Genomic DNA, 41,534 nt, shown 5'->3' with positions numbered 1-41,534 from the left:
ATCTGGCGTTGACTTTTGGCACGCTGTTGAGTTCTCAAGGAACGGACGCTTCCTTCGGTCCCGTCTCCGGGCCCCTCCGGGCTTTCCCTTCGGTCCTGCTCTCTTACGTTTCAAACCCTAGCAGGCCTTTTCGCTTTCCCTGACCACACCTTCCGCAGGCATGCGGAAGCCATATCCGAGAGAGTTTCTGACTTGATAGGTGCTGCCGACCACAGGCTCGAAGTCATGAGACTCGAAGTCGCGTTCGCGTCAGGCAGGGGTACGACAGTACATGCCGCCCCGGCGGGCAGGCAAATCGTTTTCGGTGCGGTGGGACCCGCCAACTGGCAGCTCTCGGGCGGAACCGTCACTTCATATGACTTACGCTTCTGAACGGTACGTCGTCCGATGACAGGTAGTGACGACGGCAGACGAATCTCCGCCCCCTGGGAGGCCCCCCATGACCCGCGTGACGTCCCCGCTTGCCGGACGCGCCATCGGACTCGCGGCTGTGCCGGATCCGGTGTTCTCCGATGCGATGGTGGGCCCCGGTACCGCGATCGACCCCGTGCGGGAGCCCTCCGAGGCCGTCGCGCCGATCGACGGAGTCGTCGTCTCCCTTCATTCGCACGCCTTCGTCGTGCTCGACTCCGAGGGGCACGGCGTACTGACACACCTGGGCATCGACACCGTCCAGCTCAACGGCTCCGGGTTCGAACTCCTCGTCGCCAAGGGCGACACCGTGAAGCGTGGGCAGGGTGTCGTGCGCTGGAACCCCGTCGAGGTCGAGGCCGCCGGGAAGTCCCCGGTCTGTCCCGTGGTGGCACTCGACGCGAGCGTCGAGGCACTGACGGACCTCGTCCAGGACGGCGATGTGAAGGCCGGCGACGCGCTCTTCGGCTGGCAGTGACTCCGCGAGAAAGTCGTCACTGCCTGCGGCCGTCCTGACGGCGGCAGGCACATCAACCGCGGCGATCCGGTCGGTCGTCGCACAACCGGAGACAGGTGCAATGCAGACAACGCTGCGAGGTGTCGGCGTCAGCCACGGGGTGGCCATCGGCGAGGTTCGGCACATGGGGACAGCGGTTCTCGAACCGCCTGCCAAGCAGATTCCGACCGAGGATGCCGAGCGCGAACAGGGGCGTGCGCGGCAGGCCGTCGAGGCCGTGGCCGCCGATCTGAACGCCCGGGGCAATCTGGCCGGCGGTGAGGCGCAGGGGGTTCTTGAGGCGCAGGCCATGATGGCCCAGGACCCGGAGCTCATGACCGACGTGGAGCGGCGTATCGCCGACGGGACCACGGCCGAGCGTGCCGTGTACGAGGCGTTCGCCTCCTACCGGGATCTGCTGGCGGGCGCCGGTGAGTATCTGGCGGGGCGGGTCGCCGACCTGGACGACGTACGGAACCGGATCGTGGCCCGGCTGCTCGGGGTGCCGATGCCCGGCGTGCCGGACAGCGACGAGCCGTACGTACTGGTCGCGCGTGACCTGGCTCCCGCCGACACCGCTCTGCTGGATCCGACGCTCGTGCTCGGTTTCGTGACCGAGGAGGGCGGACCGACCAGCCACAGCGCGATTCTGGCGCGTCAGCTCGGGGTGCCCGCCGTGGTGGCGCTGCCCGGTGCGGTCGAGCTGGCCGAGGGCACGATGGTCGCCGTCGACGGCGGTTCCGGTGAGGTCTTCACCGAGCCGAGCGCCGAGAAGCGGGCGGAGTTGGCCAAGGCCGAGGAGGCGCGGCGGGCCGCGCTGGCGGCTTCCTCGGGGCCGGGCGCGACGTCCGACGGGCACAAGGTGCCCCTGCTGGCGAACGTCGGTGGTCCCGCGGATTTGCCGGCGGCCCTGGAGGCGGGCGCCGAGGGGGTGGGGCTGTTCCGTACCGAGTTCCTGTTCCTCGACGACAGCAAGAGGGCGCCGTCGGAGGAGAAGCAGGTCGCGGTGTACCGGCAGGTGCTTGAGGCGTTTCCCGAAGGCCGGGTGGTCGTACGGGTGTTGGACGCGGGCGCCGACAAGCCGCTGGACTTCCTGACCCCGGCCGACGAGCCGAATCCGGCGCTGGGTGTGCGAGGACTGCGGAGTCTGCTCGACCACCCGGACGTGCTGCGGACGCAGCTCACGGCGTTGTCGAAGGCCGCCGAGGGGTTGCCGGTGTATCTGGAGGTCATGGCGCCGATGGTCGCCGACCGCACCGATGCGAAGGCGTTCGCGGACGCGTGCCGGGAGGCGGGGCTGAACGCCAAGTTCGGGGCGATGGTGGAGATTCCGTCGGCGGCTCTGCGGGCGCGGTCGATTCTTCAGGAGGTCGAGTTCCTTTCGCTGGGGACCAACGATCTGGCCCAGTACACCTTCGCCGCCGACCGGCAGGTGGGCGCCGTGTCGCGGTTGCAGGACCCGTGGCAGCCCGCGCTGCTGGATCTGGTGGCGATGGCCGCGGATTCGGCGGGTGCCGAGGGCAAGAGCTGTGGTGTCTGTGGTGAGGCGGCCGCCGATCCGCTGCTGGCGTGTGTGCTGACGGGGCTCGGTGTGACGTCGTTGTCGATGGGCGCCGCGTCGATCCCGTACGTACGGGCGACGCTGGCGAAGTACTCACTCGCGCAGTGCGAGCGTGCCGCCGCCGCGGCGCGCGCGGCCGACACCGCCGAGCAGGCGCGGGCGGCCGCGCAGGCGGTGCTGTCCGACGACTGATCCGTCGGTGGGTGTCCGGGGAGCTTCCCGCCGCGTCGCGGCGGGAAGCTCCGCGCGTTCAGCGGTGGAGGTCCGTCTCCTCGATGCCGAGGTCGAACCCCGCGTGGTACTCCACTCCTGGTTCCGGCGAGAGCGGTTCGCCCGTGTCGGCGTCGGTGCAGTAGGCGCTGAAGACCTGGGCCTCGCTGAGCGGGGCGAGGCCGTTGTCCCTGAGTCGCCAGCCGTGGAGCCGGTCCGGGGCGTCCGGCCCTGTCGTACGGAGGACGACTCCGCCAGCGCTGTTCAGCGCGATGCCGGCGGCGAGGACGGTGACGAATTCCGCGCTCTCGGAGGCGTCGAGCCGCGCGGGACCGGTGTCGGGCCTCACCACCTGGAGGGCGGCGAGGAGTTGTTCGTCCGGTGCCGGGATGCTGCAGACGAGGTGGTGCGTGCCCGGGCCGGCGCGCTCGATCAGCTGGGTCAGAATCCGTGATGCGCGGTCGAACGAGGCGCGTCCGATGTCGACGCCGCAGTCGGCGCACTCCCCGAGGTCGGCGAGGACCATCGTCGCGTACTCCCAGGTGGCCATCCGCACCGCGGTGTTGACGAGCTGGGGGACGAGTTGCCCGAGGGGCTGTCCGGTGTAGCGGACGACGGCGCCGCCGGTCGCGGCGATACGCGCGGTGAACCGGGCGCGGGCGGCGGCGGTGTCCGGGTCCTGGCCTGTCTCCGCACAGTGGTCGGCGAATTCCTCGGGGTCGAAGAGCGCGACCGCGGTGTGCGCGCTTTCGGTGGCGAGTGAGCGGAGCAGCGCGTCGATCCGTCGGAGATATGTCCGGTGGTCGTCGAAGGCGAAGCTGCGGTAGCTCCGCATGGCGGTGAAGTCCCGTTCGTCCGCCACCAGCCCGACGGTGCGGGGCACTTCGCGGCGCAGTGCGCGCAGATCGCTTCTCGTGCGCCGCGACGTGCCCGTCGGGCCGGTGCCGGCCGTTTTCCCGCGCTGTTCGCGGTTGGTCCTCGTGCGGTTGGTGTGCGCCATGACTCCCCCTGAGCGCTGTCGATCATTGCTCACTCAGAGTAGTCGGGGGGTCTGACAACGGGTGGCCGGTCCTACTCGCGGTTCGCGCGTCGGTCGTGGGCCAGGGACTCGTAGAAGTGCAGCAGTTCGAGGTTGTCGACCGATCCGGGGTTGACCGCCTTGGCCAGCTCCGTGCCCTGGAGCAGGCGTTTGACCGGGACCTCGATCCGCTTGCCGGTGAGTGTGTGGGGGACGGCCGGGACTTCGATGATCGTGTCGGGGACATGGCGCGGCGAGAGTTCCCGGCGGATGGTCGCCTTGATCCGGGCACGCAGGGCGTCGTCGAGCACGGCGCCGTCGGCGAGGTGGACGAAGAGCGGCATCCAGTAGCCGCCGTCGGGTTCTTCCAGGCCGATGACGAGGGACTCGCGGATCTCGGGGAGGCGTTCCACCGCTTCGTAGATGTCGGCCGAACCCATCCGTACGCCTTGGCGGTTGAGGGTCGAGTCGGACCGGCCGTGGATGACGACCGAGCCTCGGTCGGTGAGGGTGATCCAGTCTCCGTGGCGCCAGACTCCGGGGTACATGTCGAAGTAGCTGTCGTGGTAGCGGCTACCGTCGGGGTCGTTCCAGAATCCGACGGGCATCGACGGCATGGGGTTGGTGACGACGAGCTCGCCGACCTCGTCCACGACCGGCCGGCCCTGTGGGTCCCACGCCTGGAGGTCGGTGCCGAGGCAGGGTGCCTGGAGTTCGCCGATGTGGACGGGGAGGGTGGGGACGGCTCCGGCGAAGCAGGTGCACACGTCGGTGCCGCCGCTGACGGAGGCGATCCACAGGTCGTCGGCGACCTCGTCGTGGAGCCAGCGGAATCCGTCGGGCGGCAGGGGTGATCCGGTGGTGGCGACGCAGGCGATCTTGGACAGGTCGTGGTCGCGCGCGGGGTGCACGTCCGCCTTGCGGCAGGCCATCACGTACGCGGCCGAGGTGCCGAAGAGCTTCGCCCCGGTGCGTTCGGCGATGGCCCACTGGGCGCCGGTCTCGGGGTAGCCGGGGCTGCCGTCGTACAGGACGACCGTGGTTCCCGTGAGGAGGCCGGAGACGAGGAAGTTCCACATCATCCAGCCGGTGGAGGTGTACCAGAAGAAGCGGTCGCCGGGGCCGAGGTCGCAGTGGAGGCCGAGTTGCTTGAAGTGTTCGAGGAGGATGCCGCCCTGGGACTGGATGATGGCCTTGGGGAGGCCGGTGGTGCCGGAGGAGTACAGGACCCAGAGTGGGTGGGCGAAGGGGACCTGTTCGAAGACCGGTTCGGTGGTGGCGGAGGTGAGGGCGGACCAGTCGAGTGCGCCCTTGGGGGCCGGGGTGCCGAGGAGCGGGATGTGTACCACGGCGCGCACGGTGGGCAGTTCGGCACGGAGTTCGGCGACGGTCCCGGTGCGGTCGTGCTCCTTGCCGCCGTAGCGGTAGCCGTCGACGGCGAAGAGGACGACGGGTTCGATCTGCTGGAAGCGGTCGAGGACGCTGCGGGCGCCGAAGTCCGGGGCGCAGGAGGTCCAGACGGCGCCGACGGCGGCGCTGGCGAGGAAGGCGACCACGGCCTGCGGGACGTTGGGGAGGTAGCCGCTGACACGGTCGCCGGGGCGTACGCCGAGTGCGCGGAGTTCGGCGGCGAGTGAGCCCACCTGCTGGCGCAGCTCCGCCCAGCTGAGGGGGGTGGGGCCCTGGGTCTCGTCGACGTGCAGGAGCGCGGGTTCGCCGGCGCGCGCCGGGTCCTCGGCGGTGCGCAGGGCGTGCTCGGCGTAGTTGAGGGTGGCGCCGGGGAACCACTCGGCGCCGGGCATGGCGCGTGTGCCGATGACGCGTTCGTACGGGGTGGAGAACCGTACGTCGAACCAGTCCGCGACGGCTTTCCAGAACGTTTCGAGTTCCGTGACCGACCAGCGGTGGAGCGCCGCGTACCCGCCTTCGGCGGGAGCCCCGTACCGCTCGGCAGCCCAGGCCTGGAACCTGGTCACGTGCGCCGCCGCGATCCGGTCGGCGTCCGGCTGCCACAGTGGCGCTGGGCTGGCTGCTGAGGTCATGCGGTTGCTCCCCGGGCTGGCTCGACGCGTGGTGTGCGTGGGGCGCGCGCACGCGTGCGGAGGTGCGCCCCGGCTTCCACTGGACGATGCCATGTGATCGTCTTTCGCACCAGACTGGCCCCGCTGTGTGCCTGAACGAGGAGTGGACGACATGTGGCGGGACCACGGGTGAACGGGAGTTGAACGGGGTCTGTTCGGTCTCGGGCGGATGGCAGGCTGAGCAGCATGGACGGTCGTGAACTGCTGCGTTCGATGAGAGATGTCGGCTCGGTACAGGGGATGCGGGCGGTTCGGTCGGCCTGGCGGCACCGGCGGACGGACGAGCGGGATCTGCCGGCGCGCGGCGCGGAGCGGGCCAGGGTGCCGGGACCGGTCAGTGGTGCGCTGCCGTTGGCGGGTGGTGGGATCGTCCGGTTCGCGCGGGCGGAGCTGCGCGTGTGGGTGGCTCTCGGCGGTGGGGTCTTCTGGGGCTGGGACGGGGCCGAGCCGCTGCCGTCGTACGCGCTGGCGGGCGATCCCCCGGAGCCCGATCCGCGGGCCGTGCTGGAGCCGGACAAGGACGGCGGCTGGCGGGTGATGTCGGAGCGCGTGACGGTGACGGTCTCCCGGCACGGGGGCGTGGAGGTGGCGACGCCGGGGGGTGTCGTACTCCGCCGTGAGCTGCCGCCGCGGTGGTGGGAGCCGGTGGACGGGGAAGGACCGGCCCGCTGGGCGCAGCGGACCGAGGTGGCGGCCGACGCGCGTTTCTTCGGGCTCGGCGGGCGGGCGTCGGGGCCGCGGCTGCGGGACGGTGTGTACCGCCTGTGGAACACCGATCCGCGCGGTGGCTTCGGGCCCGGTGACGATCCGCTGTACATCACCATGCCGGTGCAGCTGGTGGTGGCGGACGCCGGTACGCACCTCGCCTTCTACGACAACTCGTGGGACGGGCGCGTCACTCTCAAAGAGGGCGAGGAGGGCGCGGGCTCCGGACATGACCGGCCGGGCACCTCCGAGCTGCGGATGGAGGGCGGTCCGCTGCGCTGCTGGGTGCTGCTGGGCACGCCCGCGCGGGTGCTGCACGGCTGGACGGCCCTGACCGGGGTGCCCGCCCTGCCTCCCGCGTGGGCGCTGGGGCCGCAGCACGCGCGGTGGGGTTTCGGCGACGCCGAGGAGGTGCGGCGGATCGCGGCGGGCTACCGGGAGCGGGGGCTGCCGCTGTCCGCCCTCCATCTGGACATCGATCACTACGACGGCCATCAGGTGTTCACCGTCGACCGGCGCAGCTACCCCGATCTGCCGGCGCTCGCGAAGGAGTTGCGGGCCGAGGGGGTGCGGCTGGTGTCGATCGTGGATCCGGCGGTGAAGGCGAAGCCGGGGAACGAGACGTACGACAGCGGCGCGGCTGCCGGGGCGTTCGTACGGGACGCGCGCGGCGACGACGTACGGGGCGAGGTCTGGCCGGGCGAGTGCGTCTATCCGGACTTCACCGATCCGGCGGTGCGCGAGTGGTGGGGCGGTCTGTACGAGGAGCGGCTGGCGCAGGGCTTCTCGGGGTTCTGGCACGACATGAACGAGCCCGTTTCGTTTTCGCCCTTCGGGGACATGTCGCTGCCCCGGTCGTCCAGGCACGCGCTGGAGGGGCGCGGGGGCGACCACCGGGAGGCCCACAACGTGTACGGGCTGACGATGGCGATGGCGGGGTACGAGGGGCTGCGGCGGCTGCGGCCCGACAGACGGCCGTTCCTCTTCTCGCGGTCCGGCTGGGCGGGTATGCAGCGGTACGGCGGCACCTGGTCCGGCGATGTGGAGACCGGCTGGCCGGGGCTGCGCGCCTCTCTCTCCCTGGTGCTGGGGCTGGGGCTGTGCGGGGTGCCGTACTCGGGGCCGGACGTGGGTGGTTTCACGGGGAGCCCGTCGCCGGAGCTGTTTCTGCGCTGGTACCAACTGGGCGCGTATCTTCCGCTGTTCCGTACGCACGCGGCCATCGACGCGGGCCGCAGGGAGCCGTGGGAGTTCGGTGACGAGGTGCTCGGGCACGCGCGCGCCGCGCTGCTCGAACGGGAGCGGCTGGGGCCGTACTTCATGACGCTGGCCCATCTGGCGCGGCTGACGGGCGCGCCGTACGCCCGTCCGGTGTGGTGGGGCTCGCCGGAGGACCGGGCGCTGCGGGCCTGCGAGGACGCGTTTCTGCTCGGGGACTCGCTGCTGGTCGCGCCGGTGCTGGAGGCCGGTACGGATCGGCGCGCGGTGCGGCTGCCGCGCGGGCGCTGGTACGACACGGCGACCGGGACCGCGTACCAGGGGCCCGGTCAGGTCCTGCTGGATGCCCCGCGGTCCCGGATTCCGGTGCTGGCGCGGGCGGGCGCGGTGATCCCCGTCCGGGGCCCGGCGGAGGCCGACGGGACGCCCGGGGGCATCGAGCTGGAGGTGTGGCCTCCGGCACCGCGGCGTACGGGAGGCGGACTGGTGGTGCGGGACGCCGGGGAGGGGTGGGCGCATCCGGAGGTGGAGCGGTACACGTCACGGCTGGTGGGCGGTGAGGTCGTGGTCGAGCGTGTGGCGGACGGCGGTGCGGTGGCTCCGGAACTCCCCGTCCGGGTGCGGGGATAGCGCGTCCGGCGGCCGTCAGGAGGACGGGCGGGAGTTCCGGCGGGGGCAGGGGTCAGACGGGGCGCTCGGGAGGTTCCGGGGCGGTGTCGTACCGGCCGGCGAACCAGGACCGTACGGCCCGTGTGTGCAGCGGGAACGCCAGCTCGGCCGGGGCCCGCAGCAGATGCCACCCCTCCGTCTCGTCGGTGGCGACGGTCTCGGGCAGCTCCGCCACGGGACGCTCCGGCAGCAGGGCGAAGAGCAGCAGATGGCCGCCCGGCGAGCTCATCGCGTCGGCCAGCCGTACGTCCGACTCGGCCGCCTCGATGCCGGTCTCCTCACGCAACTCGCGTACGGCGGCGTGCCGCCAGTCCTCGTCGTGGTCGATGAAGCCGCCGGGAAGGGCGACGTGACCACGGCGGGGTTCGATCGTGCGGGTGATGACGACCAGCGAGGTGGCTCCGTCGTCGGTCACGGGCAGGAGGGTGACCGCGACCGGCAGGGGGTTGCGGTACGCCGTGTCGCCGCAGACACGGCAGGTACGCGGCCAGCCGGCGTCGGCCGGGTACGGCGAGCCGCAGGTGGAGCAGTGCGAGTTCTTCACGGAGTCATCTCTGAGGTCGGGCACGCGCGGACTGTAGCCGATGAGGCTTTCCCGCGGGCCGTGGAACTGATAGACGGTGTGGCCATGACACGACTCGCTTCCACTCTCCGCGCGTTGGCCGCCGCGACGGCCGCCCTGTTCGCCGTGACCGCCGGGGCTTCCGGCGCGTCAGGGGCGACCGGGACGTCCGAGGCGCCCGGGACCCTTGCGGCCTCCGGGACCCTTGAAGCCTCCGGGACCTCCGGGAAAACCGGGACCGCCGGCCCGCTCCGGCCCATCGCGCCCAAGGAGTTCGTGGCGCTGCCGACAGTGGCACCGACGATCCTCCACGACATCCGCTACCTCACGCCGCACAACTTCGTGGGCGAGCCCGTCGACGGCTACGAGCAGCCCCTCTGCATCCTCACCCGCCCGGCCGCGCAGGCACTCCAGCGGGCGCAGCGGACCCTGCTGCGGAAGGGTTACTCGCTCAAGGTCTACGACTGCTACCGGCCGCAGCGGGCCGTCGACCACTTCGTCCGCTGGGCGGAGGATCTGGCGGACGAGAGGATGAAGCCGGAGTTCTATCCACGAGTCGACAAGTCGAGGTTGTTCACGGACGGTTATATCGCGGAGAAGTCCGGGCACAGCCGTGGCAGTACGGTCGACCTGACGATCGTGAGACTGCCGGCCAAGCCCACCCGGCCGTATGTCCCGGGCGAGAGACTGGTCCCCTGCTACGCGCCGAAGAATGAGCGTTTCCGCGACAACTCAGTCGACATGGGCACCGGTTACGACTGCTTCGACACGCTCTCGCACACGGACGATCCCCGCGTCCAGGGTGAGCAGCGCGCGAACCGGCAGCTCCTGAAGAGCACGCTGGCCGAGGTCGGGTTCACCAACCTCCCCGAGGAGTGGTGGCACTTCACCCACAAGCCGGAGCTCTTCCCGGAGACCTACTTCGACTTCCCGGTCTCCTGGCGCTCGGTCATCGGTCACTGAGTGCAGGTACCGATCGACGGATGAACGGCCGGCCGGGACCACCCCCGTGGGCTCCGGCCGACCACTCACCCCTATCGGACGCGGTACGCCCGTTCTCGGTTCTCCTCCGCCCGTTTCCCGTTCCCCGCCGACCCGTTACGGTGCCCGTATGGCAACGGAGACAACGGCGACATTCGAGTCGTACGAGGAATTCTGGCCCTACTACGTGGCGATGCACTCCCGCGCGGCGACCCGCTGGGTCCATCTCACGGGGACGCTCACCGGGCTCGCCGTCAGCGTCTACGGTCTGGCCACCGGCCGGAAGCGCTACGCGCTGGCGCTGCCGCTGATCGGCTACGGAACGGCCTGGCCCGCGCACTTCCTCATAGAGAAGAACAATCCGGCGAGCTTCGGGCATCCCGCGTGGTCGCTGCGCGGTGACATGGAGATGATCCGGATGATGCTGGCCGGGCGGGACGCCGAGCTGGGCGAGATCGCCGCGAAGTGGCTCGCCGAGAACCGCTGAGCCGGTGGCGGACGTCGCGGCGGCGGAGACCCACGGCCCGTACCCCTGTCGGTGGGGGTACGGGCCGTGTTCCGTATGTGTCGTCGGTTGTCGCGTCCCGGGTCAGGTGGTGGTGACCGCGGGCTCGCGCTCCTGGCGGGCCCGGATCATCGCGTGCTCGACGACCGCCACCAGTACGTCCTTGACGGACTCACGGCGACGCGCGTCACACATCAGCAGCGGCACCTCGGAGTCGAGATCCAGCGCCGTCCTGACCGTCTCCGGGGGGAAACGGATCGCGTCCTCGAAGCAGTTGACGGCGACGGCGAACGGGATGCCCCGCCGCTCGAAGTAGTCGACCGCCGCGAAGGAGTCCTCCAGCCGCCTGGTGTCGGCCAGGACGACCGCCCCGAGGGCGCCCTGGGCCAACTCGTCCCAGAGGAACCAGAAGCGGTCCTGGCCCGGCGTACCGAAGAGATACAGCACCAGGTCGTCGCGGAGCGTGATGCGCCCGAAGTCCATGGCGACCGTGGTGGTCGTCTTGCCCTCGACGCCCGCGACGTCGTCGACGGGCCGGCCCGCCTCCGTCAGGACCTCCTCGGTGCGCAGCGGTTTGATCTCGCTCACCGCGCCCACGAGCGTGGTCTTGCCCACCCCGAAGCCGCCTGCCACCAGGATCTTCAGAGTCACCGGCTCGATCGGCCGCTGTCCACGGCTAGAGCGCCCGAAGACCATTGATCACCTCGCGGAGAATGTTCACGTCCGGCAGCTCGGCCGGCGGAACGGGACGGGTTACGTGCACCAGTTCACTCTCGACCAGGTCTCCCACGAAGACCCGCACCACCCCGACGGGGAGGTCGAGCCCCGCGGCGAGTTCCGCGATCGACTGGGGACTGGCCCTGCAGAGTTCGACTATCTCCACATGCTCCGGAGACAGGGTCCGGTCGCCGGCGGGATCGCCGGCGGAGGACGCCGGGATGACGATGGCGATCAGATCGAGCCGGTGCCGGATCGCGCTGCTGGTCCGGCCGCGGGTCATGGCGTACGGGCGCACCACCGGTCCGGCTTCGCCGTCGAACCAGTGCTTCGGATCCTCGCCTGGTCGGCTCATGGCATTCAACTCACCCGGTGGCGGGCTGTCCGGCGCGAGGTGCGGCACCGAGATGGACGCCGACACGCTTGACCATGAGCGTCATCTCGTACGCCACCTGGCCGACGTCGGAGTCGGAGTCGGCGAGGACGGCCAGACAGCTGCCGTCGCCCGCCGCCGTCACGAAGAGGAAGGCCTCGTCGAGTTCGACGACGGTCTGGCGTACCTTGCCCGCCTCGAAGTGCCGGCCGACGCCCTTGGCGAGGCTGTGGAAGCCGGAGGCGACGGCGGCGAGGTGCTCGCCGTCCTCACGGGTGAGATCCTTGGACGTTCCCGTGGCGAGACCGTCCCCGGAGAGGACGATCGCCTTGCGGATGCTGCCGACCCGTTCCACCAGCTCGTCCAGGAGCCAGTTGAGGTCGCCCGGAACGGATCCGCGGCGTGTGGAATCAGTTGCGGCGGCTTTCGGTGCGGTCATCGACCGTCCCCTTCCGGTGTTGTTCCTGCTGTGTCGCCGGGGCCGTTGATGCCTTCGGTGGTGCCATCGGTGTCTTCGGCGTTGTTCTGCTGACGGCCACGCTGCCAGCCCCGTTGGAGGGAAGCCATACGGTTGCGCACTTCCGACGCGTCCCGCTCGTAGTCCCGCTCCGGGGCGTCGGGAGACGCCGGCTCGGCGTCCTCCCGTACGGCGTCCCTGAGCTGGGGTGCGAGGCTGGCCTGCCGGACGCGCCGGGGAAGGCCGCCGAGCGGGGCGGGAGACCCGTTCTCGTCGCGCGTCACGGCGGCTCCGTCGGGTGTGGGGGCTTCCGTGGAAGGCGCGTTCACGGAAGGCGCGTTCGTGGGGGGCTCGTCTGTGGGGGGCTCGTCCGTGGAAGGCGCGTCCGTGGAGAGGCCGTTCGGCGTGGGCTCGGACGCCGGGTGGGCGCCGCCCCGCTCGTCCAGCCGCCTGCCGTGGTCGGCCACCAGCTTCGGGGTCTTGCGACTGCGCCGGGGCAACTGCGCCGGGAACTCGGGCGGGAGCGCGTCCTCGCGGCCGGCGGGCCCGTCCTGGTCGGCGGCCTGGCGGTGCTGCTCGTGGAGCTCGCCGGAGTCGGCCACGGCGCCGCGCCGCGCGCGCGGCTGGCCGGTCTCGCGGCCCCGGGTGTCCCGCAGGTGTTCACGGGCGCGGAAGATACCGCCGCGCTCGCTCTCGGTGTCGTCCAGGTCGCCGAGGCCGCCGAGGCCGGTGGCGACGTCGATGGCGTCGACACGGGCGGGCTGCTCGTCGAACTCCTGCCCCGTGAGCGGCGGTTCGAGTTCGATGGGACCGTCGAGGACGGAGCGGCTTCCGGTGAGTCCCGTGGGGACCTGCGACAGCGAGGCGAGCCTGCCGTCGGAGCGGCCACGGCCCTTGTCCGGCCCGAGGTTGGCCCGGTCGAGCCGGAATCCGGTGCCCTGGGTCTCGGGCGCCTCGGTGAGCAGGGCGGCCGGCAGGAACACGATCGCGGTGGTGCCTCCGTACGGAGACGGCTGGAGCGAGACCCGTACGTTCTGGCGCTGGGCGAGCCGGCTGACGACGAAGAGACCGAGACGGTCGGTGTCGGAGAGCTCGAACTCGGGCGTCTCCGCGAGCCGCAGGTTGGCGTCGAGCAGCGCGTCGGAGCTCATGCCGAGGCCGCGGTCGTGGATCTCCAGCGTGAAGCCGTTGGCGACGCGTTCGCCGTGGACCTGCACCGCCGTGTGCGGGGGCGAGAACACCGTGGCGTTCTCCAGGAGTTCGGCGACGAGGTGGGTGAGGTCGGCGACGGCGGGGCCGCCGACACCGATCCTCGGCAGCCGCCGGACCTCGACGCGCTCGTAGTCCTCGACCTCGGCGACCGCGGCCCGTACGACGTCCATGAGCTGGACGGGCTTGCGCCACTGCCGGGAGGGCGCGGCTCCGGAGAGGATCACCAGGCCCTCGGCGTGGCGCCGCATACGCGTGGTGAGGTGGTCGAGGCGGAACAGGTCGGCGAGTTCGTCGGTGTCCTCGGTGCGGCGCTCCATGGTGTCGAGGAGGGTGAGCTGGCGGTGGAGCAGGACCTGGTTGCGGCGGGCGAGGTTGACGAAGACCTCGGAGACGCCGTGTCGCAACTCGGCCTGCTTCACGGCCGCTTCGACGGCCGCGCGCTGGAGGGTGTTGAGTGCCTGGCCGACCTGGCCCAGCTCGTCGCGTTCGTAGTCCAGTCGCGGCGCTTCCGTCTCCACGTCGACCTGCTCGCCCGCCGCGAGGCGCCGCATGACGCTGGGCAGACGGACGCCGGACACCTCGTGCGCCTCCTTACGGAGGCCGGACAGGTCGCGGATGAGGCTGCGGCCGACGCGTATGGAGACGATCAGGGAGACCAGCAGCGCGAGGAAGCCGAGGATGCCGGCGACCCCGGCGAGGACCAGGACGTTGAACGCGGCGGGGTCGACGCGGTCCCGGTAGCGGTCGTCGGCCGCCTCGCTCTCGCGCTCCAGGCTTTCGAGAACTGGGTTGGACATCTCCTGCCAGCGCGCGGCGTTCACCGAGCCGGGGTTCTCGCCCGCGCCCTCGGCGACGATCTGCTCCTCCGCCTCGCGGAGCGGCTGGGTGTCGGGGCCGCCCCAGTACTGCTCGAAGATCTCGCGCTCGGAGGCGGGCAGGACGTCCAGGTTGGTCTCGTAGAGCAGCGTCCGGTTGGCGACCAGGTCGGATATCAGCCGGACCTCTTCCGACGTGACGCGACGGCTGATCAGCGCGGAGACGACCAGCGCGTCCTCACGGGAGAGCATCTCCTGGGCGCGGTCGACGCCGACCAGGGCACGGGCCTGCTTGTCGAGCTCCACGTCCTCCAGGGCGTGCAGCGTGGACAGGAAGCTGTGGCAGGGGTCGACGAGCCGGTTGTAGAAGTCGAGCGCCTGGCCGCGGGTGACGGTGCTCTTCTCCACGGAGCGGCGCAGCGCGCCGAGGCCGTCGAGCGCGTCGGTGAGCGAGGTCAGCCGCGCGGAGGTCGAGCCGCTCATCCGGTCGCGTACCGAGGGGTCCTCGGCGTTCGCCTTGATCTTGGTGACGGCCCTGTCGGTGGCCGCGCGCTGGCGGCGCAGCTCCGCGAGGGAGTCGGAGTTACGGGGGTCGGCGAGGTAGATGAGGGTCTGGCGGCGTTCCCGCTGGACCACCCGGACCGTGTTCTCCACGGGGTCGCCGACCTTGTCGATGATGTAGGCGACGTCGAAGAGCTGGTCGGCCTCGCGGCCGGTGAGTGTGGTGGCGAATGCCCACAGGGCCGTGAGGGAGACGAGCGGCACAAGGAGCAACGCCACGATCTTCCGGCGGATGGACTTCCCGCGAAAGCGCATGGCCTCCCCCAGCTCGACCTCCCACCCGATGTGGAAGGCGTCTTCGTCGGAACCGACAACCTCGTCAACAAACGGCGTGAGCCTACTACTGCCACACCGACAACTCGAAGCCATGTCCGAGCGTTTTTCGGCCTCAGCCAGGCGAGTTGCGCACGAGTTGTCCCGGTATTCACGGAGATGACTTTCACCGCTGTCGCGCAGAGTACCTGGCGGGGCGTCAGTTTTCGCAATCGATCAGGTGGCCTGAATTATAGGGGTGCGGGAATCTTCCGGATCTGTCGCTCGTCTATGTGTTTGGGTACTGACGTACGGAAGTACCGGCTCGGGGTGGGGAATTCGGGGCGAGGGACGGGGCGGGCGGGCGGCGTGTGAGCGCTGTCCGCCGGACATTCGGTGCCATGGTTCGCGTGAAGCGGCCGGGGCCGGGCAGTCACCCTGATGTCGGACAGCGGTGGGGAGTTACGGTCCATGAATACGAAGTCGGACACGAGAGCGGCGACGACGGCCCCCAGGAAGGGGCCCGCGGAGGTCGAGGTCGAGCTGCCGGTCCCGCGAGGCACGGGCCTTTCGGGGCGGCTGTGGGTGGAGGAGCCGGCGATACGGCGCCGGATGCCGGACCCGGTGCGGACGGCGGCGGTGCGGGCCGTGATCATCGCCTCGGTGACGTTGATCCAGGCGATGATGGCGTTCTTCTGTACGCTCGCGGGCTCGTGGCTGGCCTTCCCCATGGTGCTGAGCAGTGTGGGCAGCACGGTCGTGGCGACCTGGGGCGTGCTGGACGTCTGGGTGACGCGCCAGGTGTGGAACCAGCGCCATGGCGTGGTCTCGGTGCCGAGCAGCACGGCGCGGCAGCTCCGCAGGGAGCGCCGCAGGGCCAGGCGTACGGCGCGGGCGACGGAGCGTGACGGCGCCCGGATACGACGCCGGGGCGCCGGCAGGCTCTCCGAGGCCTGAACGCCCGCGCCCCGGCGGCCCCTGGGGTGTTTCTAGGTCAGATCCCGCTGTGGCGGGACGGCCGGTTCGTGCGGTTGCCCGCCGGGGGTCGTCGCTGGTGACGGCGTCGTCGGCGTGGGCGTCGTTGCCGTGGCGGTGGCGGTCGCGGCGGTGGTGGTGACGGTCGGGGCGCCGTTGTGGGCGCCGGTCTGGGAGCGTTTGAACATGCGCGTGGCGGTGATCTCGCCGTGCACCGTCTCGCCGTCCGGGTCCTGTTGGGGAAGCCCGGGCCTCAGATGCTCCTCGACACTGATGTATTTGAGGCCGGCCCGCAGGTCGGCGTCGTTGCGCAGCCGGATCACCAGCGGGAATTCGGCCAGTGCCGTGGTGTCGAAGAGGCCGGTCGTGTAGAGGAGTTGCACGCCGAGGGCGTCGGAGACGGCTCGCTGGAGCTCCAGCAGGTACGTGGCGTTGGCGCGGCCGATCGGGTTGTCGAGGAAGAGTGTGCCGGCGTGCCGGTGCTTGTCACGTCCCCGGTCGTTGCTGCGCAGCGCGGCCATCGTGCAGTAGAGGGCGATCGCGGCCGTGAGCAGCTGGCCGCCGGAGAAGACGTCGCCCATCTGACCGACCGGGACCCGCTCGGCGCGCAGCACGGCGTCCGGCTTGAGGATCTCCACGGCGATGCCCTTGGGCTGGAGGGCCGCTTGGACGCCGCGCAGCAGCAGGGACATGCCGTCCCTGCGAAGGTCGGAGTTCTTCTTGAGGGCGGCGCGGGTCGCCTCGTCGATGACCTCGCCGAGCCGTTCGGTGAGGGTCGCCTGGTCGGGTTCCTCGAAGCGGATCCGGAGGAACTCCTGGCCGGACCACTCCCCCAGCCCTTCGGGCAGCCGGGACAGCCGCTGGGCCGAGCGGAGGGTGGTGAGCGCGGAGTCCACCAGTCCGCGCAGCCGGTCGACGATGGAGTCGCGGTTGCGCTCCAGTTGCGCCAGCTCGTCGGTGAGCACCCGCAGCCTCGGCGCGAAGGCGTTCGCCCACTTCGCGGCGTGGTCGGGCAGCGCGGCGGCGGGCAGTTCGCGGATCTGCTGCCGGGCCGGTGTGCGTACCTGTTCGTAGCGGGTGGAGTTGGCGTGCCTTACGAGAATGTCGCTCGCTTCCCGGACTGCGGCCTCCGCAGCCGACAGGTCGGTGGCGCAGCCGCGCAGTGAGCGGCGGGTCTCGGAGGCGGCGGTCCGTGCCTCCTCGATGCTGCCGGGATAGGGCTCCGGCGCTTCCGGGGTGTCGTCGGTGTCCTCGTGGGCCGAGCCGCGGAGAAGGTCGCCGAGGAGGGCCGCCGTCTCGTCGAAGCCGCCCGTCGCGTCCTCCGCGGTGCGGTGGGCGTGCAGCAGTTCACCGTGTGCGGAGCGGGCGGTGTCCAACGCGTCGGTGCGGGTGGCGAGTTCGGTGGTGGCGACGCGGAGCAGGGCCTGGGCCTGCTCGACGTCGGTGGGGACCTGGCTCTCGGGCAGGTCGGTGTGCGACTCGCCCTCGGCGGGTGCGAGCCGCTCGGCCTCGCCGCGCAGACGGCCCAGTTGCTCGCTGGCCGCCGACGCGCGGGACTCCAGCATCTGGACGAGTGATTCGGCGCGGGCCGCAGCGGCCTGCCGGGAAGGCCCGTCGGCGCCGTCCGTGCTCTCCAGGAGCTGGGCGGCGCGGGTACGGACCTTGTTGCTGAGCCGGTCCAGTTCGGCGAGGGCCGCGCCCTCGTCGCTCTCGGCGTGGGCCTGTTCGGCGCGGAGGTCGGCGCCGACGCCGACCTTCTCGTACAGCTGGGAGGCGGCGCGGTAGGCCTCGCGCAGCGCGGGCAGTGCGGTACGTGGCGCGTCGGTGCCCCCGCTCCCGTCGGCGTCGTGCTCGGGGTCCGGCAGGTTCTCGGGGGCGCCGGCGATCTCGGCGCGTTCGGCTCGGAGCGCACGGGCCGTACGGCGGGCGTCGTCGGCGGCGCGCTGGGCGGCCCGGCGGTCCTCGTCGGCGGCGCGGGCCCGTTCCAGACAGGCGGTGGCGCGGGCCTCGGACTCCGCGGCGTCGTCGGCCAGCGCGCGGAGCTTGACCTGCCAGCCGGCCCGTTCACGGAGGCGGAAGGCGAGTCCCGCGAGGGCGTCGGCGACCCGCCGGGCGCGTTGGGCGGTCTCCTGCCGTTCGTCGCGGACGCGGGCGGTGTCTGCTGCGGCCTCGTCCGCCTCCGCCCTGACGGTACGGGCCTCGGCGAGCTCGTCCCCCGCCGCCTGCGCGAGTTCCTCGGCGGCGCGCGCGGTCTCCGCGAGTTCGGTGAGCCTGCCGGGCGCGCAGGTGGCCCGCCAGGAACCGAGGCGGGCGGCGATGGCCCGGTCGGCGGAGAGCCGGGCGGACAGGGTGCGGATCTCCTCGTCGCGGGCGGTCGACTTGGCCCGCAGTGACTGCCGTTCGGCGTCGGCGGCGTGCTCGTCGTGCATGGCGGGGTTGGGCGGGACGAGGAAGACACCGCTGTCCTCGCCGCCGGCCGGGTCGCCGTACGGCCCGGGGCCGGGGACGGGTGCGAGCAGCGCCGCCGCCGTACCGACGGCGACGGCCGAGCGCGGCAGGAGGGCGGCGCCGGCGAGGACTTCGCGTGCTCGTGCGTGCGAGGCGGGTTCGGTGATGACGACGCCGTCGACCAGCTCGGGCCGGGCGGCGAGGACGGCGGCGTGGTCGGCGGGGTCGACGGCCTGGGCGAGATAGCGCCAGCCGGGGAGGGCCGGGATGCCGTGCTCGCCCAGGAATTCGACGGTGGCCAGCACGTCGGGGCCCGGTGGCAGGAGTCCGCCGTCGCCGAGCGCGCCGAGGATGCGCGAGTCGTCGGCGGCGGCCGTACGCAGGTCGAACAGCTGGCGTTCGGCGGCGGAGACGCCCTGGTCGAGCAGTTCGCGCAGTTCGTCGGCGTACCGGTCCAACTCCTCGGGGGTGAGCGGGCCTTGGCGCGGAGGGGCTCCGGTCGGGTCGGTCCTGGACGGTTGCCCCGTGCCGGTGCCGGTGCCGGCGCTGATGTTTGGGGCGCTTTCGGTGGATGCGGGCATTCCGCCGCCCGCCGTCCGGCCGGTCGGGCCGTCCGTGGCGTCCTTGACGGCGCTACGCGGTGCGGGGACGCCCGCGCGTGGCGACGCACCGGGCAGGCCGAGCAGTTCGGTGAGGCGCTCCTCCCCGGCGATCGACTCGGCGGTACGGCGCTCCGCCTCGTACTCGTGCCCGGCGGCGCGGGCCGCGTCGACGGCGCGGGCCTCGGAGAGTTCGGCACGGGACTCGGCGGCTGCGGCCTCCCTGGCCCTCTCCGCCGCCACTCGCGCCGCTTCCCTCGCCGTGTCCCAGGCGGCTACCGCGGACTTCTCGGCGTCGCTCGCGGCGAGGGCGGCACGTGCCGGGTCGGCGTCGGGCGCCGTGTCGTCGAGCCAGCCGGCCCGTACCGCCTCGGCGGTCTCCTGCTCGACCTCCGACAGGCGCTGCCGCAGATGACCGCTCTCGCTGCGGGCACGCTGCGCCTCGGTGGCCGCGGCTGTCGCGTCACGGTGCGCGGCCTCGCCCACCTCCTGGAGCCCGGCGGAGCGCTCCTCCTCCTTGTTGGCGAGGCGCTCGCCGTCGGCGGCTGCCGCGTGCAGCGCGCGGACGAGGTCCGCCGCGGCGGTGGCACGGGCGGCGAGGGCCGGTGCGGCGTCACGCTCGGCCTCGCGGATCGCGACGGCGACGCGCGCCGAACGGTCGGCGGCGGCGCGGTGCCGCAGGACGTTCTCGGCTGCCTGCCAGGCGGAGTGGAGCGTACGCGCGTCGCTCAGCTCCCGCCGTTGTGCCGCGGCGGCCTTCTCGGCGACGGTGAGGGCCAAGGAGGCGTGCCGGTAGGCCAGTTCGGCGGCGATCAGCGCGCTGCGGCTACGGGCCCGGTCGGCCTCGGTGACGGTGTGCGCCGCCGCCGTGAGCTGCTGGGCGAGGTCGCCCACGCGGTCTCGTTCCACGGCGGCGCGCGCGGTGAGCCTGCGTGCGAGGGTGCGGGTGCGGCGCTCGGCGGCCGTATGGATGTCGCGGGCCCGGGACCGGGCGTCCGCGGCGTCGACGATCCTGCCGAGCAGGTCGACGGAGCCGGCCGTGAAGTCCCGCTCGGCGGTCAGCTCGGCGCGGCGGCCCAGTTTGTTGCCGAAGCCGCCGACGAGATCGGCGAGCCCGTCCGTGTCGCGGGTGTCGGTGACGGCGCGCAGCAGCAGGTCGGTGAAGTCGGAGTCCTTCTTGACCGCGAAGAGGCCGGCGGCCTCGCCCTCGTCGGCGTTCATCTCCCGCTGGTAGCGGAAGAGTTCGGGGTCGAGACCGAGGTCCCCGAGGTGCTCGATCCAGCGGTCGTGGATCTCTTCCCAGTACACGTCGAGATGCGGATACGCCTTGCCCGCCTCCGTGATGGCGTCCCGGAACCCCTTCATGGTGCGGCGCCGGCCCTTGGCGCCGGACGTGCCCTCCACGGGCCTTCGGACGGCGGTGGACTCGGCGACCGGGAGCGAGTCGAGGCTCAGTCCGGGGCCCGGCCGGAAGGAGTACCAGGCCTCGGCGAACTTCCGTGGGTCGTTGGACACCTGACGGCCGCGCCACTCGCTGGCCTTGCCGACCACGACCAGCTCACCGGTGAGGGTGTGCTGCCATTCGAGGGCGACATGGCCGCAGTCGTCGGCGAGCAGGAATTTGCGCAGCACACCGGAGCTGGCCCCGCCGAGGGTGTTGCGGTGGCCGGGCAGCATCACCGAGAAGATCAGCTTGAGGAGGACGGACTTGCCGCCGCCGTTCTCCAGGAAGAGCACACCGGCCGGGGCCGGGCGGCGCGGCGGGCCGACCGGCTCGTCCTCGAAGAACTCCGCCTGGGTGGGGGCGGGGTGGGGCACCGGCTCGCCGACTCCGCGCAGGTCGAGCACGGTGTCGGCGTAGCGCGCACCGGCAGGCCCGATGGAGTAGAGGCGGACCCGGGACAGCTCGTACATGGCGGCGGACTCTCGTCGTGGTCAGGACCGGATGGGAACCGGCGTGGGGGGCTGCTGGATGCGGGGGCGGGAGCGCCGGGGTTCAGGAGTGGAAGGGCAGTCCGGCGTCGGCGACGAGGTCGAGGTCGTCCGGGTCGGGTGGGGGCAGCAGCGTGGCGGATCCGTCGGTGACCGGAACGACGCCCAGCGCGAGCAGTTCGGCCATGGCGGCGCTGCCGGCCATGTCGCGGACCTGGAGCTGGTAGCGGGCGGTGGTGCGGTACGCGCCTCCGGCGTCGTCACCGGTGCGGTGCAGGAAGCCGGAGTCGGTGAGGAAGGCCATGGCCTTGCCGATGATGCCGGTGGTGGAGCCCGCGAGACGGCGCGCGTCCTTGGTGGCGCCGGTCGCGCTGCGGCGGGCGTAGACGCGCCAGGCCGATTCGAGGCCGGGGGCGTCGGTGGCCGGGTCGCTGTTCTCGCCCTGTTCCTCGGCCTTCTCCTCCAGCCTGCGGCAGGCCTGCCGTACGAAGGCGTCGACGCCGTTGACGGTGATCCGGCCGATGTATCCGTCGTCGGCGAGGTCCTCGGGGCGGGGGAAGGCCATGGCGGCGACGGCGAGATGGGCCAGGCCGTGCAGGAACCGGTCGGCGGAGTCGGTCGACGCGCGGCGGGCGTAGTCGCCCATACGGACGGCGAAGACGGAGTCCTCGGCGGCTGTCACGGCCATCCCGGCGCGGGAGGAGACTTCGAGGACGACGAGACCGAGCCCGGTGGCGACGGCGTCGGCGAGCCGCGCGAACGACGACTCCTCGCGGTAGCGGCGCAACAGGTCGGCGTACTCGACGTCCCGCGCGGGGAGCAGCTTGGGCTGGAGCCCGAAGGAGACGAGCCGGGCGGCGTCGGCGGCGTCGGCGGGGGTGACCGCACCACCCACCGCCTCGGCCACGGAAACGCGCGCGGCCTCCACACCGCCCGCCTCCCCCCACGCGGAGGAGTGCTCTGCCTGATGGTCACTCACGGGCACTGCTCCTTGCCGGCGGGGATGGTCGAACGAAAGGTGACACGTGTGCCGCACGGGCGACGGGGGTGGTGGGGGTCGCTGGGCAGCGGGCATTGGGCACCACCGTGCGACGGGCGACGCGACCAGCAGAGCAACAGGCGCTCCGCGCCACCGGGCGAAGGCCGGCTCGGACCGCCAGGCAGCGCGGGGCTCGGGTCGCAGAGTTGCTGGGAGCAGCACTCACGCCGACAGCGCTGGCACTCCGCACCGCAAAGCGACGAGCGGCACGTGCCGCCGGGCAGGAGGCACTCCGCGCCACCGCGTGAAGGGCGGTGCGAGCCGCCAGGCAGTAGACAGTCAGTGCCACCGGACGACGGGTGGCGCGTGCCGCCGGGCAATAGGCGCTCCGCGCCGTAAAGCTGCGGGCAGGCAGCGCCCCCGCGCAGGCGTCACCCCACCCAGCCGCGCGACTGGCGGGGCGTGCCGCCCGTCGGTCGGCGACGCGAGCCTCTGGGCGGCAGGCACGGCGTACCACCACCGTACGAAGGGCAGGGCGTGCCGCCAGGGAGCAGGCGCTCCGCGCCGCAGAGCTGCGGGGAGCAGCACTCGCGCCGGCGGCGCGGGCACTCCGCACCGAAAGGCCACCGGACTTGTATGCCGCCAGGTGCCGAGTGATGCGAGCCACCACGTAGCAAGCGCTCCGCGCCACCGGGTGAAGGTCGGCTCGGACCGCCAGGCAGCACGCGGCTCGGGTCGCAGAGTTGCTGGGAGCAGCACTCGCGCCGACGGCGCGGGCACTCCGCACCGAAAGGCCACCAGCCTTGCATGCCACCAAGTGCCGGGCGGGCCGCGCCGTCGCGCAGCAGGCACACCGCTCCACCGGGCGAAGGGCAGCGCGTGGCGCCAGGCGAGTACCGGCCTCTGGGCGACCCCCGAGGCCCGTTCGTGTCATGCCGCCTCCGTTCGGGCCGCCGTCATGCCCGCGGCGTCCAGGAGTGCCGTGCCCAGTATGAGATCGGCGCCGCCGAACTCCGGGTCGTCGAGGGGGGTTCCGTCGTCCACCGCGAACAGCAGCCGTTCCTCGCCCTGGCGGTAGGCCGTGCCGACCGGGGGACTCGCCGCGTGGATCGCGAGCAGTGCGACCAGATACGGCAGGTCCGGATCGCGGCGGCGGGCCTCCGCGAGCAGTCCGGAGAGTCTGCGCGGCGCGTCGTGTTCCAGGTCGAGCAGTTCCATCGCGCTCGCCAACTGCTCCTCGCTGAACCGGCTGTCGTCGGGGGTGGCGATCAGATCGGGCTCGGGCATCTCCGCGCCGAGATGTTCCCGCTCGACGGGTGGGGTGAGCAGCAGGTCCACGAGATCGCCGACGCGGACGGAGGCGGGCGTGCGCAGCCCGGTGCCGCGGGCGAAGAACGCGTCGGTGACGCGGCTCGCCCGGTCGACCGACAGCGGCAGGAGCGGGGCGACGAGTTGGCCGTAGAGGTCGAGCCCCGTCCGTGTCGTGGGCTCGGCGAACGCTTGGCGGTCCTGCTCGGCGCGGAACAGCGGGCCGGCCTCCAGCAGTCGGGACTGGAGCTGGGTGTGCCGGCGGATGCAGTCCTTGACTATGTCGACCAGTTCGGCGGCGCGCCGCTTGTGCTCGGCCGTCTTCGGGTCGGCGCCGGTCTCCGCCTCGTCCCGTGACCGGCGGATGTTGTTGAGGATCGCGTTCTCGTGGCGGTACCGGTCGGCGACATGGTCGAGCGCTTCGGCGATCATGTCGGGCACGGCGTTGAGCCAGTCGACCGCGCGGACGTTGCGCCGCGTCGCCTCCAGGGTCCTGCGCAGCGTCTCCGCGTACTGCACGGTGCGGTAACGCGCCTGTTCGGCGGCGAGTTGGGCGTCGGCGAGCCGCCCTCTGTTGATCAGCACCTCCAGCTTGACCTCGGCAGCGATCTGCGCGCTGGTGACGTCCGTGTCCAACGCGCCCACCAGCACGTTGACCGCTTCGTCGGTGGTGCGCAGATAGACGCTCCCGCCCTGGCCGGGGACCTCCTCGATCAGTTTGAAGTCGTAGTCCCGCCGGGTGTAGACGCCGTCGGCGCCGAACGTGCCGTACACCGCGCGGAATCCGCGGTCGACGCTGCCGACGTTGATCAGATTCTCCAGCACCCAGCGGGCCACCCGCTCGTGTTCGCTGGCCGGGCGGTGCGGTGCCTGGGCCGCGACGCGCGGCAGGAGTCTGGCCACTATCTGCTCGTGGTCCGCGCCGGTGTCGAAGTCCATGTTGAGCGTCACGAGGTCGATCGCCGCGAGCGCGACCTCCGCCATCGCGTAGACGGAGTACTCCCCCGCGAGATTGGCCTTGCGGGTGTCCAGGTCGTGCAGCGGCGCCGTGCACGCGAGCGCGCGCAGCCGTCGCGCCAGCCCCTCGTCGGCGGCCGGGCCCTGGGCGAGCCGCGGCCCCGCGCTGAGCTGGGGCGGAACAGGGTCCGTCGAGGCAGGCGAAGTCACGCTGAACAGATTAGGTCCTCGGACTGACAACGGTCGAAACGACGCAGAAGCCCCAGGGGCCCCGGCGGGCCGGTGCCGGGCGCGGCGGACCGTCACCGGCCCGCCGGGCCCTCCGAGTTCACCCGGGCGTGCCGTATCCCCCGCCGCCAGGGGTGCGCAGCACCAGTACGTCGTCCACGGCGACGTCCGCGGAGTCGACGCCCTTCAGCGGGGTACGGGACCCGTCGGCCCGCTCCACCTCGTTGGCGCCGAGTTCACCGGGCCCACCGCCCGCCATGCCGTACGGCCGCACGGTGCGGTGTCCGGTCAGCAGCGTCACCGTCATGGGCTCCAGGAAGCGGATGCGCCGTACGACTCCGTCCCCGCCGTGCCATCGGCCGCTCCCGCCGCTGCCCTCCCTCACGGAGAATCCGTCGACCCGCACCGGATAGCGCCATTCGAGCACTTCGGGGTCGGTGAGGCGGGAGTTGGTCATATGGGTCTGGACGGCGTCGGCGCCGTCGAAGCCCTCCCCCGCGCCCGATCCGCTGGCCACCGTCTCGTAGTACTGGACGCGTTCGTTGCCGAAGGTGAGGTTGTTCATCGTGCCGGAGCCCTCGGCCTGGACGCCGAGCGCCGCGTACAGCGCCCCCGTCACGGCCTGTGAGGTCTCCACGTTGCCCGCCACGGTCGCCGCGGGGTAGGTCGGCGACAGCATCGAGTCGTCGGGCACCCGTACGTCGAGGGGCGCCAGACAGCCGCTGTTGAGCGGGATGTCGTCGGCGACCAGTGTCCTGAAGACGTAGAGGACAGCTGCCATGACCACGGACCGGGGCGCGTTGAAGTTGCCTTCCTGCTGAGGTGAGGTCCCGGTGAAGTCGACGACGGCGCTGCGGGCCTCGCGGTCGACACGCACGGCGACCTGGATGACCGCGCCGTTGTCGGTCTCGTAGCGGTAGTCGCCGTCGCTCAGTCCGGCGACGATACGGCGTACGGACTCCTCCGCGTTGCGCCGGACGTGGCCCATGTAGGCGTCGACGACGTCGTAGCCGAACTGCTCGGTCATGCGCCGCAGTTCGGCGATGCCCTTCTCGTTGGCGGCGATCTGGGCGCGCAGGTCGGCGAGGTTGGTGTCCGGGTCGCGGGAGGGGTACGGCGCGTCGGCGAGCAGTTGCCGTGTCTCGGTCTCGCGGAGTCTGCCGTCGCGTACGAGCAGCCAGTTGTCGAAGAGCACGCCCTCCTCGTGGATGGTCCGGCTGAAGGCGGGCATCGAGCCGGGTGTGATGCCGCCGATCTCCGCGTGGTGGCCGCGCGAGGCGACCAGGAAGCGCAGTTGTTCGCCCTGTTCGTCGAAGACGGGCGTCACGACCGTCACGTCCGGCAGATGGGTGCCTCCGTGGTAGGGGTCGTTGACGGCGTAGACGTCGCCGGGGCGGAGCGAGTCCTGGTCGCGCTTGAGCACCTCCTTGATGGACTCGCCCATGGAACCGAGGTGGACGGGGATGTGGGGCGCGTTGGCGATCAGATTGCCCTCGGCGTCGAAGAGGGCGCAGGAGAAGTCGAGCCGCTCCTTGATGTTGACGGAGTGGGCGGTGTTCTCCAGCCGTACGCCCATCTGCTCGGCGATCGCCATGAAGAGGTTGTTGAAGACCTCCAGCAGTACCGGGTCCACGTCCGTGCCCGCCGCGACACGGGTGGGGCGGGGGGTCACACGGGTCAGGAGCAGATGCCCGAGGTCGCCGACCTCCGCCTGCCAGCCCGCGTCCACGACGGTCGTCGCGTCGTCCTCGGCGATCATCGCGGGACCGTCGACGGTGTCGCCGGTGCGCAGGTCGGCGCGCTGGTGGAGCGGGCGGTCGCGCTCGGTGCCGTCGACGAACATCGACACGGTCGCCGGCCGTACGGGCCCGCCCTCGCCGTCGCCTTCCACCGAGGTGGTCCGCGCGGCGTATTCGCCGTGCGACGCGGCCTTGCCGACGGCTTCGACCGACACGGCCTCGACCACCAAGGGCTTGTCCATGGTGAAGGCGTAGCGCGAGCGGTGTTCGCTCTCGAAGGCCGCCGTCATCTCGGCGACGCCGTCGAGGGGGACGGCGAGGCCGGCGTCCGTCCCGGCGTAACGGAGCAGCACGCGCGCGTGGGTGGTGATCGCGTCGTCCGGGACGGAGTCGGCGCGCAGTTCGGCGCGGGTGCGCTCCGCGAGTTCGGCGCAGAGTTCCCGGACCCGCCCGAGCGTGCCCCCTCCGGCTTCGGTTCCGCCGGCTTCCGCCTCGCCCCCGTCCGCGTCGCCGCCCTCCACCGCGCCCAGTTCGGCCTCCACCGACTGCTCGCGCATGGCGGTGGCGTCGGCGAGCCCGATGCCGTACGCGGAGAGGACCCCGGCGAGCGGCGGCACGATGACCGTGTCGACGCCGAGCGCGTCCGCGACGGCGCACGCGTGCTGGCCGCCGGCGCCGCCGAAGCTGGTGAGGGCGTACTGGGTGATGTCGTGCCCGCGCTGGACGGAGATCTTCTTGACGGCGTTCGCCATGTTCAGCACGGCGATCTCCAGGAAGCCGGCCGCGACCTCGGCCGGCTCGCGCCGTACACCGGTGGCCTGCTCGACCTCGGCGGCGAGCGCGGCGAAGCGCTCGCGCACCACCTCGGCGTCGAGCGGCTGGTCGCCGTCGGGTCCGAACACCGCGGGGAAGTGGGCGGGTTGGACCCGGCCGAGCATCACGTTGGCGTCGGTGACGGTCAGCGGGCCGCCCCGGCGGTAGCAGGCGGGGCCCGGCACGGCGCCCGCCGAGTCGGGCCCCACGCGGTAGCGCTGCCCGTCGAAGTGCAGCACGGAGCCGCCGCCGGCCGCGACGGTGTGGATGCTCATCATGGGCGCCCGCATCCGGACGCCGGCGACCTGGGTGCCCAGCTCGCGCTCGAACTCACCGGCGTAGTGGGAGACATCGGTCGACGTGCCGCCCATGTCGAAGCCGACGACGCGGTGGAAGCCGGCCTGTCCCGACGTACGGGCCATGCCGACGACACCGCCCGCCGGGCCGGACAGCACCGCGTCCTTCCCACGGAAGTGGGCGGCCTCGCGCAGCCCTCCGTTGGACTGCATGAACATCAGCCGGATGGAGCGGAGCTGAGTGGCGATCTCGTCGACGTAGCGCCGCAGGATCGGGGAGAGGTAGGCGTCCACGACGGTGGTGTCGCCGCGCGGCACCAGTTTGATCAGCGGGCTGACTTCGTGGGAGCAGCTGACCTGGCTGAAGCCGGCGGCGCGGGCGGCCTCGGCGACGGCGGCCTCGTGCGCGGGGTGGCGGTAGCCGTGCATGAGGACGACGGCGGCGCTGCGGAAGCCGTCGTCGTACGCCTCCCGCAGCCGCGCGGCGACGGCCTCCGTGTCCAGCGGCCGTACGGTGGCGCCGTGGGCGTCCACGCGTTCGGGGACCTCGATGACGCGTTCGTGTACGGCCTCCGGCAGCACGATGTGACGGTCGAAGAGGCGGGGCCGGTTCTGATAGGCGATCCGCAGGGCGTCGCCGAAGCCCTCGGTGATCAGAAGGACGGTCGGCTCGCCACGGCGCTCCAGAAGCGCGTTGGTGGCGACGGTGGTGCCCATCTTCACCTGGGCGATCCGGTCCGCGGGAACCGGATCGTCCTGTGCTACGCCGAGCAGCAGCCGGATCCCGGCCACCGCGGCGTCGTCGTACTGCTCCGGATTGTGCGAGAGAAGCTTCCTGGTGACGAGACGTCCGTCGGGCCTGCGCCCCACCACGTCGGTAAAAGTGCCGCCACGGTCGATCCAGAACTCCCAGGGCCCATTCATTCCCTCATTCTGGCAAGGGGAGTGACGGGCGGCAGCGATGTCAGGGCACGGGACAGGGCGTGCTCCGCGCGCGCGTCGAGACGGGGTGAGGTTCCGCGCGCCAGGTGGCGCATCTCGGAGCCCGCCAGCCACAGCAGCTCGGGCAGCAGATCGGTGCTTCTCCGCACCATCCAGGCGGCGCCCGCCGTCGCCATCCAGAGCAGCGCCTCCGTCCGTGAGGGCTGCGGCCGTTCGGGCTCCTGGGGCGGTGGCGGACCCAGGGTCAGGCCGCGCGCGGTGAGCATGGCGTGGAACTGGGCGGCGATCATCCGGTGGCCGCGTTCGCCGGGGTGCAGCCGGTCGGCGCTCCACAGGGTGCGGTCGGCAACCCACTCGGGGTCGGCGGCGTGCAGATGGACGGCGCCGTACCGCGCGGAGAGCTCGTGGGACAGGGCGTTGACCGCGCGCTGTCTGCGCGCGAGCGGTCTCGCGAGCGGCGCGGGCAGGCCGAGCATGATGCCCGGGTCCGGGAGGCAGGCGGTGAGGAGCACCGTGCCACGCGCGGTGAGGGCCGCGCAGACCTCGTCGAGCGCCCGGGCGATGGCGACGATGTCGAAGGCACGGCGGAGGGTGTCGTTGACGCCTACGACGACGGAGGCGATGTCGGGCGCGAAGGCGAGCGCGGCCGGGGCCTGCCGCTCGCGTACGTGGCGGGTCAGGGCGCCGCTGGTGGCGAAGTTGCGGAAGGTGGGGGCGGGTTCGGCCACGGTCCCGGCCTTCGCCCTGCGGCCCGGGCGCCCCGTCTGCCGGGCGACGGGCCGCCCCGCCGGCCGGCCGACGTCTCCGTCGGCCGGCGGGAGCGCCTCGGCGAGCAGCGCGGCCCAGCCGCGCCAGCCGCCGTCCACGCGGTCCCCCACGCCCGCGGTGAGCGAGTCGCCGAGGGCGGCGAACCGCAGCGGCCTCGGTACGGAGGGCCCCGCGGGGACGGCGGCCTCGGGGGGCGCCCCGGGGTTCGCGTACACGGTCATGACACACCGCCGTTCGGGGGCCGGACCGGCGCCGCCGAAAGGGACGTCACGGAGGTGGCGACCGGGAGGCGCGGGACGAACGGCACTGACGGCACGGACGGGACTGACGCCGCCGACGGCACGGCCGACGCGGCGACGGGCGATTCCGATGCCACCGGCAGGACGGCGGGCACGAACGGCACGGACGTGCCCACGACGGCTGCCCCCGTGGCGGCGGGCGGCACGACGGCGCCCCCCGCTGTCCCGTTGCCACCGGACGCCCCGGCGACGGACCTCTCCGCCGGCAGCGCGTCCTGTCCCACCACGGCCGGCGCCTCGTGGGCCTCCAGGAAGGCCGCCACCGCGCGGTCCCAGCTGAAGAGTTCGGCCCGCGCCCGCGCGGCGGCGCGCCGACCGGCCTCCGGACGGGCGAGGAGTTCCTGCACGGCGTCGGCGAACGCCCTCGGCGTGTCCGCGGCCGTGCAGCCCGCCTCGCCGAGGATCTCCGGGAGCGCGGACGTCGCGCTGGAGACCACGGGGGTGCCGCTGGCGAGGGCTTCGAGCGCGGACAGGCCGAACGTCTCGGCCGGTCCGGGAGCCAGACAGATGTCCGCGGAGGCCTGGAGGTCCGCCAGCTCCTCCCGGTCGCTCACATGCCCGAGGAACTCCACGGGCAGCCGGCGCTCCCGCGCCCGGCGGGCCAGCATTCCCGCCAGAGGGCCGTCCCCGGCCACCACCAGCGACGCCCGGACACCCCGGCCGATGAGCGCCTGGAGGGCGTCGACGGCGGCGGCCGGGCGCTTCTCCACGGAGAGCCGCGAGCAGAGCAGCAGCAGGACGTCGGCGTCGCGCGTGTACTTCGCGCGCAGGGCCTCGCGGCGCCGGTCCGGCCGGCACCGCACCAGGTCGACACCGAGGGGCGCGCGCACCACGTTGCGCGCGCCGATCCGGACGAACTCACGCTCGGCCCACTCGGTGGTGCAGACGATCCGTGAGTACGCCCAGGCGCTGCGCTTGTTGAGCCGGTCGGCGGCCCGTTCGGCCGCCGAGTCCGGTACTCCCCAGGTGCGCAGCACACCGTCGGCCGTCTCGTGGGAGACCATGACCGAGGGTATTCGGCGACGGCGCGCCCACTGGCCCGTCCACCGCAGGGTGGTGCGGTCGGAGACTTCCAGGCGGTCCGGCGCGAGGGATTCGAGCAGGGCGCTCAGGCGCCGGCGGTTGGTCAGCACCCGGTAGCCGCCCGTGCCGGGCAGTACCGCCCCGGCCAGGGTGATCACCCGGCCCTGTGCCGTGTCCACGTCGCTCGGGCGCTCGCCCGGGACGATGAGGACAGGTTCGTGCCCGGCGGCCAGGTAGCCGGTCCCGAGCTCCTGGAGCGCGGTCCTGAGGCCACCGGAGGCCGGGGTCACGAAGTTGGCCAGCCGTACGATCCGCAGGCCGCCGGAGTCTCCCGTGCCGCTCATGCGACCACCGCCGTGCGGGCGCTGAGCACCTCGGCGTAGTGGTCGAGCAGTTGGTCGCCCACCGCCGCCCAGGTACGGCCCTCGACCATGGCCCGCGCCGTGCGTCCGTAGGAGGCGCGCAGCTCCGGGTCGGCCTGGAGGTCCCGTACGGCACCGGTGACCGCCCGTGCGTCGTGGGGCGGCACCAGCAGCCCCGTACGGCCGTGGTCGACCAGGTCGAGCGGTCCGCCCGCCGCGGGCGCGACCACCGGAGTGCCGCTGGCCATGGCCTCCTGGACGGTCTGGCAGAACGTCTCGTACGGCCCGGTGTGGGCGAAGACGTCGAACGAGGCGAAGATCCGCGCCAGTTCGTCACCGGTCCGGCGGCCGAGGAACACGGCGCCGGGGAGTGTCGCGCGCAGGGACGGCTCGCTCGGCCCGTCTCCGACGATCACGACACGGACGCCGGGCAGCCCGCAGGCGCCGGAGAGGAGTTCGACGTGCTTCTCCGGCGCGAGCCTGCCGACGTACCCGACGATCATCTCGCCGTTGGGCGCGAGACGGCGGCGCAGTTCGTCGTCGCGCAGGTCGGGCCGGAACCTGACGGTGTCCACGCCGCGCGGCCAGAGCCGGACGCGCGGTACGCGGTGCTCCTCCAGGTCCTTCATGGCCGCGCTGGACGGGGCGAGCGTGCGGTCCGCCGCGCTGTGCACGGCGCGCAGCCGCCGCCAGGCGGCCGCCTCGCCCGCGCCCATGTAGGTACGCGCGTAGCCGGCCAGGTCGGTCTGGTAGACGGCGACGGCGGGGATACCGAGCCGTGCGGCGGCGGCCATGCCGCGTACACCGAGGACGAACGGCCCGGCGAGGTGCACGACGTCCGCCCGGTGCGCCGCGAGGGTCGCGGCGACCCTGCGGCTCGGGAGGGCGACGCGTACCTGGGGATAGCCGGGCAGGGGCAGGGACGGGATACGCACCACGGGGCATGGCGCGTCGGAGTCGATCGTGCGGGGAGAGGCGCTGCGGGGAGAGGTCGAACGGGGAGAGGTGGTGCTCGGGGACGGGGAGAAAGAGGCGGAGGAGGACGGGGAGGTGGCCGCCTCGGCGGCCGCTGACGCGGCAGCGGAGGAGGCCGGTGCGATGACGAGCGGGTCATGGCCGCGTGCGACGAGGTGCCGGGCGGTCTGGAGGGCGCAGTGCGCCACGCCGTTCACATCGGGCGGGAAGGATTCAGTGACGATGACGACACGCATACCCGTGTTCTCGCCGTACCGAGGGTGGTCCCGCCAACGTGGATCTTTCCGCGTGGAAAACGTCCCGTGAGCATTGGTGTTTCGGACGCCTCAGTGGAACTTCAGCCACCGTCCGACCGTTCGCGCCCCTGATCGCAACCAGCGTGCGCCGGGCGATTCACCTGCTGGAACCCGTCTGGTCACACCTGCCCGGTAGAACCCGGCGGCCGGCCGGAAAGAGTGCCCGGAGAGGTCGTGTTCCGCCCGGCGCGCCGCCGGGCGGAGCACGCTTCAGACGGCGGGCGCGTCGGGCCCGATCCGGCTCCGTACGGCGGTCTGCACCTCGGCCTCCTCGGCCGGATCCGCGGCTAGGCGGCGCAGCCTGTCGGCCACCCGTACGTCTCCGGTCTCGGCGTGGCGCGCGGCGACCTCTCTGGTCGTCTCCTCGCAGTCCCAGAGGCATTCGACGGCGAATCCCGTGGGGAAGGAGGGGTCGGTGGCCGCCAGCGCCCTGGCCGTACGGCCGCGCAGCTGTGAGGAGGCGGTCTCGCGGTAGACATGGCGCAGTACGGGCGCCGCGCAGCCGATGCCGAGCCGTCCGGTGCCGTCCACGAGGGTCCACAGGCGCGGCGTGTCGGGCCCTTCGGACCGTACGGCCTCCCGGAGCGCGCCGAGCACCAGCTGGGTGTCCTGCGGGCCGCCCCGGGCGGCGAGAACACCCGCGGCCGAGGCTCCGAGGGCGTCGGGCCGGTGGACCCAGCCGCGCGCCCGGTCGACGGCGGCCTCGCCGCACATCCGCTCGAAGGCGGCGACGGCGGCTCCCGCGAGACTCTCCGACGGGTCGGCCGCCGCGGTCTCGATCAGGTCGAGCACGGCGGGATCGCGGGCCTCGGCGAGATAGTGGAGCGCCGCGGAGCGCGCGCCGTCGGGGCCGCTGCGTCCGGCCTCGACGATCTCGGCGCGGTCGTCGGGTCCGGCGACCGCGGTCAGGCATCGGGCGGCGGGCACGTGCAGGGTCGTGCCGCGTTCGAGGCCGTCCTGGGCCCATTCGAAGACGGCTTGGACGCTCCAGCCGGGGCGAGGTCCGCTGGGCCGCAGCTGCTGCTGCCATCGGTCGAAGGAGCCCTGTTCCTGGGCGGCCCTGACGCGGGCGGCGACGGCCTCGCGCGGGTCGTCGGCCCAGAGCCGCCAGGGCCGGGGTTCGAACGCGCCCTGGAGGGCGGTGGCGAGCTCCGCGTCGCCCTCGGGTGTGGTGGGGAATCTGGCGAGGATCCGGGGGGCGAGTGATCGCAGACCCGGGTCGTCGTCGCGCAGGGCCAGTTCGTCGAGCGCCCAGGTCCAGTTGGATCCGGAGGCGGCGTACCGGCGCAGGAGCGCGAGGGCGTCGTCCCTTCCGTAGGAGGCGAGGTGGCCCAGTACGGCGAGGGAGAGCCCGGTACGGGACTCCTCGGTGTCGAAGTGGTCCTCGGTACGGAAGAGATGGTGTTCGAGCGGTTCGAGATCTCCGTGGAGGTCCAGGTAGAGCCGTGCGTAGTACAGGGAGCGGTTCTCGACCTGCCAGTCGTGGCGCGGGTCGTTCGTGACGCAGTGGTTGAGGGCGTTGAGCGCCTCGGCACGGGGTGCGGCCAGCGCGTGCAGTGTGCCGTCGCCGCGCCCCCTTTGCAGCAGGCCGAGCAGTGTGCCGCTCGGCGCTATGACTGGATCGAACATGGGGAGAGCCTCACATCAAGCTGTCGACGCAACCGGGGGGTGGGGATGCCTAGGCTGCCCTGGGCGCTTTTTGAAAGTCCCGTCTGGCTCGCGACGCCTGGCACGCACGCTCCCTGCGTTGTCGGAGTCGCCCGAGTACGCCCGGTACGAGAGTGATCCTCCGCCTTGCGATCGCACGCACCAGACGCCGCGAGCCCCGCCCTCCGGGCGGACGACGCTACTTTCAAAACACGCCCTAGGCCGCGCGACAACATCGCTCGACCGTCGTCTCCTGCTTGGTGTAGACCATCTTCCTCTGCCTCTCGTCGGTGGCCCCTTCCGGGCCCGACGTCATGATGACCCACCCATTTCGCCACCGCGACCACATTTACGACGCCTCCCTTCACCGTGCTCCGAAGAGCTCCAGCAGGTCCGTCTTCCCGAAGATCCGCGCCGTATCCACGGCGGAGGGCGTTCCGGCGGCCGGATCGGCCCCTCCGTCGAGCAGCTCGCGGATGACGGCGTCCTCCCCCTTGAAGACGGCGCCGGCCAGCGGTGTCTGCCCCCGGTCGTTGGCCCGGTCGGCGTCCGCGCCGCGTGAGAGCAGGGCCGCGACGGCGGGTGCGTGGCCGTGGTACGCGGCGAGCATGACCAGGGAGTCGCCCCGGTCGTTGGTGAGGTTCGCGGGGACACCGGCGTCGACGTAGGCGGCGAGCGTCTCGGTCTCGCCGCGGCGCGCGAGGTCGAAGACCTTGGTCGCCAGTTCGACGACGTCGCTGTCGGGAGCACCACCGGTGGCGCCCGGGGCCTCGCTCATCGGTGTACCGCCTCTCATGCCGCTGACCTGGGACGCACGACTGCGGCGCCGTACGGGTGAATCGACAGATTACTGCCCCGTAGGCCGCTCCGGGGCGACAGAGGCCGTAGCAAGCGGCGCGCGGGACGCGCCTGTCGGCCGGTCAAGTGATATTCCAGGAATTTCACTCACTTGCACCTTTTATCACATAGATACTTACTGTGAGCATGGAAGAACTCATGGTGACTGTCCCCCTCACCCAGGAGAACCCCTCATGATCCTGTCCATGTCAGGCGTCGTGCTGCTCGGAATCATCGTCTTCCTCTTCTTCAGGAAGGACGGACTCAAGGCATCACACGCGCTCGTCTGCGCACTCTTCGGCTTCTATCTCGCGGGCACGGCCATCGCCCCGAGCATCACGGCCGGAGGCGCCAGCCTCGCCGGCCTACTGGGCGGGATCAAGTTCTGACCGCCTTCCCTCCCTCCAGCACCTTCCGCACCTTCAGGAGACCGACGTGGCCCGGCGACCACTCCCCCGCATTCTGAGCAGCGGCAGCGCTCACATCGCTCGCAGCCGAGAGATGGCCCGCTCGGCCGCCGACAGCGCCACCGACGTCCTCCATCCGCTGATCACGATCACCCGTGGTCTGCGGCTGCTGGCCGGCGCGGGACGGCGGAAATGGGCGGCGACCCCCAAGGACCGGCGTGGTCCCGCGCTGTTCCTGGTCGGGGCGCTCGTCCTGGTGGTCGCGCTCGTCCCGTACGGACCGCTGCTCGCCCTCATCTCGGTGATGGCGGTGGCCGGCTGGCAGGGCCGTGACCGTTCGCCGTCCCGGTCCGGGCCGTCCGAGGCGGAGCTTCAGCGCCTGCGTTCTCTCTACGAGGCGCTGGTGCCGTACTTCTCCCTGCCGGACGACCCGAATCCGCTCTTCGCCCATGGCGGGGAGTGGGAGAAGGCCTTCGACGAGTACGAGTTCGACGCCGACGGGCGTCTCACCCGGCTGCGGGTGTCGTACCCGCCGTACTTCATGGACGGTGACTACTCCTCCCGCGTACGGATCGAGCATCTGCTGTACGCGAAGTCCGGGCGCGGCAGGGAGTATCTCTTCGAATGGGACGAGGAGGGCAACGAGCTCGTGATGAGCGTGCTGCCCCCGCTTCCCACCGGTATCGCCGCCCAGCGCTTCGTCACCGCTCCCGGCGAGACCGTGCTCGGCTTCACCGACGCCGGCGCGGTCCGGCGCACCGTCCCGGTCAGGGAGGGCGACGAGAACCGTGACGCCCCTCCGGTGGTCTGGCGTACGGGCGCCCGCTCGACCGAGCCCCATCTGCTCGCCGTCGGGCGCGCGGGGAGCGGCACCACGAGTCTGCTCCGCTCGATCGCCCTCCAGGCGCTCGCGCACGGCGACGTCGTGATCGTGGAGGGCAACGGGACCGGTGAGTACGCCAGCCTCGACGGGCGTACGGGCGTTCTCGCCGTGGAACGCGGTCTGTCGGGCGCGCTGGCCGGTCTCGAATGGGCCGCCAACGAGACGGAGCGACGGCTGATCGCCGCCAACCGGGCCCGGCAGTCGGGTCACGCCGTGCCCGAGGACACCAAGCGCCCGCTCTGGCTCCTGCTGGACCGGCCGAGCGCCCTCGCCCATGTCGCCGCCGCCGACGGGCGGCCCGATCCGCAGGAGCTGCTCCAGGTGCCGTTGCGGCACGGCAGGGCCGCGAATGTGACGGTGGTCGTGGCGGAACAGTTCGAGACCCTGGACGCGCTCAGCCGGACCGTACGGACGCACACCCGCGCCCGGGTCGTGCTGGGCGCCGCCTCGCGCGGGGAGCTGGAATCGGTCCTCGGCGCGCCGCCGCGCACCATCCCCGCGCCGGACATCCCCACCGGCCGGGGCTACGCGCGGCTCGGCGCCGGACCGGTGCTCAGGCTCCAGGTCCCGGCGACGCCCGATCCGTACGACGACGCCACGAGCGACGCACACCGAAGGGCGGTCCTGGAGCTGCTGCCGGACCGGCACACGCCTCTCCACGGATCGGCCCCCGCCGCCACCGGGGCACCGGACGCGGAGCCCGGCCCACCACCGCAAGCACAGGCGCAGACCCCGGACCAGGCGCATCCCCAGCCTCGGCAGCAGCGCCAGAGCCCGGCGCCGATGCCCACCGTCGTACCGGCCGAGGGCTGACCGACCCGCCGCAGACGCGAGGCGCCGGTCAGGCGACGAACGTGCGCGGCGCGTCCGTGCCGGCGCGCGCGCCGCTCTCCACGAGGCGCGCGGCCGCCGCCAGCCGCACGGCGGCCTCGTCGGCGACGGGGCCGCCGACGGTGAACGGCAGCCGCACGTATCCCTCGAAGGCCCCGTCGACCCCGAAGCGCGGCCCGCCCGGCACCCGGACCCCGACCCGCTCGCCCAGCTCGGCGATCCGCGAGCCCGAGAGTCCGCCGGTGCGCACCCAGAGCGTCAGCCCGCCACGCGGCACGTCGAACTCCCAGCTCGGCAGCTCCCTGCGGACGGCGGCCACCAGCGCGTCGCGGTTCTCCGCCGCCTGGGCGCGCCGGATGTCGACCGCCCGCTCCCAGCCGCCGGTGCCCATGAGCCAGTTGATGGCGAGCTGTTCCAGTACGGGTGTGCCGAGGTCGGCGTAGGCGCGGGCGGCGACCAGTGAGCGGATGACCTCGGGCGCGGCCCGTACCCAGCCGATGCGCATCCCCGCCCAGAAGGCCTTGCTGGCGGAGCCGACGGTGAGGACGGTGCTGCCGGCGGGGTCGAAGGCGCAGACCGGCGGCGGCGGTTCGGCACCGGGCAGGTCGCCGTCCAGAGAGAGCTCCGACATCGTCTCGTCGACGACGAGCACGGTCCCCGCCGACCGCGCGGCCTCGACCAGCGCCCTGCGCTGGTCCTCGGTGGCCAGGGCGCCCGTCGGGTTGTGGAAGTCGGCGACGACGTAGGCGAGCCGGGGCGCGGCCTCCCGCAGCACCTGGCGCCAGCGTGGCAGGTCCCAGCCCGCCAGCCCTTCGGCCATGGCGACGGGGACGAGCCGGGCGCCGGCCTCACGCATCAGTTGGAGGATGTTCGCGTAGCTGGGCGACTCGACGGCGACGCGCTCGCCGCGCCCGGCGAAGAGATGACAGATCGCGTCGATCGCGCCCATGGCGCCGGTGGTGACCATGATCTGCTCGGGCATGGTCGGGATGCCGCGCGCGGTGTACCGGTCGGCGAGCGTCTGGCGCAGCGCGGGCAGTCCCGCCGGGTAGTCGCCGTGGGTGTGGGCGTACGGCGGCAGTTCCTCCAGCGCGCCCTGTACGGCGCGGGTGAGCCAGGGCTCGGGCGCGGTCAGGGCCGCGCAGCCGAGGTCGATCATGGAGCCGAGGGAGTCCGGCGGCAGCGGTTCGAGGCCCCGCGCGGGCAGCGGGTTCCCCGCCGGGACGGCGGTCCAGCTCCCGGCGCCTCTGCGGGACTCCAGGAACCCCTCGGCGCGCAGCGCCTCGTACGCGGCGGCCACCGTCGTACGGCTCACGGAGAGCGCGAGGGCGAGCTCGCGTTCGGCGGGAAGGCGGGCGGCGACCGGGACGCGGCCTTCGAGGACGAGCAGCCGTACACCGTCGGCGAGGGCGCGGTAGGCGGGCGGCTTACGGGTTCCGGGGCCGGCGGGCCGGGACTGCTGGGCGTTGAGCTGTCGTGCGAGCTGGGCCGCCCCCACCGCCGAAGTCCACTGCGTCATGGAAACCAGTCCACCTTCCTCGAATTGGCCATGGTTGACCGTCGCCACCCAGCCACAGAGTGACACAGCCCAGTCCACTCGTTCCACCTCCGAAGGACCGCACCTTGCCCAGCAGACCCGTTCTCCGTAAGAAGCGGCTCCCGCGCCGGCTGCTCCAGCTCTACGTGGGTCTGACCCTCTACGGCCTGAGCTCGGCCCTGCTGGTCAGAGGCGGCCTCGGGCTGGAGCCCTGGGGTGTGCTGCACCAGGGCCTGTCCGAGCGCACCGGCCTGACCATGGGCGTCGTCTCGATCGTCGTCGGCGCGGTCGTGCTGCTGCTGTGGATCCCGATCCGCCAGCGCCCCGGGCTCGGCACGGTCTCCAACGTCTTCGTGGTCGGCATCGCGATGGACGCCGCACTGGCCCTCGTCCCGGACGGGCACGGCCTCGCCGTACAGATCCCGCTGCTCGTCGCCGGCATCGTCCTCAACGGCGTGGCCACGGGCCTCTACATCGCCGCCCGGCTCGGCCCCGGCCCCCGCGACGGCCTGATGACGGGCCTGCACCGGCTCACCGGCCGGTCGGTGCGGCTGGTCCGTACGGCGATCGAGGTGGCGGTCGTCGCCACGGGCTTCGTCCTCGGCGGCTCCGTCGGGATCGGGACGGTCGCCTACGCGCTGTCGATAGGGCCGCTCGCCCAGCTCTTCCTGCGCGTCTTCGTCGTCCCGCCGTCGGCGGACGGCGGCACGGTCGTCGCCGGGGGTTCCCCCGGGCAGGTCATACTGCGGCCGTGACTCCCGTACGGCATCCCTATCTGGACCATCCGTCGCCGATCCCGTTCGCCCACCGAGGCGGCGCCGCCGACGGGATCGAGAACACGGCGGCGGCGTTCCGGCGCGCCGCCGCGCTCGGTTACCGCTACTTCGAGACCGACGTGCACACCACGGCCGACGGCCGGCTCGTCGCGTTCCACGACTCGACCCTCGACCGGGTCACCGATCTGCGCGGCCGGATCTCCGAGCTGCCGTGGAGCGAGGTCGGCCGGGCCAGGGTCGGCGGCGGGGAACCGCTCGCGCTCTTCGAGGATCTTCTGGAGGAGTTCCCCGACGCCCGCTGGAACGTCGACATGAAGGCGGAGCCCGCGCTCCGCCCGCTGATCGATCTGATCCGCCGTACGGACACCTGGGACCGGGTGTGCGTGGGCTCCTTCTCGGAGGCGCGCGTCTCGCGCGCCCACCGCCTCGCGGGCCCCCGGCTGGCCACGTCGTACGGCGTGCGCGGGGTGCTCGGCCTGCGGCTGCGCTCGTACGGGGCGCCCGCGCCGGTCCGCGACGGCGCCGTGTGCGCACAGGTCCCGCAGCACCAGAGCGGGATCCCGGTGGTCGACCGACGCTTCGTACGGACGGCGCACGAACGGGGCCTCCAGGTACATGTCTGGACGGTCAACGAGGCTGACCGGATGCACGCGCTCCTGGACCTCGGAGTGGATGGCATCATGACCGATCGACTGGAGACGCTGCGCACGGTGTTCACCGAGCGCGGGGTCTGGCACTGACGGTTACGGATGTCCCCCACCGGGACGAATGAGGGGGCGCGCGGGTGACCGCCGACACCGCTGACCTGACGGACGACGAGACGGGCCGAATACGCGAGCAGCGCGGCTGGTACTTCTACGACTTCGCGTGCTCCGTCTACTCGACGAGCGTCGTCACCGTCTTCCTCGGGCCGTATCTGACCTCCGTCGCGAAGGCCGCCGCCGACGCCGACGGTTTCGTCCATCCGCTGGGCGTCCCGGTGCGGGCCGGTTCGGTCTTCGCGTACTCGGTGTCCGTCTCGATCGTGCTGGCGGTGCTGCTGATGCCGCTGGCCGGCGCGGCGGCGGACCGGACGGGGCGGAAGAAGCCGCTGCTCGCGGCGGCGGCCTATGTGGGTGCGGCGGCCACCGCCGGCATGTTCTTCCTGGACGGCGACCGGTATCTGCTGGGCGTCGTCCTGCTGATCGTGGCGAACGCGTCCCTGTCGGTCTCCATGGCCCTCTACAACGCCTATCTGCCGCAGATAGCCACGCCCGAGGAGCGCGACGCCGTGTCCTCGCGCGGCTGGGCCTTCGGCTACACCTCGGGCGCCTTCGTCCTCGTACTGAACCTGATCCTCTACACCGGTCACGAGTCGTTCGGCGTCTCGGAGTCGACCGCGGTACGGATCTGTCTGGCGTCCGCCGGTGTCTGGTGGGGGGCCTTCACGCTCGTGCCGCTGAGCAGGCTGCGGGACCGGCGGGTCACGAGGGACGCCGCCCGCGCGGGCGAGGGCTCGGTCGGCACCGGGTGGCGCCAGCTCATGGCCACCTTGCGCGACATGCGCCGCCATCCCCTGACGCTCTCCTTCCTGCTCGCCTATCTGATCTACAACGACGGCGTGCAGACGGTGATCTCCCAGGCGTCGATCTACGGCTCCGAGGAGCTGGGCCTCGACCAGACGACCCTGATCACGGCCGTGCTGCTGGTCCAGGTCCTGGCGGTCGTGGGCGCGCTGGGGATGGGCCGGCTGGCCCGGACCCACGGGGCCAAACGAACGATTCTCGCCTCGCTCGCCGTCTGGACGGTGATCCTGGCGGCCGGGTACTTCCTGCCCGCGAAGGCTCCGGTCTGGTTCTTCGCCCTCGCCGCCGCGATCGGCATGGTGCTCGGCGGGAGCCAGGCGCTGTCGCGCTCGCTCTTCTCGCATCTGGTGCCGCGCGGCAAGGAGGCCGAGTACTTCGCCGCGTACGAGATGAGCGACCGCGGGCTGAGCTGGCTGGGGCCCCTGGTGTTCGGCCTCGCCTATCAGGTCACCGGCAGCTACCGGGACGCGATTCTCTCGCTGGTCGTCTTCTTCGTGATCGGCTTCGCGCTGCTCGCGAGGGTGCCCGTGCGCAGGGCCGTCGCCGAGGCGGGGAACCCCGTGCCGGAGCGTATTTAGACGTGGAAGTGAAAGCGCGGTAGTGTACGCCGTTGGTCTGCCAGCCGGACCGTCACGGCGTGTCACAGAAGCGAAAACGTGGGATGACATCCATCGCCAGATGTGACAAACCGGGCACTGGTGGGTACAACAAGGGGCGGCACGACGGCGACGCATGACCCGCTACGGGAATCTTTACCGCCGACCGGACGTTGACCGGAAGACGACGACAGCGACACCTGTCCTGTGGGCGACAAGCCCGGGAGGCACGATTCATGAGTGAGCGAGCTCTCCGCGGCACGCGACTTGTGGTTACCAGCTACGAGACGGACCGCGGCATCGATCTGGCCCCGCGCCAGGCGGTGGAGTACGCATGCCAGAACGGCCATCGATTTGAGATGCCGTTCTCGGTAGAGGCGGAAATTCCGCCGGAGTGGGAGTGCAAGGCGTGTGGCGCCCAGGCACTCCTGGTGGACGGGGATGGTCCCGAGGAGAAGAAGGGCAAGCCTGCGCGTACGCACTGGGACATGCTCATGGAGCGGCGCACACGCGAGGAGTTGGAGGAGGTGCTGGCCGAACGGCTGGCCGTCCTGCGCTCCGGCGCCATGAACATCGCGGTGCATCCGAGGGACAGCCGAAAGTCGGCCTGACCCGGACCGCCACAACAGCACAGACAGAGAGCCGTGGGGGGGGGCGCCCCCCCGGGGGGGGGGCGCCCCGCCGGGGGAGGGGGAGCCCCCCGGCGCGCCCC

Annotated in this window: 28 protein-coding genes and 1 pseudogene; 12 read left to right on the top strand and 17 right to left on the bottom strand. The window is 72.3% G+C overall.

The genetic code is table 11. The annotated features are described in order from the left end of the window. Positions 1 to 439 precede the first annotated feature (439 nt). Positions 440 to 889: a PTS glucose transporter subunit IIA gene (locus ACFWU9_RS33195; protein ID WP_384324792.1), complete on the top strand. Its 450-nt coding sequence runs from the start codon at positions 440 to 442 to the stop codon at positions 887 to 889. 100 nt (positions 890 to 989) lie between these two features. After that, positions 990 to 2,660, top strand: coding sequence for a phosphoenolpyruvate--protein phosphotransferase (gene ptsP / locus ACFWU9_RS33190; RefSeq protein WP_384324791.1), 1,671 nt, complete (start codon positions 990 to 992; stop codon positions 2,658 to 2,660). 58 nt (positions 2,661 to 2,718) lie between these two features. Here the strand turns inward: ptsP and ACFWU9_RS33185 are convergent, their stop codons facing one another. Further along, positions 2,719 to 3,678 (bottom strand): hypothetical protein, encoded by a 960-nt coding sequence (locus ACFWU9_RS33185; protein WP_384324790.1) that lies wholly within the window; start codon positions 3,676 to 3,678, stop codon positions 2,719 to 2,721. 71 nt (positions 3,679 to 3,749) lie between these two features. Continuing rightward, entirely contained in the window at positions 3,750 to 5,738 is a 1,989-nt protein-coding gene (locus tag ACFWU9_RS33180; protein ID WP_384324789.1) for an acetoacetate--CoA ligase, read from the bottom strand. A gap of 225 nt (positions 5,739 to 5,963) precedes the next feature. Between ACFWU9_RS33180 and ACFWU9_RS33175 the strand changes: the two genes are divergently transcribed. Then, positions 5,964 to 8,330: a glycoside hydrolase family 31 protein gene (locus ACFWU9_RS33175; protein ID WP_384324788.1), complete on the top strand. Its 2,367-nt coding sequence runs from the start codon at positions 5,964 to 5,966 to the stop codon at positions 8,328 to 8,330. Between the two features lie 52 nt (positions 8,331 to 8,382). Here ACFWU9_RS33175 and ACFWU9_RS33170 read toward each other — a convergent pair whose 3' ends face one another. Continuing rightward, entirely contained in the window at positions 8,383 to 8,937 is a 555-nt protein-coding gene (locus ACFWU9_RS33170) for an NUDIX domain-containing protein (RefSeq protein WP_384324787.1), read from the bottom strand. A gap of 60 nt (positions 8,938 to 8,997) precedes the next feature. On the opposite strand from ACFWU9_RS33170, the gene ACFWU9_RS33165 reads away from it, so the two are divergent. Further along, entirely contained in the window at positions 8,998 to 9,894 is an 897-nt protein-coding gene (locus ACFWU9_RS33165; RefSeq protein ID WP_384324786.1) for a M15 family metallopeptidase, read from the top strand. Between the two features lie 148 nt (positions 9,895 to 10,042). Next, positions 10,043 to 10,399, top strand: coding sequence for an Mpo1-like protein (locus ACFWU9_RS33160; RefSeq protein ID WP_384324785.1), 357 nt, complete (start codon positions 10,043 to 10,045; stop codon positions 10,397 to 10,399). A gap of 102 nt (positions 10,400 to 10,501) precedes the next feature. Here the strand turns inward: ACFWU9_RS33160 and ACFWU9_RS33155 are convergent, their stop codons facing one another. Genes ACFWU9_RS33155 through ACFWU9_RS33140 form a run of 4 tightly spaced genes read right to left on the bottom strand, consistent with a single transcriptional unit; the run spans position 10,502 to position 14,807 of the window. Beyond that, a complete protein-coding gene (locus ACFWU9_RS33155; RefSeq protein WP_384324784.1) occupies positions 10,502 to 11,113 on the bottom strand; it encodes an ATP/GTP-binding protein in 612 nt (203 codons plus the stop codon). Continuing rightward, positions 11,094 to 11,489 (bottom strand): DUF742 domain-containing protein, encoded by a 396-nt coding sequence (locus ACFWU9_RS33150; RefSeq protein WP_384324783.1) that lies wholly within the window; start codon positions 11,487 to 11,489, stop codon positions 11,094 to 11,096. Before ACFWU9_RS33150 ends, ACFWU9_RS33155 begins: the two co-directional genes overlap by 20 nt. A 10-nt stretch (positions 11,490 to 11,499) precedes the next feature. Beyond that, on the bottom strand, positions 11,500 to 11,946 hold the full coding sequence (locus tag ACFWU9_RS33145; RefSeq protein WP_384324782.1) for a roadblock/LC7 domain-containing protein: 447 nt from the start codon (positions 11,944 to 11,946) through the stop codon (positions 11,500 to 11,502). Beyond that, positions 11,943 to 14,807, bottom strand: coding sequence for a nitrate- and nitrite sensing domain-containing protein (locus tag ACFWU9_RS33140; protein ID WP_384324781.1), 2,865 nt, complete (start codon positions 14,805 to 14,807; stop codon positions 11,943 to 11,945). The genes ACFWU9_RS33145 and ACFWU9_RS33140 overlap by 4 nt, the downstream gene beginning before the upstream one ends. Positions 14,808 to 15,275: 468 nt before the next feature. On the opposite strand from ACFWU9_RS33140, the gene ACFWU9_RS33135 reads away from it, so the two are divergent. Next, positions 15,276 to 15,761, top strand: a complete 486-nt coding sequence (locus ACFWU9_RS33135) for a hypothetical protein (protein ID WP_384324780.1) — start codon at positions 15,276 to 15,278, stop codon at positions 15,759 to 15,761. A gap of 32 nt (positions 15,762 to 15,793) precedes the next feature. Here the strand turns inward: ACFWU9_RS33135 and ACFWU9_RS33130 are convergent, their stop codons facing one another. The 9 genes and pseudogenes from ACFWU9_RS33130 to ACFWU9_RS33090 form a co-directional block, all read right to left on the bottom strand. Then, positions 15,794 to 20,740, bottom strand: a complete 4,947-nt coding sequence (locus ACFWU9_RS33130) for a hypothetical protein (protein ID WP_384324779.1) — start codon at positions 20,738 to 20,740, stop codon at positions 15,794 to 15,796. 82 nt (positions 20,741 to 20,822) lie between these two features. Then, the gene (locus tag ACFWU9_RS33125; protein WP_384324778.1) at positions 20,823 to 21,737 is read right to left on the bottom strand and encodes a hypothetical protein; all 915 of its coding nucleotides are present in this window, start codon (positions 21,735 to 21,737) and stop codon (positions 20,823 to 20,825) included. Positions 21,738 to 22,667: 930 nt separating this feature from the next. Further along, the gene (locus tag ACFWU9_RS33120; protein ID WP_384324777.1) at positions 22,668 to 24,212 is read right to left on the bottom strand and encodes a hypothetical protein; all 1,545 of its coding nucleotides are present in this window, start codon (positions 24,210 to 24,212) and stop codon (positions 22,668 to 22,670) included. A 118-nt stretch (positions 24,213 to 24,330) separates the two neighbouring features. After that, positions 24,331 to 28,002, bottom strand: a complete 3,672-nt coding sequence (locus ACFWU9_RS33115) for a hydantoinase B/oxoprolinase family protein (RefSeq protein WP_384324776.1) — start codon at positions 28,000 to 28,002, stop codon at positions 24,331 to 24,333. Further along, on the bottom strand, positions 27,999 to 29,009 hold the full coding sequence (locus ACFWU9_RS33110) for an SGNH/GDSL hydrolase family protein (protein WP_384324775.1): 1,011 nt from the start codon (positions 29,007 to 29,009) through the stop codon (positions 27,999 to 28,001). The genes ACFWU9_RS33115 and ACFWU9_RS33110 overlap by 4 nt, the downstream gene beginning before the upstream one ends. A 302-nt stretch (positions 29,010 to 29,311) precedes the next feature. After that, positions 29,312 to 30,454 (bottom strand): annotated as a pseudogene (locus ACFWU9_RS33105) (glycosyltransferase); the annotation flags it as partial. After that, on the bottom strand, positions 30,451 to 31,683 hold the full coding sequence (locus tag ACFWU9_RS33100) for a glycosyltransferase family 4 protein (RefSeq protein ID WP_384324774.1): 1,233 nt from the start codon (positions 31,681 to 31,683) through the stop codon (positions 30,451 to 30,453). The gene ACFWU9_RS33100 and the pseudogene ACFWU9_RS33105, both read right to left, overlap by 4 nt. Positions 31,684 to 31,953: 270 nt before the next feature. Further along, a complete protein-coding gene (locus ACFWU9_RS33095) occupies positions 31,954 to 33,372 on the bottom strand; it encodes a HEAT repeat domain-containing protein (protein WP_384324773.1) in 1,419 nt (472 codons plus the stop codon). Between the two features lie 382 nt (positions 33,373 to 33,754). Next, complete coding sequence (locus tag ACFWU9_RS33090) at positions 33,755 to 34,168, bottom strand: ankyrin repeat domain-containing protein (RefSeq protein WP_384324772.1); 414 nt, start codon at positions 34,166 to 34,168, stop codon at positions 33,755 to 33,757. 253 nt (positions 34,169 to 34,421) lie between these two features. On the opposite strand from ACFWU9_RS33090, the gene ACFWU9_RS33085 reads away from it, so the two are divergent. Next, positions 34,422 to 34,616, top strand: coding sequence for a hypothetical protein (locus tag ACFWU9_RS33085; protein ID WP_189109156.1), 195 nt, complete (start codon positions 34,422 to 34,424; stop codon positions 34,614 to 34,616). A gap of 46 nt (positions 34,617 to 34,662) precedes the next feature. Further along, entirely contained in the window at positions 34,663 to 36,330 is a 1,668-nt protein-coding gene (locus ACFWU9_RS33080) for a hypothetical protein (RefSeq protein WP_384324771.1), read from the top strand. 28 nt (positions 36,331 to 36,358) lie between these two features. Here ACFWU9_RS33080 and ACFWU9_RS33075 read toward each other — a convergent pair whose 3' ends face one another. After that, positions 36,359 to 37,867 (bottom strand): PLP-dependent aminotransferase family protein, encoded by a 1,509-nt coding sequence (locus ACFWU9_RS33075; protein WP_384324770.1) that lies wholly within the window; start codon positions 37,865 to 37,867, stop codon positions 36,359 to 36,361. A gap of 104 nt (positions 37,868 to 37,971) precedes the next feature. On the opposite strand from ACFWU9_RS33075, the gene ACFWU9_RS33070 reads away from it, so the two are divergent. From ACFWU9_RS33070 to ACFWU9_RS33055, 4 genes are all read left to right on the top strand, one after another. Continuing rightward, the gene (locus ACFWU9_RS33070) at positions 37,972 to 38,640 is read left to right on the top strand and encodes a YitT family protein (RefSeq protein WP_384324769.1); all 669 of its coding nucleotides are present in this window, start codon (positions 37,972 to 37,974) and stop codon (positions 38,638 to 38,640) included. After that, positions 38,637 to 39,401, top strand: a complete 765-nt coding sequence (locus ACFWU9_RS33065; RefSeq protein WP_384324768.1) for a glycerophosphodiester phosphodiesterase — start codon at positions 38,637 to 38,639, stop codon at positions 39,399 to 39,401. Before ACFWU9_RS33070 ends, ACFWU9_RS33065 begins: the two co-directional genes overlap by 4 nt. 44 nt (positions 39,402 to 39,445) lie before the next feature. Then, a complete protein-coding gene (locus ACFWU9_RS33060) occupies positions 39,446 to 40,804 on the top strand; it encodes an MFS transporter (protein WP_384324767.1) in 1,359 nt (452 codons plus the stop codon). A gap of 254 nt (positions 40,805 to 41,058) precedes the next feature. Further along, positions 41,059 to 41,433 (top strand): RNA polymerase-binding protein RbpA, encoded by a 375-nt coding sequence (locus ACFWU9_RS33055; protein ID WP_003959706.1) that lies wholly within the window; start codon positions 41,059 to 41,061, stop codon positions 41,431 to 41,433. Positions 41,434 to 41,534: the final 101 nt, after the last annotated feature.

Origin of the sequence: Streptomyces sp. NPDC058653, from assembly GCF_042716895.1 — a bacterium.
Lineage (GTDB): Bacteria > Actinomycetota > Actinomycetes > Streptomycetales > Streptomycetaceae > Streptomyces.
The sequence above is the reverse complement of the archived record's forward strand: the minus strand, read 5'-3'. Positions and strand labels throughout refer to the sequence as shown.

Excerpts from the sequence above, each read along its gene's own strand:
- ACFWU9_RS33195 (WP_384324792.1), top strand. The coding sequence starts at position 440 with ATGACCCGCGTGACGTCCCCGCTTGCCGGACGCGCCATCGGACTCGCG.
- ptsP (WP_384324791.1), top strand. The coding sequence starts at position 990 with ATGCAGACAACGCTGCGAGGTGTCGGCGTCAGCCACGGGGTGGCCATC.
- ACFWU9_RS33185 (WP_384324790.1), bottom strand. The coding sequence starts at position 3,678 with ATGGCGCACACCAACCGCACGAGGACCAACCGCGAACAGCGCGGGAAA.
- ACFWU9_RS33180 (WP_384324789.1), bottom strand. The coding sequence starts at position 5,738 with ATGACCTCAGCAGCCAGCCCAGCGCCACTGTGGCAGCCGGACGCCGAC.
- ACFWU9_RS33175 (WP_384324788.1), top strand. The coding sequence starts at position 5,964 with ATGGACGGTCGTGAACTGCTGCGTTCGATGAGAGATGTCGGCTCGGTA.
- ACFWU9_RS33165 (WP_384324786.1), top strand. The coding sequence starts at position 8,998 with ATGACACGACTCGCTTCCACTCTCCGCGCGTTGGCCGCCGCGACGGCC.
- ACFWU9_RS33160 (WP_384324785.1), top strand. The coding sequence starts at position 10,043 with ATGGCAACGGAGACAACGGCGACATTCGAGTCGTACGAGGAATTCTGG.
- ACFWU9_RS33155 (WP_384324784.1), bottom strand. The coding sequence starts at position 11,113 with ATGGTCTTCGGGCGCTCTAGCCGTGGACAGCGGCCGATCGAGCCGGTG.
- ACFWU9_RS33150 (WP_384324783.1), bottom strand. The coding sequence starts at position 11,489 with ATGAGCCGACCAGGCGAGGATCCGAAGCACTGGTTCGACGGCGAAGCC.
- ACFWU9_RS33145 (WP_384324782.1), bottom strand. The coding sequence starts at position 11,946 with ATGACCGCACCGAAAGCCGCCGCAACTGATTCCACACGCCGCGGATCC.
- ACFWU9_RS33140 (WP_384324781.1), bottom strand. The coding sequence starts at position 14,807 with ATGCGCTTTCGCGGGAAGTCCATCCGCCGGAAGATCGTGGCGTTGCTC.
- ACFWU9_RS33135 (WP_384324780.1), top strand. The coding sequence starts at position 15,276 with ATGAATACGAAGTCGGACACGAGAGCGGCGACGACGGCCCCCAGGAAG.
- ACFWU9_RS33130 (WP_384324779.1), bottom strand. The coding sequence starts at position 20,740 with ATGTACGAGCTGTCCCGGGTCCGCCTCTACTCCATCGGGCCTGCCGGT.
- ACFWU9_RS33115 (WP_384324776.1), bottom strand. The coding sequence starts at position 28,002 with ATGAATGGGCCCTGGGAGTTCTGGATCGACCGTGGCGGCACTTTTACC.
- ACFWU9_RS33110 (WP_384324775.1), bottom strand. The coding sequence starts at position 29,009 with ATGACCGTGTACGCGAACCCCGGGGCGCCCCCCGAGGCCGCCGTCCCC.
- ACFWU9_RS33100 (WP_384324774.1), bottom strand. The coding sequence starts at position 31,683 with ATGCGTGTCGTCATCGTCACTGAATCCTTCCCGCCCGATGTGAACGGC.
- ACFWU9_RS33095 (WP_384324773.1), bottom strand. The coding sequence starts at position 33,372 with ATGTTCGATCCAGTCATAGCGCCGAGCGGCACACTGCTCGGCCTGCTG.
- ACFWU9_RS33090 (WP_384324772.1), bottom strand. The coding sequence starts at position 34,168 with ATGAGCGAGGCCCCGGGCGCCACCGGTGGTGCTCCCGACAGCGACGTC.
- ACFWU9_RS33085 (WP_189109156.1), top strand. The coding sequence starts at position 34,422 with ATGATCCTGTCCATGTCAGGCGTCGTGCTGCTCGGAATCATCGTCTTC.
- ACFWU9_RS33075 (WP_384324770.1), bottom strand. The coding sequence starts at position 37,867 with ATGACGCAGTGGACTTCGGCGGTGGGGGCGGCCCAGCTCGCACGACAG.
- ACFWU9_RS33055 (WP_003959706.1), top strand. The coding sequence starts at position 41,059 with ATGAGTGAGCGAGCTCTCCGCGGCACGCGACTTGTGGTTACCAGCTAC.